Here is a 57,671-nt window from a genome sequence, read left to right as displayed (position 1 = left end):
CGACCTCGGCGCGGACGGCTGCGCCTGGCTGTTCGTCGCCAACCACCTCGCCGCCGACGGCTGGAGCCTCGCGCTGTTCGTCGATCACGTCCTGCGCCGCTACGCCGCCGACATCGAGGGGGAGCCCTGCGAGCCCAAGATCGCCTCCTTCGTCGAATGGGCTCGGGAGGGCAAGGCCACAAACGCAGCGCGCCTCGCCGACAAGGCCGCCTACTGGGACGCCCGCCTCGACGCCAACTCCGAGGCTCTGCTCCCGCCGCCCGCCGTCCCCAGCCCGACCGCCCGCAGCCTCACCACGCCGATCCCCAGCCCGCTCCACGCGCGCATGGCCGCCTACTGCACCGAGCACCGCGCCAGCCCCCAGGTGCTCATCCAGGCCGCCCTCGGCGTCGCCCTGAGCCAGGCCCAGGCGCGCACCGGCTGGACCCTCCTGCTCACCTCAAGCAACCGCCGCGGCGCCAAGCTTCGGCGCATGTCCGGTCAACACGCCGGCGTGCACCCCTTTCGCTGGGACTTCGACGCCGACCAGACCATGGCCGAGCTCCTCACCCAGGTCCGCCAGGCCATGCTCCAGGACTACCGCCAGCTCCCCTTCCAGCCCAACGCCGGCGATCGCAGCGCCGCCGTCGAGTTCGGCGTCCGCTTCAACAGCTACCCCTTCGAATTCCTCCTCTCCGAGCTCGAGGGCCGCCCGCTCACCATCCTCCCCCTGCGCAGCGAGGCCCCCATCGGCCCCCTCGAGGTCATCTACGTCGACCTCGGCCCCGCCCGCGAGCGCACCGTCAGCTTCAACTACGACCCCCGGGCCCTCAGCGGTGCCGAGGTCGAAGCCATCCAGACCGCCATCTTCCAGCTCATCGAGGCCGTCCTGGACTCCCCCGAGCACCCCATCCCCCAGCTCGACGTCACCTATCCCCGGGCCCTCGGCCAGGCTCAGCAGCTCGCCCTGGCCGCGGACTGACGAACGAGCACCCAAGCAGAGCGCACCCAAGCGCACCGCTCACCTCTCCCCGCTCCGAAACCCCAGCATCCTGCTCGCCAACCGAGAGCAGGCCGCTCGGTGGGAGGGGACCTGCGACGAGCACCGAGCCGCCTGCAGCCCCTGGAAGAGCTGAAGCTGCGGCTCGGCTCGAGCGCAGGAGTGGGGAGGGCTCCCGCCGAATAGGCCGCGGAGCACCGCCGGAGCCTCGAGAGCACCGCGGTGCCGTACGCACCGCAGCACGGCACGCACGCCAGAGGCCCTAGACACAACCCAAAGCGCAACCTGCGCCAACCGTTTCCAAACCCCGCACCAAGCGCAATTTCAAAACCCGAACACCGCCCAAGCTCACCCCACCGACTTCCCCCAAAGCCACTCCCTGACACCCACGCCCTACCCCTCAAACACCCCCCAAACCCCCGCGAGCACCCCAATCCCCCGCCCGCGCAACCTGCTCGCCCCCGCCTTCACAGATCGCTGACATTCATGTCCTAGCCCCACTCAGACCCCACCCAGCCGGCTTTTTTTGACTCATTGCCCCCGCCCGAGCCGTGGCTACCGTGAATGCATGGCTTTCTTCTCGCGGTGGCGTCACGCCCTCGCAGGCCCCCCTGCCACCACCCCCCATTCACCCCGCGCGTTCGCCCCCATCGTCCGCGCCTGCCTCCTCGTCCTGACCACGGCGAGCCTCCCCTTCACCCTCACCGCCTGCGACGAAGGCGGTGACGACGACCTCGACGTCCTCGACGTCAACGCCCTCGACCAGCGGGCCGCGTGCGATGATCTGACCATCGTCGCCGCGCGCCAGGACGGGAGCGAGGCGCTCTTGATCGGCATCGACGACGGCCTCGCCGCCGAGGTGTTCGCGTACGGCGAGCAGATCGAGACGACCTACTCGCTGCCCGACGAGCGCGTGACCCTGCGGTGGATCGCGGGGACCAACGTCTTCCAGGGCCAGTGCGGCCTCGACAGCGGCGACAGCTGGTCCGTCGACGATCGCCTCGACGCCATCGAGGGCGAGCTTCACGTCCGCCTCGCCCCCCATGAAGACGGGACCGTCGGCTTGGTCGCCGACATCGAGCAGCTCGTCCTGGCCGAAAAGGACGACGACGACCCCGCCGTGATGCTCATGCCCATGACCCTGGAGTTGGGCCTGGACTGACATGCGGAGCCCGCGAGGCTCGTGACAGCGAGACGCCCGCACCGCCCGAGTTGGCGCGGTGCGGGCTTTTTTCATGGTACCCGGCGCTCCTGAGACTGCCCGTGCCGGCGATGGGCGATCGGGCCGGCCGGGGGATGGCGCGGCGCCAACTCGCCCACGATGCGCGCCAGCGCCCACATTTGCGACCGAAACGGGACAAAGACCGGATCCCGAGCGTCGACAGTGGATCCATGGCGACCACACGTACGCTCTTGAACTCTGCCCTTTGCCTCGGCCTGTGCCTCCCCTTCACCGCCTGCACCGACGACGCTAGCGGCGCGACCACGGACGACTCGGGCTCCGACGACGAGGTCGGCTCGACCGAGGAGAGCAGCTCCGGGGAAGAGACCGAGACCGGCAGCTCCACCGGCGAGACGACGGAAGAGAGCACGGAAGAGTCGACCGAGGAGACCACGGACGAGACCACCGAGGACACGACGGACGAGACCACCGAAGACACGACGGACGAGACCACCGAGGACACCACCGAAGGCGTCGAGTCGGCGTGCGGCGACGGCATCGTCGAGGGCGACGAGGTCTGCGACGACGGGGTCAACGACGGCGCCTACGGGGGCTGCAACGCCGACTGCATGTCGCTGGCGGCCTACTGCGGCGACGCCGAGGTCAACGGCCCCGAGGACTGCGACGACGCCAACGCCGAGCTCGACGACGGCTGCCTCGACGACTGCACCGCCCCGTCGAGCTGCGCCGACTTGCTCGCCTACGACGACGCCCTCGAGGACGGCGTCTACGCCATCGCGCCCGAGGGCTGGGACGGCGAGCCCTTCGACGCCTACTGCGACATGGAGGACAACGGCTGGACCCTGGTCATGCGCTTCGCCCCGAGCGGCGGCCAGTTCGACTTCTACAGCCCCGCGTGGACCGACGCGAGTCTGGTCAACGAGGGCGTCCTCGACCCCGCCGACGACTCCGACGGCAAGTTCCAGGCCTACCTGTCCGTCCCGGCCATGGAGCTGCGCGGCTGCATGCGCCACCCCATGACCAACGACTACGCGTGCAAGGCCTACGACCTGCCGATGACCGCCACGGCCGTCGACCTGTTCACCAACACGCCGATCGGCTCGGACCTCGACGGCGAGGGGCTCTACTTCACCGAGGACGACAACCAAAAGCTCGAGTGGCTGACCATCCAGGGGCGCTCCGTCGCCGAGTCCTCGGTCTCGCCCAACTACATCGAGGTCGGGGTCAACATCGACGACGACCAGTCCTGCTACGACGCCAAGGTCCGCTTTGGCCTGGTCCTCAACAACGAGTCCAACATCAGCACCCTCAACGACGCCGCCGGCTTCGGGACGGCGTCCTACTACACCTCGAGCTGCGACTTCGAGGGCCAGGACGCCCCCTGGCGGACCCCCGCCGGGTTCTCGGCGGGGCCCAACATCTACGAGACGGCTGGCACCATCTGGGTGCGCTGATTCCCGTAGTGGCTCAGGTGCCACAAACCGAGGGCCATGGGCACGATGAACATCGTGCCCGACAGCACCACCGTCGCGCCCAAGGACAGCTCCCCGAGCACCCGCACCAGCAGCGGGATGTAGTAGCCCTTGACCAGCAAGGTGCCCACGTCGAGGAGCGCGACTGGTTGATGCCCAGGGCCTCCGCCGCGGCCCGCGAGCTCCCGCCCCGCGCCGCGGCCAGGAACGCCCGCAGGTCGTCCCAGTTGTCCATCCCCGGACTCCTATCCTAGCAGGACATCGGAGAAGTCCTCACGACACCTCGCTTGGTCTTTTCGCCGAGCTGCTTTCCTGGATCATGGGTCCCGGCGCGGCCGGGGTGGGCGACTGCTAGTAGGCGCTCGCCGAGCCGCCGTCGCGGGTGACGTCGGCCACCGCCGTGTAGGCGCCGGTGCTCGGACCGACCTCGATGCAGTTGGCGTGGCCGATGCGCCAGCTCCGGGTCTTGAGCTCGTGGCCCTTGTTCTCCAGCCCCTTCATGAGCTTGGGGTCGAGGCCCTCCTCGTACCAGATGGCGTCGGGCATCCACTGGTGATGGATGCGGAGCTCGCGGACGGCGTCGAGCAAGCTGCGATCGTAGTCAATCAGCTGCAAGATGATCTGCGCGACGGTGGTGGTGATGGTCGGGCCGCCGGGCGAGCCGACCACGGCGCGCAGCTTGCCGTCCTCGACCACGATCGTCGGGGTCATGGAGCTGAGCATGCGCTTGCCCGGCGCGATCGCGTTTTGCGGGCCCTGGATCAGCCCGAACATGTTCGGGCTGCCGACCTTGGCCGTGAAGTCGTCCATCTCGTTGTTGAGGATGACGCCCGTGCCCGGGACCACGACCTTGGCCCCGAAGCCGCCGTTGAGGGTGTAGGTATTGGCCACCGCCAGGCCCGAACCGTCGACCACGCTGAAGTGGGTGGTCTGCTCGCTCTCTTTGACCTCCACGCCCGCGCCGACCTCGGACGAGGGCGTGGCCTTCTTGGGGTCGATGTCGGCGACGCGCTCGTCGATGTAGCTGACGTCGAGCAGGGTCTCCATCGGGATCTCGATGAAGTCGGGGTCGCCGAGGAGCAGGTTCCGGTCGGCGTAGGTGCGGCGCAGGATCTCGACGTAGTGGTGGACCTGGTCGACGCTGTGCCAGGGCTTCTTGCCCATGTCGAGGGCCTCGGAGGCCGCGAGGATCTGGCGCAGGACCACCCCGCCAGCCGAGGGCGGCGGCATCGCGATGATCTGCCGGCCGCGGTAGTCGAAGATCAGCGGCTGGCGCTCGACGGGGTCATAGTTGGCCAGATCCTCGGCGGTCCAGATGCCCCCGAGCTCCTGGACCTGCGCGGCCATGTGCGCCGCGAAGGGTCCGGCGTAGAAGCCGTCGCGGCCCTCGTCGGCGATGCGCTGCAAGGTCGCGGCGAGCTCGGGCTGGGTCCACACCTCGCCGACGGCGAAGTTGCTCCCGTCTGGCTTGAGGAAGGTCTTGGCCGAGTCCGGGAAGCCCTTGTCGGTCATGCGCTTGGCCGCGTAGCCCAGGTCCTTGGCGTGCTCTTCGTCGAGGGTCCAGCCGTCGCGGGCCAGGGCCACGGCCGGCTCGACCACCTGCTTCCAGTCGAGCGTGCCCCACTTTTGGTGGGCGTACCAAAAGCCCGCCACGTCGCCAGGGATGCCCGCCGCGAGGGCGCCGACCGTGCTCTTGTTGGTCAGCTCGCCGGACTCGTCGAGGTACATGTCCGCGGTCGCGGCCCCCGGGGCCTCCTCGCGGTAGTCGACGGCCGTGGCCTTGCCGTCGGGGAAGCGGATGACCATGAAGCCGCCCCCGCCGATGTTGCCGGCCGAGGGCTGCGTGACCGAGAGGGCGAAGCCCACGGCCACCGCCGCGTCGATGGCGTTGCCGCCCGCTTGCATGATCTCGACGCCGATGCGGCTGGCGTTGGCCTCGGCGCTGGCGACCGCACCCTGCTTGCCCGAGGCCGACTCGACCAGCTCCTGCGCCGGGCTGGGCTCCCCCGCGGGCTCGAGGCGCAGGACCAGCGGCTTGGCTTCGGCCTCCGCCGATGACGCGTCAGGCTGCGCGGCCGTGTCATCGGGCTGCTGCGCCTCGTCGGGTCCGGGGCCCCGGCACGCCCCGAGCGCAAAGGACAGCCACACGGATCCGGCGATCGCTCCGAGGCGAGTGAGCGTGGGGATCCGAAGCGAGGCGGAGCGGTTACGACGCATGCAAGCAGGGTAACGGCTTCCGCCAGGGGACGCGCCAGCCGGTCCGAGCGGGCTTGACCCGAACACGAGGAGATCTCGCTCTCGCGCCGGTCGAACAGGCAAATCGAGCCCTCGTAATCTGCAGAGCAGACCGAACACATGGCCAGGTTCGGGGTCCAGCGGCGCCTGGGAGGCCATGAGACGACTACCCAGACGCTCCAACACATTTTGGAAAATCCTCCTTGACACCTCGCTCGCGTTGGTCCAGATTCCCCGGGCCTCGCAAGGGGCTCCTACCTCGCCCGAACAGCTCCGCCTCACTTCGGGCAAAACGACCTCGCGTCGAGCCATGTTCGGGAATCGTCTAAGGGTAGGACAACGGTTTCTGGTACCGTCAATCAAGGTTCGAATCCTTGTTCCCGAACTTCCCCTGACCGCCTCAGTCGCCGCTCTCACGAGCACCTGAGCCACCGCGCCCCCGGGCGCACCAACCAAGCTACGGCCCTGTGGTCTAGCGGTTAGGACGGCGGCCTCTCACGCCGCAATCCCGAGTTCGATTCTCGGCAGGGTCACGCTGAACCCCCGCTCTCCGGAGCGGGGGTCTTTTTTTGCTTGGAGCCCTCCCCCAGCTCGGCCCAGCCCGCGACGCGCCCATCGCCGGAGGGACGATGTACACTAGCGAATTCCGGATGGCCGAGCTCGGACGCAGCGAGACCTTGAGCGCAGAGGTGGTCGGCCTCGAGGCGGGCGCGTCCTTGCCCTTCGAGTTCCGCCCCGCGGCCTTCGCCAGCCCCGTGGTCGTCAGCTTCCCCCACGTCGGCCTCGAGTGGCCGGCCGGGCTCGGACCGCGGCCGCAGGTCAACTTCCCGCGCAACGCGGACTACGCGGTGGATCGCCTCTACGTCCGGGCCGAGGCCCTGGGTGCGGCGACGGTCCGCGCTCGCCACTCGCGCTTGGTCGTCGATCTCAACCGAGCGGACGACGACGTCAGCTCCGAGATCGTTCCCGATCACCCGCACCCCAACCCCCGACCCTCGACGAGCTCGCTGAGCATCGGCCAGCAGCGCCGGCCGATCCGCAACCGCGGCGTCCTGTGGCGCAGCGCCGTGGGCAACATCCCGCTGCTCACCGCCCTGCCCTACGCCCAGTTCGCCGAGCGCATCAGCCGCTACCACGCGCCCTACTACGCCGCCCTCGAGCGCTTGCTCGAGCGTCGACGTCGACGCTTTGGCTACGCCATCTTGCTCGACGCCCACAGCATGCCGGGGACCGTGGCCGGCGATCTCGTCCTGGGGACCTGCGCGGGCCGCTCGTGCGCGCCGCTCCTGAGGACCGTCGCCGAGCGGGCCTTGACGGGTCGAAGCGATCGCCTGCGCCCGCACTTTGGCGGCAACTGGCCGTTGAGCTTCGCCATCGACGATCCCTACCAGGGGGGCAACATCGTCACCCACTTCGGCCGCCCCGATCTGGGCGTGCACGCCATCCAGCTCGAGATCAGCCGGGCGCTGTACATGGACGAGTACCGCCTCGATCTGCACCCGGCTCCCGATCCCAGCTTCGTCGACGACGCCCGAACCCGCGGGCGGCCCGCGTGGCTCCGCGGCGCCGACAAGCGCGGGCCCCAGCTTCGCGAGCAGCGCCGCCTCGCCGCGCTCGTCGCTGCCCTCGACGAGCTCGTCCGCGCCCTGACGCGCGAGCACAATCAGCTCGCGTTACCCACGCTGCCGGGCGAAGCGCCCGCGGCCGCCGAGTGAGCCCGAACGGGCCGGGAGGCCTGTCCAGCGTCGTTCACCCAGCATGTGTCCAGGACCTCGCAAGAGCGCCTCGAACCTGACGCACGGCCCGATGCACGGAAGTTGCGTCAGCTCAATTTTCGGGCGCGATCGTCAGCCGCTCAGCTCACTGGGTGTCCCTTGTGTGAGCTCCGCCCGTGACGCTACACTCGCGCCACGACGCCCCAGGTTGCGCGATGCGCTGCGCACCTCGAAAACTCCTCCGCGGCCGCCGCGTTTGCGACCGCCTCTGGAGCCCAACCGGACGACGACAAAAGGACTCGTGGCCGTGAACCAACCCAACCAAGAAGCGGATGCCTTTGACGACCTGCTCGGACAGCTCGTTGACGAGCTGGCGATGACGCCGGCGGCCGAGCCCGAGCCCGAGCCCGAGCCCGAGCCCGAGCCCGTCCCCGCCGCGAATGCAGCCCCCCCGGCCGAGGTCGCGGTCGCGGCCGCCCCTCCGGCCAAGAGCAACGGACTGGCCATCGCCGGCATCATCGGCGGCGCGATTGTGGTCGTCGGCGTGATCGGCATCCTCGTCCTCGGCGGCAAGAAGGAAGAGCCCGTCGCCGAGAAGGACAAGACCGAGGAGAAGGCGGACGAGAAAGCCGACGCCGCCAAGAAGGCGGACGAGCCCGTGCCGCCCACCCCGGGCGCCACGCCTCCGGTCGCCGGCCAGCCCGGCGCCGCGGTCGGCCCCGACGGTCAGCCCATCGCCCCGCAGCCCGGCGCCGTCGGCCCCGACGGCCAGCCCATCGCCCCGCAGCCCGGCGCCGTCGGCCCCGATGGCCAGCCCATCGCCCCGCAGCCCGGCGCCGTCGGCCCCGACGGCCAGCCCATCGCCGCCGATCCCAACGCGGCCCCGGCTGAAGAGACCAAGGCTGCCGCGCCGAAAAAGAAAAAGAAGAAGAAGAAAAAGAAGAAGACCACGACGACGGCCACCAAGAAGAAGGCCGACTCCTTCGACGACCTGTAGTCGCCGCTTGGCGACTCGAGACCGCCCTCTTCGATCTTTTCTTTCGTGATCATGCGCCGACTCCAAGCCCCCATCGCCCTCGTGCTCTCGCTGAGCGTGCCGAGCGTGGCCTTCGCTTCGCCCGCTCCGCCCGCGCCCACGGCGCCCGCTCCGGCGGCGCCCTCCGAGCCGGCTCCCTCGCCCGCCGAGATGACGGACGAGCAAAAGATCGAGCTCGCCAAAGAGAAGTACTCGGCCGCCGAGGGCCTCGCGGCCGAGGGCAAGTGGGTGGAAGCCGTGCCGCTCTACGAGGAGGCCTACTACCTCGTCCCGGGCAAGCACGGCTTCGCGCACAAGGTCGGCGTCGCGGCCTTCAAGGCGGGCGACTGCAACAAGGCCAACTCCTACCTCAAGCACTTCCTGACCTACGGCGACCCCGAGAAGTACGTCGAGAAGATGGATCAGGCCAAGCAGATCCTCGGTGAGATCTCGGTCTCGGGCTGCGCCTCCGACCAAGCGGCCGCGGCGACCACGACCACGACCACGGCCGTCGCGACAGACGAGGAAGATCCCCTCGGCGACAGCACCCGCGAGCAGCGGCAGGATGAAGCCGCCGAGTCGCGCAAGGCCGTCAAGGAAGAAAAGCGCGGGCTCAAGACCGGCGGCATCGCCCTGGTCACCGTCGGCGGCCTCGGCGTCGTCGCTGGCATCGTCGGGATCGCGATCGCGTCGGGCACCGCCAACACCCTCGACGAGCTGTCGACCAACGCGACGGCCTCGGGCTTCCCCGTCGGCGACTACGCGTGCCGCTTCGTCGAGAACAACCAATGCCCCTACCAGCTCGAGAGTCGCCTGCGCGCCTCGAACATCACCGCCTACGTCGGCCTCGGCGTCGGCGGGGTCGCGCTCATCGGCGGCGCGGCGATGTTGGCCATCTACTCGATCAACAAGAAGAAGAGCGGCGGCGCCGATCCGACCGAGCCCGAGCCGGATCCCGGCGCCGAAGGTGGCGTGGAGCTGACCGGCATCGCGCCCATGCTCGTCCCCGGCGGCGGTGGCGGAGCGGTGGTCGAGCTGCGCTTTTGAGCGCCCTCCCCTCCCGCTCGAGGAACGAGCCCGCGCCCTTCGGTGCGGGCTCGTCCGCGTTTGCGCCCGCGCTTTTGCGAGCCGGGCCGTTGGCGGCTATGAACGCGACCTAGACGACGGATGGCCAGGGCGAAGACACGAACACGCAGCCGGGGCTCGGGATCCCGGCGAGGCGGCCGCGAAGCGGAGCTCGAGCGGATCCGTCGACGCCTCGCTCGCGAGACCGGCACCCTCGCCCTCGGCCAGCCCGCGGCGGTCTGCCTGGCCTACCCGAGCCCCTACCACGTGGGCATGTCGAGCCTGGGCTTCCAGACCCTGTACCGCATCCTCAACGCCGAGGGTCCCGGCTGCCACCGCGCCTTCTTGCCCGACGAGTGGGAGCGCATGGCCCTGCCCTGGCCCCAGCCCAAGCGCCCGATCCTCAGCTACGAGGGCGAGCGGCCCATCTCCGACTACCCGATCATCGGCATCTCGGTCGCCTACGAGCTCGAGGTCAGCGGGCTGATCCGCCTGCTCGAGGGCGCCGGCATCCCCCTGCTCGCGGCCGACCGCGGGCCCCGGGACCCGATCATCATCGGCGGCGGCCCGCTGACCAACTCCAACCCCAGCGTGATCCTGCCCTTCGTCGACCTGATGATCGCCGGCGAGGCGGAGGGCCTGCTGCCCGAGGCCGTCGCCACCATCCTCGACACGCGAGGCCGACGAGCGGCCATCGACGCCGCTGGCCAGCTCCCGCACACCATCCGCGGCGAGGTCGACCCCGGCCACTTCGAGCCGCTGCCCGACATGGCCAAGGGCCCCGAGCTCTACCTGCCCGCGCACTCGGCCATCGTGACCCCCGATACGGAGCTCAGCGACATGTTCCTCGTCGAGCCCGAGCGCGGCTGCTCGCGGCGCTGCACCTTTTGTGTGATGCGCGGCGGGACCACGGGCGGCATGCGCCTGCTCGACAAAGAGGTGCCCCTCGCCCTGGTCCCCGAGCACGCCAAGAAGGTCGGCCTGGTCGGGGCCGCCGTCACCGACCACCCGCAGCTCGAGGAGCTCGTCGCCCGCATCGTCGAGCGCGGCAAGGGCATCGGCGTGTCGAGCCTGCGCGCCGATCGGCTGACCCCCGGGCTGCTGCGCAACCTCGCCGCGGGCGGCTACCGGACCATCACCGTGGCCTCCGACGGCATCTCCGAGCGCATGCGCAAGGTCCTCGATCGCCGCATCACCGAGGAGTCGATCCTGCGCGCGGCCAAGCTCATCGCCGCCGAGGGTTTCCACCGCATGAAGGTCTACGAGATGATGGGCGCGCCCGGAGAGACCGACGCCGACGCCGACGAGGTCGTGCGCTTCGCCCTCGAGCTGGCCAAGATCAACCGCCTGACCCTGACCTTCTCGACCTTCACCGCCAAGCGCAACACGCCCCTCGACGGCGCGCCCTTCATCGGGGTCAAGGCCGCCGAGGCGCGCCTCGATCGCATCAAGCGGGGCCTCAAGGGCAAGGTCGAGGTCCGCCCGCAGCCGCCCAAGTGGGCCTACGTCGAGTACCTCATCGCCCAGCGCGGGCCCGAGGTCGGCCACGCGGCCATCGAGGCCGTGCACGCCGGCGCCCGCTACCGCGACTGGCTCTCGGCCATCGAGCCCCTGCCGCCCAGCGAGCGCTCGCTGCGTTTTGGCGACGAGTGGCTCCGGGCCCGGCGCACGGGCAAGGCGGCCTCGCGCCCCCGCCTGCCCGTCGTCACCTGATTTTGGATCCCCGCTCACACGCCGTCGCCGAGGCGGGCCTCGAGCAGGCGCTGGTGCGCCGGGATGGCGCGGACCGTGGCCTCGTGCCAGGGGTTCATGACCTCCGCGGCGGCCTTCATGCGATCGGGGTGATCGGCGAGCTCGGCCTCGGAGTTGAGCCACAGGATGCTCAGCCAAAAGTGGGCGAGCACCGGAGCGAGCACCGCCGCGGCCACGGCCAGCTTGGGGATGCGCGCCGGAGGCAGCCGCGGCGGCCGCTCGCCCGAGCTCCCGCCGATGCCCACGCGCTTCGCCGCGGCCAAGGCGACGGCGACCAATGGCACCGACACGACCAGGCTGACGGCCCCGACGATGGCCAGCGGGACCTTGCGCATCGCCCACGCGTCCGCCCACGCGCCCGGGTCGTAGGGCAGCGTGAGCGCGATGAGGTAGCGCTCGGGATCGAGGACGGTCGAGGTCACGGCCGAGTCGATCCACGCCGCGCCAGCCAGCGAAGTCGTCACCAGGCAGGCCAACCCGCCGCCCCCGGCGATCATCCAGCGCAGGCGCACGGCCCGGGCCGCGCTCGCGCCGGAGTCCTCGTCGCGGCGCTCGTGGATGCCGTCGATGAAGCTCTGGATCCACAGCACGCTCGGGATCAGCAGGGGCAAGGCGTCCACGAGCTTGCGCGGGCCAAAGGCCGTGCCCCCGGTCCAGGTTCGGGTCCCGAGCACGGTGTAGGGCGTGATCTCGCGGGTGCCGGCGTCGAGCCAAACCTGCATGGCGAGCAAGACCAGCAGCAAGCCCGCACCGTGCTCGCGGCGGACCACGCCGACGCCGAGGCCAAAGAGGCCGAGGACGAGGACCGGGCACCAGGTGAACACGCCGTGGTGGGTGGAGAACAAAAAGGCCCACAGGTGGTGGCTGACCTCGCCGGCGTAGTCGCCCACGCCGCCGTACATCCACCACTGCACCCGCGGGACCAAGCTGGCCCACAGCGCCCACACGGCGGCCGTGGCCAGCCCGTGCGAGATGAGCAGGCGCCAGCGCTCGGCGCCCGGCAGGCGGCGCGTCGCCAGCCAGCGCTCGTGGGCCACGAGCAGGCAAAAGGGCGCGAGCTGGGGGCGGATCGCCGCGGCCAGGCCCGCGAGCGAGGCGAGGATCAGCGCACGGCCCAGGCCGCCTTCGAGGCCCTTGGGCGCCCCCCGGGCCACGCCCCGGGCCCGCTCGGGGTCGAGGTGCGCGAGCTCGACGGCGTCGTACCAGCGCATGACCAGCGCGCTGACCACGACCGTCCCCCACAGGTGCGGGCGCATGGGCGCCTCGATGGCGTAGTAGGCGATGGGCGTGCCGAACAGGGCGAAGAGCACGAAGGTCAGGGTCAGGCTGCGGCCGAGCTGACGCCGCCGGAGCCACCGCCAGATCGCCACGCCCAGGCCCACGAGCACGAGCTGCGCCCACGCGCTGAGCCCGAGCAAGGGGATCGTCCACCGCGCAACGGGGCCGTCGCGGACCTTGCCCGTCGCGAGCAAGAGCTCGCTCGCCCCCCGACCGAGGAGCCACCCCGGCGCCTGGAGAAAGGTCGCGCCGAACGGCCAGTGGTTGGACACGACCCCGCGCCCGCCGGCGCTGCGCGGGGTGACGAAGGCGAACAGCGGCGACATGCCGAGCTCGGCGTACTCGTCGTCGTAGAGCAGGTCCTGATCCTCGAAGAAGGCGTGCAGGTGGGCGAGCATGCCCGCGCTGTCGGCGTTGTCCGTGGGCATCTGGGCCCAGGGCGCGACGAGCACCACCAGCACCACGAACACCAGCGCCCAGCCCCCGAGCGCGCGCCACCGCCTGCGCCGACTCAGCGGCGGCTCGGGCACGGTCGGCTGCGCGCCCGTGACCGGACCCGTCGCCTCCCCCCGGAGGCCACGGAATGCCGGGACCGATCCAGTCGTATGTTTTTCGCGGGCCGTGAGCCGATGATAGCGTGAGCCCCCGGTCGATCGTCATGAGCGTCCAAGCCCTCCTCCTCGCCCACACCCTGCGCGCCCTGACAGGGCTCGAGCCGGACCCCACCCAGGTGCCGGGGCAGCTCCCAGCCCAGGCCCAAACCGGCACCGAGGCCGAAGTCCGCGCGGAGGTCGTGCTCTCGGACACCGAGGTCGAGTACGTCGAGGCGACCTGGAGCGAGACCGTGATCCGCGGCCGCCCCTGGGTCCCCCACAAGCGCGTGGCGACGGTGTCCGAGGGCACCCGCCTGGTCGTCCGCGGCGTGGTCGAGAGCCGCGACGACCAGGGCTGCAAGGGCAAGCCCTGGTACGCGGTCTACCCCTTCGGCTACGTGTGCTCCCAGCACGTGCGCGAGACCAAGAAGGCGCCGGCTCCGGGCACGGCCATGGCGCTGGGCGAGGGCAAGCGCCTGCCCTTCACCTACGCCTACGTCCGCGCCGACGGCGTGCCGCTCTACGCCGGCTACGCCGACATCGACGCGGGCATCCCCACCCGACCGCTGACCAAGGGCATGAGCGTGGTCGTCGCGCGCAGCCTCGAGTACGACGGCTACGAGTGGATCCAGACCCGCGACGGCGCCTTCATCCCCAAGTCGGGGATCCGCTACGGCGGCCAGGGCAGCGCCTTCGCAGGCGTCGAGTTCAGCGGCGACGGCAGCTACCACGGGCCGAGCTTCGCGTGGACCCACGGGGTCAAGGGCACCCGCGTCCGCACGGCACCCAGCCCCAAGGCCGAGATCGTCCAGACCCTCCCGCTGCGCACCCGCGTGCCCCTGCTCGAGCGCGCCGACTCCCAAGACGGCGGCGGCGAGGTGTTCTGGCGCGTGGGTGAGGGCCAGTGGATCGACGCCTCGGTGCTCAACGAGGTCCACCTCATCGAGCCCCCCGCGGACGTCCTCGCCGGCTGGCGCTCCGAGCACGTCGGCAACGACCAGTGGGTCGACGTCGACCTCGGCGAGCAGGTCCTCGTGGCCTACCGCGGGCACCAGGCCATGTTTGCGACGATGATCTCGTCGGGCCGCAGCCACGCGACGCCCCGGGGCAACTACCCGATGTGGGCCAAGGTCGCGTCGACGACCATGGCCAACCAGGCCTACGAGGACAAGCCCTACATGGTCCAGGGCGTGCCCTGGGTCGTGCTCTTCCAGGGCCACAACGCGCTCCACGGCGCCTACTGGCACGACAAGTTCGGCAACAAAAAGAGCCACGGCTGCGTGAACCTGGCGCCCCTCGACGCGCGCTGGGTGTTCGAGTGGCTCGGGCCCTCGCTGCCCGTGGGCTGGACCGGCTACCTGCCGAGCGACCTCCAGCGCAGCCCCGTGGTCCACGTGCGCGACTCGTCCAAAGCCACCGAGTTCGTGCAGGAGCGACCGATCGGACCCCCCGACCGCGAGGCCGAGAAGGCCCGCGCCGAGGAGGCCGAGGCGCGCCGCGCCGCCGCGGCCGTCGACGCCCCCGTGCTCGACCCCTCCGACCGCTACGACCCGAGCTTCGTCCCCGGCGGGCGGGTGTCCGACACCCTCGACGTCGGCGGACAGGCCCAGGGCGACGGCGAATCGGGCGCGCGCCTCGAGGCCCGCGAAGACGTCGACCTGCTGCCTGGCTAGTCGGCTGGCCTCGGGTCCTGGCCTCGGGTCCTGGCTTCGGGTCCTGGCCTCGGGGCGGATCGGCCACTATCGTCAAGCTCGTGACCCCTCGGCGCAGCGCACGGCCTCTCAGCCTCGCCCTCGTCGCGCTGCTGCTGCTCCCCGCGGGCTGCGGCGCCCGCAAGGTCGACGACGGCCGCCGCCACGAGCCCATGCGCCGACCGCCGCCAGCGGACCTCGAGCGCCCCCCTGCCCCCGCGCGCCCCGACGCGCCCGAACCGTCCGAGGCGGGCGCCGCTGGGGCCGAGCCCCCGGACCAGCCCGAGCCCCTCGCCGAGCCGCCCGTGCGCGAGGCCGCCATCGGCGAGGCCCTCGATCGCATCCGCGCCAGCGGCCTGCGCTTTTACGTCCTCGACGACGACCCCGAGGCCACGCCCGACGAGTACACCGGCCACCAGTTCGCCAGCTTGCTCGAGTCGAAGGCCGACTGGATCGCCTACGACGTCACGACCCTCGCCGAGTGGATCCCGACGGTCGCAACCCAGACCTTCGTCGGCGGCGTGGCCTATGAGGTCCAGCTCCCAGACGGCACCCGCCAGGGCGTCGCCGAGTGGCTCCGCAGCCCCCCGAGTCCGTGAGTCCATGACCCAGCCAAGCCCTCCCCCGAGTCCCCGCTCCGAGCCTGCGCCCTCCTGGCCGCTGACCGCCGCCGCCATCCTCGGGCTGCTCGGCGTCGCCGCCGGGGCCTTCGGCGCCCACGGCCTGCGCGAGATCGTCGACGCCGAGCAGCTCGAGTGGTGGCAGACCGCGGCCCGCTACGAGCAGATCCACGCCGTGGTCCTGCTCGTCGTCGCCTGGGCCCCCGGTCCCTGGACGCGGGCCCGACGGATCTCCGCCCAGGCCTTCGTCGTCGGCGTGCTGATCTTCTCGGGCACGCTCTACGCCATGGCCCTCGGCGGGCCTCGCGTACTCGGCGCGGTGACCCCCCTGGGCGGGCTGGGGCTCATGGCCGGCTGGGCCTGCATCGCCGTCCACGCCCAACAGACTCGAACGCGCGCGAAGTCGGGCTGAAACTCTGCGCTCCCGGGCCGAGTCCGAAGGGGGAAGCGGAAAGACGCGCCGCTTCGAGTCGCTACCTCTGGCCGCGGGTGGACCCTGATCCCTCGTCTCACCCGCGGACCAGGGGTATTTTTTGGCGAATGTCCGCCCCTCCCCTGCGCGCCCGTGGCCTGAGCAAGCGCTACCTGACCCGCGCCGTGCTCGACGGCCTGGATCTCGAGGTCGCCGGCGGCGAAGCGGTCGCCCTGCTCGGGCCCAACGGCGCGGGCAAGTCCACGCTGCTCGGGTGCGTGTGCGGGACGGTCATCCCCGACGCCGGCTCCGTCGAGATCGGCGGCCACGTCCTCGACGCCGCCCCCATCGCCGCGCGCGCGGCCCTGCGCTACCTCCCCCAGGAGACCGAGCACCCCGCCGGACTGACCGGTCGGGAGCTGCTGCGCTTCCACGCCGAGGTGTTCGGGGATCTCAGCCCCGCGAGCCTCGAGCGCGCCGAGGCCCTCGCCAAGCTCGGCCCGGCCCTCGACCACCTGGCCACGACCTACAGCGTGGGCATGCGCCGGCGCCTGGCCGCTGCCTGCCTCGTCCCGGGGCGCGCGGCCCTCTACGTGTTCGACGAGCCCTTCGCCGGCCTCGACACCCAGGCCCGGGAGGGCCTGCTCGCCTGGATGCGCGCGCTCTTGGCCGAGGGCGCCGGGCTGCTGCTGGCCGCCCACGAGCAGGACCGCTGGGCCCTCGACGCCCTCGACGTCCGGCCCTTCCCGCTGACACCCCCAACTCCGCCAGCGCCGGAGGCCCAGCCGTGAGCGCCCTGCACGTCGGCGTGATCGGGGCCGGGGCCATCGGCGTGCACGTGGCCTTGCGCCTGGCCCACGCGGGCGCCGAGGTCACCGTGCTCAGCCGCGCCCGCGGCAAAGCAGAAGCGGAGGCCGGCATCCTCCACGCCGCCAGCCTCGACGGCGAGCGCGTCCCCCAGACCCCCGATCGCCTGCGCTTCGTCACCGATCCCCAGGCCCTCGCCGCGACCGAGCTGATCCTGCTGTGCGTCAAGTCCAAGGACACGCGCAGCGCCTGCGAGCCCCTCGTCGCCCTCCCCGACGCCGCGCGGCGTCCCGTGGTCTCGTTCCAAAACGGCCTGCGCAACCCCGACACCATCGCCGCCCTCGAGCTCCCCGCCGTCGCCGGCATGGTCAGCTTCAACGTCAACCGCGTCGACGAGGACGGCCGCGCCGTCTACCACCAGGCGACGAGCGGACCGCTGATGAGCGCGACGGGCTCCTCCGCCCACGAGCGCGCGCTCTTGGCCCGACTCGCCGCGCTGTCCGAGGCCGCCGGCATGCCCTTCGAGCGCCGCGCCGACATGCGATCGGTGCAGACCGGCAAGCTCCTGCTCAACCTCAACAACGCGATCTGTGCCCTGTCCGGGGTGTCCATCGCGACCTCCGTGCGGACCCGAGACCTGCGCCGCAGCTTCGCCGCGTCCATGCGCGAGGGCCTGCGCATCTACGCCGCCGCGGGCGAGCGCCCGGCGACCATCGGCAAGCTCCCGTCCCGGCTGATCGCCTGGCTCCTGCCGCTGCCCGACGCCGTCGTCCTGCGCGTGGCCAAGTCGCTGATCACCATCGATCCGCGGGCGCGCTCGAGCACCCTCCAGGACCTCGAGGCCGGCAAGCGCACGGAGATCGAGTCCCTCAACGGCGAGCTCGTGCGGCTGGCGGAGGCCGCCGGGGCGCCGTGTCCGATCAACCGGTGGATCGTCGACGAGGTCCACCGCCTCGAGGCCATGGATACGCCCGCCTTTCACGATCCGGCCGCGCTGTGGGCCGCGATTCAGCCCCTGACGCGCTGAGCTCGGCGCCGGCAGCCCCTAAAAGTGCAGCACGGCCTCGACCCGAGCCCCGCCGAGGACCTCGCGCCCGTTCAGGAAGTCGAGCTCGATGAGGAACAGGTAGGCCAGGACGGTGCCGCCGAGGCGCTCGATGAGCCGCCCGGTGGCCGCCGCGGTCCCGCCGGTCGCCAGCAAGTCGTCGACGACGAGCACCCGGGCGCCCTCGGCGAAGGCGTCGGCGTGCATCTGCAGGGCGTTCTCGCCGTACTCGAGGGCGTAGCGCTCTTCGACGGTCGCGGCCGGCAGCTTGCCCGGCTTGCGGGCGGGCACGAAGGCCGCGCCGAGCTGCTGGGCGAGGATCGGCCCAAACAAAAAGCCCCGCGACTCCATGCCCACGATGACGTCGACCTGCTCGGCGAGGTCGGCCACGTGGCTGTGGTGGAGCGCCGAGGCGGCGCGGAACAGCTCGGCGTCGGCGAGCACCGGGGTGATGTCCCGGAACAGGATCCCTTCCTTGGGGAAGTCGGGGACGCTCCGGATGGCCTCGCGGACGCGGGCGCGCAGGGCTTCGGTGTCGGGGGCCGCGGGGGTGTCGATGGACAGCGTGTCGGACATGGGGTCACTCGGGGTTGAGAGCGCGGGCCCAGTCATCGATCTCGGGGGCGGTAATGTCCAGCTCCAGGGGCGTGATCGCGGCGAAGCCCTCGGCCACCGCGCCCAGATCCTCGGTCGCGCCCGCGTCGTGCTCGGCCGGCGGCCCGCCGATCCAAAAGTAGGGCCGCCCGCTCGGATCCTGGCGCTCGTCGACCTTGTCCTCGTAGCGCCGGTGACCCAGGCGCGTGACCCGGAGGCCCCCGTGGGCCTCGCAGGGCACGTTGAGGTTGAGCAGGTGGCGCTCCCCCGTGGCCGAGCGCTCGAGCAGCATGGGCACCAGCGTGCGCACGAAGGGCGCGGCCAGCTGGGGCGCGCCGCCGGGCTCGACGGACACGGCCAGCGCCGAGCTCCCGCGGATCAGGCCCTCGCGCGCGGCTCCGACCGTGCCCGAGTAGAACACGTCGGCGCCGAGGTTGTAGCCGGGGTTGATCCCGGACAGCACCAGGTCGGGGGGGCGCTCGCACAGGTGCAGGGCCGCCAGGTAGACGCAGTCCACGGGGGTCCCGGAGACCGCGTACCAGTTGCGACCAAACTCGGGGGCGGGCTCGCTGCGCAGCGAAGAGCGCAAGGTGATGGCGTGGCTAAAGCCACTGCGCTCGGAGGTCGGCGCGCACACGAGCACATCGCCGAACTCCCCCGCGAGCTCGGCCAGAACCCGCAGGCCCGGCGCGCGGATACCGTCATCGTTCGAGACCAGGATTAGAGGGCGGCTCACGACGGCGGTTATAGGCTGGTTTGGCCGCGATTTCGTGCGCGCTAGGTCTCGGGCGGAGCAACTTTCCCGGCGTTCACCGGATTTTGCGCAGGCAGCATTTGCGCCTGGGAGAGTGCGCGCTCTGCCGCGTCCGTGTGCGCAGCTTAAAAAGTAACGGTCCTTCCGAAGAAGGACCGTCTCCCGTCGTCGGGGCGAAAGGATTCGAACCTTCGACCCCTTGACCCCCAGTCAAGTGCGCTACCAGACTGCGCTACGCCCCGGCGGGAACGGGGGGATATCAACTCGGGGCCGGGGGTGCAAGGCCAGAAGCTCGAGAATTGCCCTGAACTGGACGAGGAAGAAGTCACACCGGCGCCGAGAGCGGATCTCAGTGACCTCCCACGGGGCCTTCGGCTGGCCCCTCACTCGCCGTAGGGACTCCGCGGCGGCCGGTCGAGCAAGGGCTGGCTAGGCTGGCTCTGCGCCGGCGACTCCTGCCCCTCTCGCTGCGCCCGGACCCCCGCGGCACCACCTGCCTCGCGCACGAAGGCCGAGGGATCGGCCGCGAGGTGGCCCGGGCCGGGATCCGAGCGGACCGCCGCCGCGAGCAGATCGAGGTGCTCGCGGACCCGAGCGAGGGATTGCCGCGCCTTGTAGACCCCGCTGACCGTCGCCGGCTGCACCTTGCCTGCACCTCCGCGCAGCTCCTGCTTGGCCCCCGCGATGGTGAACTTGCGCTCGTAGAGCAAGTGCTTGATGCGCAGCAGGTTCTCGACGTCCTTGCGCCGGTAGACCCGCTGCTGAGACCGGGACTTTTGCGGCTTGATGATTGGAAACTCTGTCTCCCAGTAGCGCAGCACGTGGGCAGCCACGCCGACGATGTCCGAGACCTCGCCGATCTTGAAGTAGAGCTTGTCCGTCCCGAGCTCGAGGCTGTCGGCGCTCGCGCCCCGCCGTCGGCTCGACGTCTTCTTGGTCGACCGCTTGCCCTTTTTGGCCGCGGCCTTTTTGTTCGCGGCCTTCTTCTTCGAGGTCTTTTTGGACCCAGCCGCGCGCTTTTTGTCGCTATCGCTCGTCAATCTCGTGTCTCGTCGGTGGCGCCTGGAACGGGCCTCCCCTGAGAGAATCCGGGGTCAATCGCCCGATGCTCGGAATCACTCGCCCGAATTCAGCGCGACCTTGAGGACGTTGCTGGGCTTGAAGGTGAGCACTCGCCGCGCCTCGATCGTGATCTCGTCGCCGGTCTGCGGGTTGCGCCCGGGCCGGGGCTTCTTGTCCCGCACCACGAAGTTGCCGAAGCCGGAGATCTTGATCTTCTCCCCGGTCTCCAGGACCTGCTTCATGGTGTCGAACACCTGGTCGACCAGGTCGGCGGCCTCCTTCTTGGAGAAGCCACCGACGCGATCACAGACCTTGTCGACGATGTCAGCCTTGGTCATCCCGTTCCTCCAGCGCCGATCCTCGCGCGCTTCGAGCTCGCGTGCAAGCCTTTGTGATCGTTGAAAAAATTAGATCTCCATGCGAGTGATGGTCGAGGCCGGGGAGCGGCGCCCCCAGGCCTCGACAAAGCGAAGGTGATCTCGCGCGAGATCAGCGCACGCGAAGCCCAGGATCCCGCTCGCGGAGCGCGGCGCAGGCAGACTCGACCACGGCATCGTGAAGAGCTTGGACCTCTGCGTCGGTCACGCTGCGGCCCTGGGCGCGGTAATGCAGGCGCAGCAAGAGCGCGTGTCGCCCGTCCTCGACCCCAGCGCCGCGGTAGTCCTCCCGCGCTTCGAGCCCGCCGCGCAAGCCGCTGGCGTCGGCGGCCGAGGCGAGGCGAACGGGATCGTCGCCCTCCCCCGCGTCCCGAGCGAGGTAGGCCGTGCGGATCGCGGAGATCGCGTCGCACGCCGAGATCGCATCGCTGAGATCCAAGGACAGATCCCGGGCCGAGGACGGAAAGCGCGGCGCGTCGGCGTAGGCGACCTCGACGTCCGCGAGGGCCTCGAGCCACAGCTCGCCGTAGGCCAGCTCGAACTCGCTCGCCTCACCCAGGCTCCGGCCTGCGCGCAGGTCGGGGTGCAGCTCTCCGGCCACGCCGACCTGGCGGTCCTCGACCCACAGACCAGCCTGAACACCCGGATGGAGCCAGGACACGCCCTCCCCGCTCACCCGCGGCTCGGCCCAGATGCCCTGAGCCTCGAGCGCGAACAGCAGGTCACCGAGCACCTGCCGGGCCAGGCCGCCCTCGCGGGGACCCTCGACCTGCTGGCCGCGGAGCACGGCCAGGCGCGTCGACTCTCGCGGCAAGCGGGCGTCGACCTCGGCGGTCGGGCCTTCGCCAGCCTCGACCGCGGCCTCGGGCCAGGCGTAGACCCGGCCCAGCTCGCAAAAGCCCACGGGACGATCGTGGCGAGCCCGGTTGACCGTGGCCGCGTCGAGCAGGCCCGGGAGCATGTGGGTCCGCATGACCGCGAGCTGGCTGCGCAGCGGGTTGGTCAGCCGAACCATGCGCGCCTTGGGCACCTCGGCCGTGAAGGGCTCGAGGGCCTGCTCGCTGCAAAAAGCCATGGACAGCTGCTCGTGCAGGCCCTCCCCGCGCAGCGCCGCCGCCAGGCCCTCGGCCAGGGTCCGCTGGGGATCCTCGGGGATGGGCGTGGGCAGCTCGCGGACCGGGTTGTGCTTGGCGACGATGCGCTCGAGGCCGTGGTGGCGCATGACCTCCTCGATGAGGTCGACGGAGCGGGTCAGGTCCGGGCGGAAGCTCGGCGGCGTGCACCGCCAGCTCGGTTCGCTCGCGCCTTCGACAGCCTCGAGGTGGACGCCCAGGCCCTCGAGGATGCGGGCGGTCTCCTCGGCGGCGATCTCCAGGCCCAGCAGCGCCTCGACCTGGCTCGCGCGCAGCTCGATGACCGGCGGCTGGGGGCGCTCCCCCGTGGCCTCGGCCCAGGCGACGGCCTTCGCCCCGCACAGCTCGCTGAACAGGTGCACGGCCCGGCGGGCGGCGAGCTCGAGCTTGCCGTCGTCGTCGACGCCCCGCTCGAAGCGGTGGCTCGAGTCCGTGTGGAAGCCGTGGCGCTTGGCGCTGCGCCGGATGCCCTTGGGCTCGAAGTAGGCGATCTCGAGGAGCAGCGTGCTCGTGCCCGAGTCGACCATGGACTGGGCCCCGCCCATGACCCCCGCGAGGGCCTGGGGCGCCGAGGCGTCGGCGATGACCAGGTCGTCCTCGACGAGCTCGATGGCCGTCTCGTCGAGGGTCGTCATGGGCTCGCCCGCCGCGGCCTGGCGGATCACCACGCGGCCCTCGGCGAGCTTGGCCCGGTCGAAGGCGTGCATGGGCTGGCCGGTCTCCATGAGCACCAAGTTGGTGATGTCGACGGCGTCGTTGATGGCGCGCAGGCCCACCCGGTGCAGGCGAACGCGGAGCCAGTCCGGCGAGGTCCCCACGGACGCGCCCTCGAGGGCGTAGCCGAGGTAACGACCGCAGCGGTCGCCTGCGGGCAGCTCGACCAGGCCCGCGTCCACGGGCAGCTCGCCGCCCTTCCAGTGCGCCGGCGTCTGCGTGGAGCTGTCGAGGGCCACGGCCAGGTCGATGGCCACGCCCATGTGCCCGAGGGCGTCGGGGCGGTTGGGCGTGACGGCGATCTCGATGACCGTGTCGACGATCCCCGGGATCTGGTCGCTCAGCTTGGCGCCGGCCGGCCAATCCTCGGGCAACACCAAGATCCCCTCCCCGTCCGCGCCGATGTCCATCTCGACCTCGGAGCAGATCATCCCGAAGGACTCGACGCCCCGGACCTTGCGCGCGCCGATGCTGAAGTCGCCGGGCAGCACCGTGCCCACGGGGGCGAAGGCCACCTTGCCGCCGGGCTCGGGCAGGTTGCTGGCGCCGCACACCACCTGGATGAGCTCGCTGCCGTCGAAGAGCTGGACGAGGTTGAGCTTGTCGGCGTTGGGGTGCTTCTCGACCGAGCGCAGCTCGCCGACGATGACCCCGTCGAGGCTGTAGTGGGTCACGCCCTCGACCTCGAGGCCGAGGCTGGTGAGGGTGTCGGCGATGGCCTCGGCGGAGACCTTGCCGTCCGCGAGCTCGCCCGCGTTCGGACCGACGACGATCGGCGCGCCGGCCAGGAGTTCATTGAGCCAGTTGCACGAGATCAGCATGGGAACTGCTCCAGGACGCGCTGGTCGCCTTCGAAGAAGTGCTTGAGGTTGGGGACGGCGTAGCGAAGCATGGCCATGCGCTCGATGCCGAAGCCGAAGGCCCAGCCGGTGTAGACGCTCGAGTCGATGCCGCAAGCCTCGAACACCGCGGGGTGGACCATCCCGGACCCGCCGATCTCGATCCACCCGGTCTGCTTGCACAGGCCGCAGCCCGCGTTCTCACCGGTGTGCTCGTCGCGGCAGAAGGGACACTGCATGTCGAACTCGGCCCCGGGCTCGACGAAGGGGAAGAAGCTGGGCCGGAAGCGGACCTCGAGGCCCTCGCCGAAGAAGGCCCCGACGAAGGCGTAGAGCGTCGCCTTGAGGTCGGCCATGGTCACCCCGCGGTCGACGTAGAGCCCCTCGATCTGGTTGAACATCGGCGAGTGGGTCGGGTCGTCGTCGTTGCGGAACACCGTGCCCGGGGCGACGATCTTGATCGGCGGCGGGTGGCTCAACATCGTCCGCACCTGCACCGGCGAGGTGTGGGTGCGCAGCACGAACGAGGGCGAGGAGTCCCCCTCGCCTGCCTCCACGCCCTCGGGCGGGGTGATGAAGAAGGTGTCCTGCATGTCCCGCGCGGGGTGGTCGGGCTCGAAGTTGAGGCGATCGAAGTTGTAGTCCTCGACCTCCACGTGCGGGCCGTCGAGGACGTCGAAGCCCAGACGCCGGAACACCTGCTCGAGCTGCCGACGGGTGCTGAGCACGGGGTGGCCCGAGCCCGCGCGGCGCCGCTGAGGCTGGAAGCTCAGGTCGACCCGGCGGGCGAGCTCTCGCGCCCGGGCCAGCTCGACGAGCTCGAGCTTGCGCGCCTCGATCCCGCCCTCGACGGTCTGCTTGACCGCGTTGAAGGCCTGGCCGAGGGCCCGGCGCTGGTCCGGGGGGACCTTGCCCATCAGCTTGCGCAGCTTGGTGATGGAGCCCTTTTTGCCCAGGAAGCGGACCTGCAGCGCGTAGAGGCCCTCGTCGTCTTCGACCTCGGGCAGCGCGGCCTCAAAGGCCTGCTGTTGCTCGCGCAGCAGGTCTTCGGTGTTGGGGGTGCTGTCGTTCGCCATGGTGAATCTCGGTGGTTCGAGGAAGAGATCGGGTACGTCGGCGGGCGGAGACTATCAGCCCAGCTGGCCGACCAAAACCAACGCAAAAGACCCGAGCCGTAGGGCCCGGGTCTTCCTGCACGTCGAGTTGGGGTTCAGAGCGCAGCGCGGGCCAGGTCGACGACCTTGGCAAAGCCGGCGGGATCGACGATCGCCAGGTCGGCGAGGACCTTGCGGTCGAGCTCGATGTTGGCCTTCTTGCAGCCAGCCATCATGCGGCTGTAGGTGAGGCCGTTTTGGCGGGCGCCCGCGTTGATGCGGACGATCCACAGACGACGCATGGTCCGCTTCTTCTGCTTGCGGCCGGTGTAGGCGTGCATCCACGCGTGGTGGACGGCCTCGACCGAGCGGCGGTACATGGTGCGGCGACCCTCGCGGAAACCGCTCGCGGACTTGCGGATGCGGTTGCGGCGACGGCGGGCTTTAAATCCTCGTTTGGCGCGGGGCATGGCTCACTTCGCTCCGTAGGGCAGCATCTCTTTGATGCGCTTTTGATCGGGCTCGGACGCGACCGTCATGCCGCGAAGCCGGCGAATGCGGGTCGGGCCCTTCTTGGTCAGGATGTGGTTCTTGTGCGAGTGCTTCCGCTTGACCTTACCGGAAGCGGTGAAGCGAAAACGCTTCTTGGAACCGCTGTGGGACTTCATCTTGGGCATGGCTTGTCCTCTGAGGTTGCCCTCGGAGCTCGAAGGCGTGCAGGGGGTCGGTTGTCTACACCGAAGCGTGGCGCTGGGCAAGGGGACGGGCGGCTTTGCTTTGGGGGCCAAGTTTGGTCCCTCTCCGGCGTTCGCGCCGTCCCCAAGACGAAGGCCCCGAACCAGTCTGTGGGACCAGCTGGGGCCTTCGAGGGGCCTTTGAGGGGGTAGAAGCGGCAGAGCCCTCAGGCCCCGCTCAGACGGGCGCGGTCTCCGCGGAGGGCTCCGCAGCCTCGTCTTGGTCCGCGGCCGGCTCGGGAGCGCCGGTGTCGTCGCTCGTCGGGCGAGGGCCCGTGGGCTTGCTCTCGCCCGCAGCCCGGGTCCGCCGAGTCGATCGCTCCGGAGCTGGGGCGCGCTCGATGACCGGTGCTGGCTTGGCGTTCACGTCCCGGCGAGCCTTGGGCGCGAGGATCATGCTCATCCGGTTGCCCTCCATCGACGGCACCTGGATGACCGTGGCGAGGTCCATGACCTCCTTGATCACGCGGTTGAGCACGTCACGACCGGTCTCGGGGTGGACGACCTCGCGGCCGCGGAACTGCACGAGCAGGCGGACCTTGTTGTTGTCCTCGAGGAAGCGCCGGGCGTGCTTCACCTTGAAGGTGAAGTCGTGATCGTGGGTCTTGGGCCGGAACTTGACCTCTTTGAGCTCCTGGCTCTTCTTGTTCTTTTTGGCGTCCCGCTCGCGCTTGGCATTTTCATACTTGAATTTGCCATAGTCCATGATCTTGCAGACCGGAGGGGAGGCCTTGGGGTTGACCTCGACCAGCTCCAAGCTCTGCTCGTCTGCGCGCCGCATGGCGTCCTGGGTCGCCAGGATGCCCAAGGAGGATCCGTCGGCATCGATCACGCGGACTTCGCGAACTCGAATGCGCCGACCAACTCGGTGGGTCTCCTTCTTGCGGGGTGCGGGCTTTGAACGTTTGCGTCCGATTGTTTCGTTCTCCTGAAAAAATCTCGAAGACCCGGCCAATACCCGAATTGGGTTTCCGGCCGGGTCGGGTGCACGTTGGCCCCTGCGGGGGCGTTCGTCAAGCCCGTCCAGGCGTGGGCAGGCGAGTGAGTTTGGGCGGGCGTTGGGGGCACCACCCCGCCAAGGCCCGGCAAGGCCCGGCAAAGCCCACCAAAGCCCGCTAGCTGCGCGCTATCGGGCGCGCGGCTGGGCCAAACCCGCCACAGAGCCGCCCAGAGTGGTCCTCCGGGCAGGGTAGGTGGGGCAAGCTGCCCCCCTGCCCTCGACGGGTCTCCCGGGGTTTCCGCGGGCTGCTCAGCCGGGGACCGATCCCTCGACGGCGATCCGGGCCACGAAGTCCTCGAGGGACTCGAGCGCGCCGGTCTTGCCGTCGCGGGTCCGCGGCGCCACGCCCTGGGCCTCGACCTCCTTGTCGCCGAGCACCAGCATGTAGGGCACGCGCAGCAGCGTCGCCTCGCGGATCTTGAGGCCGAGCTTCTCGCTGCGGTCGTCCGTGGTCACGCGCAGGCCGGCGGCCTTGCACGCCGCCTCGACCTTGCGGGCCCACTCGGCGTGGGCGTCGGTGATCGGCAAGATGGCGATCTGCACGGGCGCGAGCCAGGTCGGGAACTTGCCCGCGGTGTGCTCGAGGTAGACGCCGAAGAAGCGCTCGAGGCTGCCGAGCATGGCCCGGTGGATCATCACCGGGCGCGCCCGGGCGTCGTCGGCCGACACGTACTCGAGCTTGAAGCGCTCGGGCAGCTGGAAGTCGAGCTGGCAGGTGCCGAGCTGCCACGGACGGCGCAGGGCGTCGCGGACCCCAAAGTCGATCTTGGGCCCATAGAAGGCCCCGTCGCCCTCGTTGATGGCGTAGTTGATGCCCTGGCGGGTGAGCACGTCGGCGAGCGCCTTCTCGGCCCGATCCCAGGTCTCGAGCTCGCCGAGGTAGCTGTCCGGGCGCGTGGAGATCTCAATCTCCACGTCCTCGAAGCCGAAGGCCTCGTAGGTCTCGAGGATCATCGAGGTCACCGACTCGATCTCCTGCTCGAGCTGATCGAGGCGGCAAAACACGTGGGCGTCGTCCTGGCAAAAGGTCCGCACGCGGGTCAGGCCGTGGGTCACGCCCGCGCGCTCGTAGCGGTGCAGGCGACCAAAGTCCGCCATGCGGATCGGCAGCTCGCGGTAGCTCTTGCGGGTCTGACGATAGAGCACGCAGTGGCCCGGGCAGTTCATCGGCTTGACCCCGAACTCGCGGTTGTCGATCTCCGACGAGAACATGTTGTCCTTGTAGTGATCGTAGTGTCCGCTCGTGCGGAACAGCTCCATGTCGAAGATCTGCGGGGTGATGACCTCGCCGTAGTCGTACTTGCGGTAGAGCTTGCGGACGTACTCCTGCAGCAAGTTGTAGATGGTCGCCCCGCGCTCGGTGAAGAAGGGGCTCGCCGGCGCGATGGGGTCGAAGTGGAACAGGCCCAGCTCGACGCCGAGCTTCCGGTGGTCCCGCTTCTTGGCCTCCTCGAGGGCCGCGAGGTGCTTTTTGAGCTGCTTTTTGTCGGCGAAGGCCGTGCCGTAGAGGCGCTGGAGCATCGGCCCCTTCTCGTTGCCGCGCCAGTAGGCCCCGGCCACGCGCAGCAGCTTGAAGGCCCGGACGGCCCCGGTCTCCTTGACGTGCGGGCCCCGGCACAGGTCGACGAAGTCACCGGAGCGGTACAGGGTCAGCGTCGCGTCCTCGGGGATCGAGGCGATGGTCTCGACCTTGAAGTCCTCGCCCGCCGCCTCGAACAGCGCCCTGGCGGCGTCCCGGCTGACCTCCTCGCGCTCGAAGGGGTGCCGGGCCTTGGCGATGGCCTTCATCTTGTCCTCGATCGCCGGGAAGTCGTCCGGCGAGAGGCGGTGGTCCATCTGGATGTCGTAGTAAAAGCCGTCCTCGGTGTGGGGCCCGAAGGCCAGCTTGGCGTCGGGCCACAGCTGCTTGATCGCGTCGGCCATCACGTGGGCGGCGCTGTGTCGCAGGGTCTCGAGCTTGGACAGCTCCGGGACCGAGGGGTCGATCATGTGCTTGATTTCTTGGTCGTGCTCCGAGGCCATGTCGGGTCTCCAAAGGGGGTCGCGCCCGCGAGGCGCGAGTGTCGTCGCTCCGCCCCGGGTTGTGAAGTCCAGACGACCACTGCGATCGCATCGACCAGACCGGGGCAGCGAATCACTGCTCAGTCGTAGTCGTAGTCGAGAAGGTCGAGCGTCCCGCGCACGTCGCATCGGCGCCCGAGACCCGCGCGGGGTCCTGGGGCACGAAACAGACGCTTGCGCTGGCTTCGCGGGACATCCTCGAAACCAGCGTGGCAGGGGGGCTTTGGGCTGTCAAACGTGGCTCGTGAATTTTCGAAGCCGCGCAGCTCGCCTCCATCCGCGAGCCGGCTCACGAATCACCAGACAGCGCCGCCACCAAACCCCTTGACCCGGGGCCAAAGGCGCGATACCTACCCGTCCCCGACGCGAACGCGTCACCCCACACAGGACTGTAGCTCAGGGGTAGAGCGCTACCTTGACACGGTAGAGGTCGGCGGTTCAAAGCCGCCCAGTCCTAACGAAGAAAGAGGCTCCTTTGGAGCCTCTTTCTTCGTTGGGACTTCTACATTTTTTAGAGGGGCGCGCACGCCCCTCTCCCCTTGCCCGCGCCCCCTCGGGCGCGTTGGTTGGTGGCGTGTCCGGAGGCCTTCACTCCAGCGACCCCTGTCTCGGACGATCCCGGTGGCCCCCGGTCTCAGCGCGTGTAGAGGCTGTCGATGAGCTCCGCGTAGCGGGCCTCGACGGCGCGGCGCTTGAGCTTTTGGGTCGGGGTGACGAAGTCTGCGCCGAAGGGCTCGGTGGGGATCGTGAACGCCTTGATGGTCTCGTAGCTCTGCAGGCCGCGGTTGATCGCGTCGATGTAGCCGCCGACGAGCTCGCGGATGCGCGGGTGCCGGGCCAGATCGGCGTAGCCGTGGCACCCGAGCCCCTCGCGCTCGGACAGGGCCATCATGTCGTCTTCGTCGAGGCCGACGAGAGCGACCAGGTGAGGTCGGCGATCGCCGCTGACCAGGGCGTGGGCGATGCCGACGCGGGCGCTGAGTCGTGCCTCGATCTTCTGGGGCGCGACGTTCTTGCCGCCGGCCGTGATGATCAGGTCCTTGAGCCGGCCGGTGATCCGCAAAAAGCCGTCCTCGAGCTCGCCGATGTCGCCGGTGTGCAGCCAGCCCTCGGCGTCGATGCGCGCGGCGGTCTCTTCGGGCAGGTCGTGGTAGCCGGCCATGATGTTGCGCCCGCGCAAGAGCACCTCGTCGTGGGGGCCGATCAGCACCTCGCAGCCGGGCAGCGCCGGGCCGACGGTGCCAAAGCGGAAGCGATCGGGGCGGTTGACGTGGGTCGCCCCGGTGCTCTCGGTCAGCCCGTAGCCCTCGAGGATCAGCATGCCGAGGGCGTGGAAGAACTCGGCGGTGTCCCGGGCCAGGGGCGCGGCCCCGCACACGAAAAAGCGCAGCTTCCCGCCGAAGCGGGCGCGCACGCCCTCGAACAGGGCCTTGTCGGCGAGGCGGTGCTGGCCGGCGAGCAGCGGCGGGATGGCGTCGCCGCGCTGGCGCAGGGCGCTGACCCGGCGGCCGACCTCGAGGGCCTTGGCGATCGCGGCCCGCTCGGGCCGGCTGCGCTTGGCGAACTCGGCCTCGAGGGCCAGCTGCATCTTCTCGTAGAGGCGCGGCACCCCGCCGACGTAGGTCGGCGCGACCTCGGTCATGTCGAGGGCCACGGAGCTCATGCCCCGCTCGGCGAAGGCCGTGACGGCGCCGCTTTCGATCGCCGCCCACAGCAGGTGGCGGGCGAAGATGTGCGCGAGGGGCAGGACGAGCAGCTGCTGATCCGTGCGATCGACGGCGATGCTGTTCTTGATCGCCCACGCCTCGTAGACGAGGTTGCCGTGGGTCAGGATCGCGCCCTTGGGCCTGCCCGTGGTCCCGGAGGTGTAGACGAGGGTGAAGGGGTCCTCGGGCAGGGTCTGCTCCGTCGCCACGGCCATCTGCGTGGCGGCCTCGTTGACGCCCTGGAGCGCCTGGCGGCCCCGCCGACGCAGATCCTCGGAGCTGATCCAGCGGATGCCTTCGGCGCTCGCCTTGGCCCGCTCCGCGCCCAGGGGCAGGATGCCCGGGAGGTTCTCGACGTTGGCGTCGCGCCGGCGGGTGTCGAGGAGCACGACGTGGCGCAACGGGCTGGCCGCCTCCGCGCCGCGCTCGTGCTCGAGGAGCCGGCGCAGGCGCGTGGGATCCTCGAACAACACCACCCGACAGCCCGCGTCGCGGATCAGAAAGTCGATGTCCGAGCCCGTCGAGGTCGCGTAGATGGGCACGCACACGGCCCCGCACAAAGCGAGCCCGACGTCCCACAGCGCCCACTCGACGCGCGTGCTGGCCATCAAGCCGACGCGCTCACCAGGCGCGACGCCGAGCACCTCGACCAGACCCGCCGCGAGCTCGCGGGCCGCCTGCTCCCACTCTCGCCAGCTCATGGGACGCCAGACCCCGTCTCGCTTGAAACGCAGCGCCGTCAGCCGCGGGGACTTGCGCACCCGGGCGAGGAACATCTGCATCACGTTGGGGTAGTTCAGACCCTCGGCCGGTCGGGCCTTGAAGCGCGTCGATGGCTCGGAGCTCACCGCGCCCGAGCATAGCCGTCTGCGCCCGCAGCGAAACTGCGCCAACTCCGCCCTCCCCCACTGCTCGCCTCAGCAGCGACGATCGGGATCCCCTCGCGCCCCGCCTCGTCAAGACCTCCCCCCGAGCCCGTGTCCTCCGCCGCACACGCACACGCAGCCGCGTTCACGGCCAACGTGCAAGTAGTTGCGCGTTTTGTCCCATGAGTGGTGGACGTCGGCTCCTTTTCAGCCGACCATCGCTGGGCCTGCGAGCCGAGAAACGGCCGAGGCTCCGCGTTTCCGACCCATGCCGAGCCTCGCTGGGCAAAAACTGGACAAGTACGACATGCTCGAAGAAGTCGGGCATGGCGGCATGGCCGTGGTCTATCGCGGGCGCGACACCGTGTTGGATCGCGAGGTCGCGGTGAAGGTCCTTCACGCCCACCTCGCGGACCGCGAGGAGTCGAGGCGCCGGCTCCAGCGCGAGGCCAAGACCGTCGCCAAGCTGCACCACGACAACATCGTCGAGATCTTCGACAGCTCGGACCCGACGTCCACCAAAGAGAGCTACATCGTCTGCGAGTTCATCCACGGCGAGACGCTCCGGGACTGGATCGACGCGGCGCACGAGAGCCGGCCGGTGATCGCCGCGATGATCACCCACCGGCTGTGCCTGCCCCTGGACCACGCCCACTCCCTGGGCATCGTCCACCGCGACATCAAGCCCGAGAACGTGATGATCCGGACCGACGGCTGCCTGAAGCTGATGGACTTCGGCATCGCGCAGATCCTCGACACGCAGCGGCTGACGACGACGGGGCAGCTGCTCGGGAGCCCGGCCTACATGGCCCCGGAGCTGATCAGCGGCAAGCCCGTCGACAAGCGCATCGACATCTTCGCCCTCGGGGTGATGCTCTACCAGCTGTCCACCGGCGAGCTGCCCTTCGCCGGGCGCAACCCCGCCCAGGTCCTCAACCGCATCCTCGAGGGCGACTACAAGGCCCCCGGCCTCGTCGATCCCCGGGTCGACGGCGAGCTCGAGGGGATCATCGCCAAGGCCCTCGCGCGCTCGCCCGCGGACCGCTATCAGACCGCCGCCGCGCTGGCCAAGGACCTCGAGTACTACCTCGCCAACATCGACGTGGAGGCCTCGGTCGCCGAGCTGGCCAAGTACTTCGACGGACCGGCGGCCTACGTCCCGGGCCTCGACGATCGGGTCTGTCGGGCGCTCACGCGCAAGGCCGCCCAGGCGATGCGCGACGGCAACGGGGCCCGGGCGCTCAAGCTGCTCGGGCGCGTGCTCGAGATCAACCCCGACGACACCCGCGCGGCGGCCATGCTCGATCGCGTGCGCGTCCGCGGCCAACGCATGCGCCAGGCCACGGGCGCCGCGGGGCTGCTGGCCTTCGTGGGCATCGTCGCCGCGGGCGTGATGCTGCTGCGCCCCGAGCCGCCGACCCCCGGCGAGCTCGACAGCGAAGATCCGGCGACCAACGGCGCCTTCGACCACGTCATCCCCACGAAGACGCCCAGCAAGGCGCCGCCCGTGGCCGAGGGCGAGACCGGCACGGACACCGGCGAGACCGGGGAGACCGAGACCGACACCGGCGGCTCGGCGCCGAACATCCCCAACCGCGTGCAGCCCTGGCGCCCGTCGACCAGCACCCCCTTTTCGTGCACGGTCCGCATCGACGGGCTGCCGGCGGCCGTCCTCGCGGGCGGGGACTACAGCCTCGACGTCGGCGGCGTGACCAAGAGCCTGCCCTCCTCGGGCGAGATCGTGCTCAACCTCGACAAGCGCACGAAGGTGGAGCTGAAGGGCACGAGCTACGAAGGCGGGCTCTACCTCGACGCCGAGCCGTGCCAAAAGGAGGGCAAGCTGCTCCTGCGCGCCCGCACCAAGCCTGCGACCCTCGACTTCCAAGCCGGCGCCATCCCCCTCGACGAGCTCGGGGTCACGTGCACCTCCGGCTGCAACGAGCGCGACGAGGTCGCCAGCCAGTTCCCGGCCCTCCCCTTCCCCAAGGACCAGACCGAGATGAACGTCACCCTGGTGTTCAAGGCCAAGCACTACCGCGAGCTGTCCCGGGAGTTTCAGCTCTACCCGGGGCGCAACAAGGTGCTCGTATCGCTGGAGCCCATCGAGTAGGTAGCGGTTTGCGCGCGCCCCCGTGACGCTGGCGTTTCAGGGGCGCACATCCAGGCAGGCGCGAGCGCGCCCCCGCGCAGCTGCCTGCTCGCTCCCCCAAAGCCCGTCCAGCGCTCGGCCCCGCCCCTTGGGCTGTCGGAGTCGGAAATTTTCGGTACGCTCCGCGTCCTACCCTCGCGGATGCATCGTCCCGAACTCATCGCGAGGCGCCGAGCCTCCCGGACTGCCATCGCGGTTGCTGCGCTCCCTTGCGCGACGGCCTTGGCCTGCTTCCTCGGCGCGGCCACGCCCGCCCACGCGGCGCCCGCGGGTGACGACGCGCCCGGTGCTGCGGCGTCCGCGGTCGGCCCCGAGGGATCCTCCGAAGACCCCGAAGCCGCGGCGACCGCGGACGACCAGCAGCCCCCGCTGTCCAAGGAGGAGGCCCAGGCCACGGTCGAGGCGGCCATCGAGGCCTGGCGCGCGGGACAGTGGACGCAGGTCCGCGACCTCCTCGAGCCCTACGTCCGCGACGCCGAGCGCATCGTCGATCCCTTCCTGCGCGAGCAGGCCCTGCGCTACCTCGCCGAGGCCACGCTCTACGACCCCGGCCTCGACGGCAACGAGCGCGAGGCCCTCGCGCGCGGCTACATCGAGCGCATCCTCGACCAGCAGAGCACCTGGACCCCGCCCAGCGGCATCCACGGCCGGCTGTTCTACGACCTCGCCGGCGTGACCAGGGCCGAGCGCGACTCCCAGGCGGCCTCGGCCTGTCAGGGCCAGCTGCTCACCTGCGAGGCCGATCTGGGCGAGCTCGACGCCGACCACCGCTCGCTGATCGGCGATCACGCGACGCTGCAAGAGGCCTACGACAGCCAGCTCGTCGAGCGCACCCAGGTCATCCAGCGCAACCGCGGCCTGGCCCTCATCCCCTTCGGCGTCGGTCACTTCACCGGCGGTCGGATGTGGCTCGGCGGCCTGTTCGTGGGCCTCGAGGCCGTCACCGGCGGGGCCGGGCTGGCGCTCATCCTCACCCGCAACACCGCGTACGGCTGCCAACGCACGGCGGGATTCCAGCCTGGCTCGTTGATTTGCACCGTCGACGACGAGCTCTCGGACGCGCAGGTCGCCCAGGTCGAGCGCGAGATCGAGACCATCCGCGACGTCGAGCAGGCCATGGGCATCGCCTTCCTCAGCCTGGTCGTCCTCGACGTCGCCCTGTCCCAGGTGCTGTTCGAGCGCTTCGAGGTCGTCCGCATCGACGAGGTCCCGCGCAACGAGCTGACCTCGCCCACCGCGGGCGACGACAGCCCCTCCGCCGGTCCTGGAGGCCCTGCTGGAGCCGGGGGCGGATCGAGCGAAGCCAGTGCTAAAATGCGTCTGCGACCGAGCCCCGTGTTCTTCTCCGGGCCCTCCGGCCTCCCCGCCGGCGGCGGCCTCGGGCTCAGGATCCAATTCTAGACCGCTCCCCCGACCGGAACCGGCCAGACTTCATGCCCCACCTCCGATACACCACCGGTGGCGAATCGATCCGCTACCCCCTGGTCCGCCGGCTGACCACCATCGGCTCGTCGAGCGACAGCGACATCCGCATCGTCGGCCCCGACGTCGCCCCCGTGCACGCGACCTTGACCCACGAGCCCGGCCGCTACCGGCTCGAGTCGACCTCGCGCTCGAACCCCTTTTTCGTCAACGGCAAGAAGAACCGCAGCCTCGACCTGCGCCACGGCGAGATCTTCGTCATCGGCGGCCTCGAGCTGACCTTCTCGACCCTCGACGAGCCCGAGCGCCGCGAGGCCCCGGAGCAAAAGACCGACGAGATCAGCCTGGTCGCGATGCGCCGGCTGCAGGACTTCTCGCGCCTGCTGTCCGAGCCCGCCGACCTCGACGGCCTGCTCGACGAGCTGATCGACCAGGTCGTCAGCCTGACCCGGGCGAGCAAGGGCTTTTTGGTGCTCGCGGGCGCCGGCGCCCCGCCGCCGGGCGAGGGAGAGGCCGAGGGCGAGGTCGACCCCCACCGCTACGAGATTCGCGTGGCCCGCAACCTCGCCCGCGAGGACGTCCCCGACCCCGAGGCGCTGCTCTCCGACGACATCATCCGCGAGGCGATCACCACCCAAAAGCCGCAGATCATCTCGGACGCCCTGCACGACACGCGCTTCCAAAACAGCCTCTCGGTCATCAACCTGAAGCTGTCGAGCGTGATGTGCGTGCCGCTCTTGGTCCGCGGCGAGCTCCTGGGCCTCATCTACGTCGGCAACAACGACGTCGTCGACCTGTTCACCGCCGCCCAGCTCGAGACCCTGCAGGTGTTCGCCTCCCAGGCCGCGCTCTTCCTCAAGAACGCGACCTTGCTCAACGAGCTGCGCGACGAGAAGACCGAGCTGGCCGACCGCCTCGAGCACGTCAAGTTCGGCTCGATCATCGGCTCGTGCCCCCAGATGATCGAGGTCTACAAGCGGGTCGACAAGGTCGCCAGCACCGACATCACCGTGCTGGTCACCGGCGAGACGGGCACCGGCAAGGAGCTCATCGCCCACGAGATCCACAACCGCTCGCCCCGGGCCAAGGGCCCCTTCGTGACGGTCAACTGCGGGGCCATCCCCGAGAACCTGATCGAGTCCGAGCTCTTCGGCCACGTCAAGGGCGCGTTCACGGGCGCCGTGGCCAACCAAGTCGGCAAGTTCCAGGCCGCCGACAAGGGCACCATCTTCCTCGACGAGATCGGCGAGATGCCCCTGGCCCTCCAGGTCAAGCTGCTGCGCGTGCTCCAGGAGCGGCAGATCCAGCGGGTCGGCGACGCCAAGACCGTGCCCATCGACGTGCGCGTGGTCGCGGCGACCAACCGCGACCTGCGCAAAGAGGTCGAGGCCAACAACTTCCGCGAGGACCTCTACTTCCGCCTCAACGTCATCGGCATCGAGCTCCCGCCCCTGCGCGAGCGCGGCAACGACGTGGTGCTCATCGCCCGCTACCTGGTCAACCGCTTCGCCGCCGACTTCGGCGGGCGCTTCGACAGCCAGACCTGCTTCGACGAGGGCGCGCTGCGGGCCATGCTCAAGTTCTCCTGGCCCGGCAACATCCGCCAGCTCGAGAACCACCTCAAAAAGGCCCTGGTGCTCGCCGAGGGCCCGAAGATCGGTGCCGCCGACCTCGACCTCGACGCCCCCGCCGGGGCCGAGTCGCCGGAGACCATCGTGCCGCTCTCGGAGGCCCGGGACCGCTGGCAGCGCGAGTACATCAACAAGGTGCTCGCGCTCAACGACGGCAACCGGACCAAGACCGCCCGCGACCTCGGGGTCGATCCGCGGACCATCTTCCGCCACCTCGAGAAGATGGAAAAAGAGAAGCGAGAGGGAAAATGAGCCGCGCCCGCCCTGCCCCGACCGCGCCCTCGTCCCCGCCGAGGGAACCTCGCCTGGGCCTGGCCCGTCTGGGCGCGCAGGTCGGCCTGGGCGCCCTCGTCGGGCTGGGCGCGGGCTGCATCGTCCCCGACACCTTCATCGACGTGCGCGTCGGCGGCCAAAACGAGCACGGCGTGCGCATCGTCGAGTCCATCCCCCTCGACGAGGCCGCGGCCGAGGCCTGCAACGCCGATCTCGAGTGCCCCATGCCCCGCGAGACGGGGCTGCCGGTCTACCTCGACCCCCGCGAGCCCGAGTACCAGTTTTGCATCTGCGGCGAGAACCAGATCGACGACAACCGCCTCAACCCCGTGACCCTCTACGCCGAGGACGCGGACCAGGACGAGGGCATGGCCCGGGACTCGCTCTACGCCGCCTTGCTCCTCGACTGGAGCCCGACCACGGGGGACTCGGCCTTCGACTACGTCGCCTACCGCAGCTACCTCGACCCGCGCTCGCCCGTCCCGCTGTTCTTCTCGCCCTACGAGACCCAGGTCATCCGCCGGCCCACGCCCTTTCAGCGCGCCATCCAGCTCAGCGACGTCGACGGCAGCAGCTTTGACCTGTGCAACGGCTCGGGCACGGAGCTGACCCCGGGCGTGCACACCCTGACCTTGCTGGTCACCGACCGCGACTGGTTCCAGACCGAGCCGACCATCGTCACCGGCGACACGGGCGACGAGAGCGGCGGCTTCGAGACCCTGGCCATCAAGCTCGAGGGCGTCCCCGACATCGCCGCTGGCGCGACCTACGACCTCGAGACCTACGTGTTCAGCTGCCTCGAGGTCGGCGAGGAGGGCTGCAACTGCGTCGACGTCGAGGAGAACCCGTGACCCGGCGGGCCGGGCTGCGTGGGGTCTCGCTGGCGCTGAGCCTCGTCGCTGGCGCGAGCTGCAACTCCATCGACACCGGCCCCACGGTCGAGTGCGTCAGCGATGCAGACTGCCTGATCGGGACGCTGTGCTCCGTCGAGCAGGGCAACATCTGCGTGCCCGAGGGCCTGCCCCCGCGCGCCGCCTTGGCCTTCGACATCGAAGAGGACAACGTCCGCGTCGAGCTCCAAGGCTGCGATCCCGAGGTCACCCGCGAGCTCGGCGGCTCGGAGCTGCGCGTGCAAAGGCGCGGGCAGATCATCGACGACTACGCGTTCCGCCCCGAGCGGGTCCGGGCCGTGGAGGACTGCTCGACGGCGGACTGCGCGGGCACCTGCGACGACGAGGCCCTGACCTGCACCGAGCCCCTCGACCTGAGCCTCGACCTGGGCTCCGACTCGCGCCTGGCCCTGACCCGGCTGACCCAGCCCAGCCAGAGCTACCTGACGACCCCCGACCCGCCCTTGCCCGAGGGCGAGCTGCCCTCCCCGCTCGAGTTTCGCTGGGCCAGCTACGACAGCACCCAAGTCACCGAGCACCCCGTCATCCGCATCGACGGCGGGCCCCTGGCCGAGTCGGACAACGCCCTGTTCCGCCGGGCCCTGCCCGAGGGCACGACCGTCCTCGACGAGGAGGGCGAGCCCGCGGACATCGTCGTCGCCGACGAGCTGCGCTGCCAGCGAGGCCTGATCAGCTCCGACGGCGTGCGCACGGTGTCCGGCCAGCCCGTCGCCGGGGCCGAGGTCGAGTTCACCTACGACGAGGCCGTCGCCGCCGACTCCACCGTGCTCGGGGGGCCCGGCTCGGCCTGCGACGCCAACGAGGACTGCTCGCCCGGCTGGGCCTGCGGCGAGCAGGGCCGCTGCGGCCTGGACCTCAGCGGGCTCTCGGCGGGCTCGACGGACACCCTGGAGGACGGCTCCTTCGGGCCCGCGTGGATGTACACCTACTGCGAGGGCGTCGAGTCTGCGGGCGACGACATCCTGGTCCGCGCGCTCCAGGTCCGGGTCAACCCCGTCGCCGAGAGCGGGCTGCCCACGACCCTCTACAGCCTCGAGCAAGAGTTCCCCGACCCGGCCACGCCCGGCGCCTCGCGCCTCCACCCGATGACCGGCAAGCTGTGCCTGCCGGACTGGGCCGGGCCCGAGCCCGTCGAGTTCGCCCTCGAGGGCGAGCCCGTCGAGCTGCTCGAGACCAGCCTGGGCAAGTACACCTGCTGCTCGACGGAGTGCCTGCCCTCCAACGACCCGGACGTCGAGCCCGCGCCGCCGCCCATGGTCTCGAGCTGCAGCGGCTTCGATCGCGTGCGCTTCGAGACGCGGTGGATCAACGACGTCGATCCGGAGGTCTGGGAGGCCGGCGAGTGCATGCCCTCCGCGGCCTTCTCCGACGGCTCCAACGGCCGCTACGTCCGCGACGTCAACACCTGCGAAGAGGGCCAGCCCTGCGTCGTCGCGCTGACCATCGGCGACGAGCTCGAGCCCGAGGCGCGGACCTACGTCTACTCGATCACGCAGCCGGTCGGCTCGGTGTTCCGCTCGATCACGGGGAGCTTCGAGTTCACCGCGGGCATGGACGCGCTGCCGACCTTCGAGCTGCTCCCGCGCGTGCTGTTGCGCGGACGCATCGCCTGCGCCGCGGGCACGCAGAACTGCTCGGCCGAGGGGGCGCTGTTTGCGGCTGAGCGCCTGCGCGTCGCCGAAGAGGACGATCCCCCGGGGCCCTACTTTTTCCAGGCCAGCGTCGACGCCCAGGGCAACTTCGTGCTGCCCATCGATCCAGGCATCTACGTGGTGACCGCATACCCCGCAGTCGGTCAGCCTGGCGGTCCCGCCCCCTTCGACGTCCTCGACCTGCGTGAGGACTCGCCCTTGCTCACCAACGTCGAGGGGGTGCCCAACGTCAGCCTCGCGGCGCCCTTCGAGCTCGACGACGGCCGCCTCGTCCGCGCCTTCCTGCGTGACTTCGACCTCTCGACCACGATCCGCCCCATCGACACGGGCTCGTGGCAGAGCCAGGGGGACGCCTTCCCCTACGATCTCAACGATCCCCAGACCTGCTACGGGCCGGCCCGTCGCGGCTGTCAGATCCGCAGCCTGCTGCGCCCGACGCAAGCGCCGCTGTCGCTGTCGATCACCCGCCGACTGCAGTTCACGACCCGCACCGCGGGCTCCGACAACTGCCCCTGAAGCGGCCGCGCTGAACGTCCGCGGAGCGTGTGAGCCCGGTCCCATGTGACCCCCATGGGGATCATGGGATCCGAGGGGGGCCGGTGCGAGTGCGGTTCACCGTGCCCGCGCGACGAACCCGCGGAACGCTGAGCACCTTGACCGGGCTTGGTGTTCCTGAAAGACTTCGCGCACTGACCGAGCCTCAATCAGCGAGTCGAAAGCGTACCTTCCGATGGATCCGCATAGCCGGAACGGTCTTCCTCATCGTCTACGCCCTCTGGGGCGTCGTCGCTGGGCTATGGCAGCTGCAACCAGGGCTGCCTTCCGATCGTGTCGACTGCGAGTACCGGGTGGAGCTCATGCGCGAGCAACTCGTGGCCCAGATGAACCAACCCCCGCGCCGCTCCTGGCTCGGGTCCGACCGACTCCGACGCAACGCCGACGACGAGGTCAACCATGAGGCTCTCGAAGATTTTGCCCACCTCCTCCGCGAAACCCACGCGGCCTGTGACGATGCGAGCCCCTCGGTGGCGCAGCAGCTCGAGCGAATTGACGACGTCTTCGCTCGACAGCGCGAACGCCTCGAGGACGACGCCGCAGCGCGTGCGCAGCTTCGCGCCCACGAAGGTTCCACTCGATGACCGAGCCCAACGGATCCGAGCCCACCTCGGACCAACCCACCTCCACCGATGACACCACCCCCTCCACGCCGACGACCGACGCCTCCACGGAGGGCGCTCAGGATAGCCCTGAGCCGCCCGCCGCGGATGATGGTGCCGTCGATGCAGTAGAGGCAGCCGAGGCTTCCACGCCCACGAAGGCCGTCGCAGACGCGCCCGAGTCGGCGGTTGCGACCGAGACCTCCGAGGCCGAGTCGACCTTCGCCACCGAGGTGGCGGAGCTCCCCGACGCACCGCCCCCCGCCCCCGAGCCGCCCGCGGCCGTGTCCGGCGAGATCGACACCGCCGAGGCGGACAGCCCCGAGGAGATGTCCGAGCGCTCCGAGGTCTCGGGCCACACCGAGGTCGACTCCGAGCTCGTCAGCGAGGCCGTGGCCGCGCCCGAAGGCGAGGACGCCGAGGAAGAGCCCGATCCCGCACCCGAGACCTGGGACGAGATGGCGCTCCCCGAGCACGTGCGCAACGCCGTCGACGCGGCCGGCTGGACGGCCCCGACCAAGGTCCAGGCGCGCACCTACGAGACGATGATCCAGGGCACCGACGTGCTCGTGCAGTCGCAGACCGGCAGCGGCAAGACCGGCGCCTTTTGCCTGCCCTGGCTCGCCAACCGCTTCCAGCCCGGCGACGCGGCCGAGACCGGCGTCCAGCTCATCGTCCTGCTCCCGACCCGCGAGCTCGCCAAGCAGGTCTGCAACGAGCTGGTGCGCCTGGCCATCGAGACCCCCGTGGACGTGCTCCCGGTCTACGGCGGCACGGCCATGAACCCCCAGCTCGACGCCCTCGCCCGGGGCGTGCACGCCGTCGTCGGCACCCCCGGCCGCGTCCTCGACCACATCCGCCGCAAGTCCCTGGACCTGTCCAAGGTCCGCACCGTCGTCCTCGACGAGTGCGACGAGATGCTGTCCATGGGCTTCCTCGAGGACATCCGCGCCATCTTGCGCGCCTGCCCCAAGGAGCGGCAGACCTGCCTGTTCTCGGCCACGGTGCCCCGCGACATCGCCCGCATCGCCCGTCGCGACATGCGCGAGCCGGAGCACATCGTGCTGTCCGGCGACGACATCGCGGCCGCCGAGATCTATCACGGCTTCTACTCCACCGGCGGCAGCATCAAGACCCGCGATCTGGTCGACATGATCATCGTCGAGGACCCCGCGGCCGCGATGGTGTTCTGCAACACCCGCGAGGAGACCCGCCTCGTCGCCAGCGTGCTGCAAAAGAACGGCTACTCCGCCCACGCGCTGTCGAGCGACCTGACCCAGGCCGCGCGCGAGCACGTCATGGGCCTGTTCCGTGACCGCAAGCTCCGCTTCCTCGTGGCCACGGACGTCGCCGCCCGGGGCATCGACGTCAGCCACGTCAGCCACGTCATCAACTACTCCTTCCCGGAGAACGCCGAGAACTACGTGCACCGCACGGGCCGGACCGGCCGCGCGGGCCGACCCGGCGTGGCCCTGAGCATCGTCTCGCCCCTCGAGATCGGTGCCTTCTACACGCTGACCCGGGCCTACAAGAGCATCCAGTTCACCGAGCGCAAGCTCCCGCCCAAGGACGAGCTCGCGGCCCGGCGCACCGAGGTCACCCTCGACCGCCTCAGCCACGACTTCCAAAAGCCGGTCTCGCCCGAGTGGCTGCTGCTCGCGCGCCGGCTGCTCGCCGACCCGCGCGGCGATCGTGTCGTCGCCTACCTGCTCAACGAGGCCGTCGAGGCCAAGGCCAAGCAGGACAAGGAGCGCGCCCGCGAGGACCGTGAGGACGGCGACGAGGGCGAGGGCAGCGAGGTCCTCGAGGACATGTACCGCGAGCGTCGGGATCGCCGGGGCGACCGCGACCGCGACCGTGACCTCCGCGGTCGCCGGGGCCGTCGTGAGGAGGGCGGGGACGACCGCGACGGGCGTCGCCGACGGGGTCGCCGCGACCGGGACGACCGGGACGACCGGAGCCGCGACCGCGACGACCGGAGCCGCGACCGGGACGACCGGGGCCGCGACCGGGGCGACCGGGGCCGCGACCGGGACGACCGGGGCCGCGACGAGCGTGCAGACGACCGCGACGGGCGTCGCCGACGGGGACGCCGCGACCGGGACGAGCGCGGGGACGACCGCGACGGACGTCGCCGCCGGAGCCGGCGCGACGAGCGTGAGACCGGCGAATCCTCGGAGATGAGCGTCGAGGCCCCCGCGCCCGAGGTTGCCGCCGAGGTCGCAGCAGACGCCAGCGCGGAGCTCGAGGCCCCGGCCCCCGCCGAGGCACCGGCCCCCGCCGAGGAGAGCGGCGAGCCGAAGCCCGAGGCCGCCGACGCGCCGGCCGAAGACGCCACGACCGACACCAGTGACGCGGACGCCTCCGAGGACGAGAGCGCGAGCGACGACGAGAACGCGAGTGACGACGAGGAGCGGCCCAAGAAGCGCCGTCGTCGCCGCCGCCGCCGTCGCAAGCCCAGCGCCGACGAAGACGGGGCGAGCAGCGAAGACGCGACCTCCCCGGGTGAGGCTGAGGGCGACGACGAGGCCGACGAGGGCGAAGCCGAGGAGGGATCCGAGGCTGACGCCGAGGCCGACGCGGACGGCGAAGCCGGAGAGGCCAAGCCCAAGAAGCGTCGTCGCCGTCGCCGTCGCCGTCGCGGCAAGTCCGATGCGGCCAACGCCGACGCACCCGCCAGCGAAGACGGCGAAGCCGAGAGCGCCGGCGAAGGTGAAGGCTCTGCCGACGACGAGGACTCCGACGAGACCGAAGCCGGCGAGGGCTCTGGCGGCCGTCGTCGTCGTCGTCGTCGCCGCCGGCGCGGCGGCGGGGGCAGCTCGAAGGCGGCCAAAGAGCCCGCCGTCGTCGAGGTCCCGCGCGTATCCCAGGACCAGATCATCATCGACATCGACGAGCAGGAGCTCGACGCGGTCCGCAACGAGTTCGGTGAGATCAACGAGTACGACGAGCTGACCCTCAAGGGTCGCCGCCGCGCCGTGCTCGACGAGCTCTCGGAGGAGGTCGAGGTCGAGGACCTGACAGACCGCGACGCGGAGGAGTCGGATGACGACGGCGACGACGACGGCGACGACGGCGACGACGAGGAGGAGGGCGAGGACTCCGAGGAGGTCGAGGTCGACGCGGACGCCGAGCAGCCTGCCGAGGGCGAAGTCAAAGCCCCCCCCCCTGCCCCCACGGACGCGACCCCGAGCGAGGGCGCCGAGGCTGGCGAGCCCGCTGCCGAAGCCCCCGCCGCGCCGACCGAGGCCCCCGCCGAGGCCGGCGGGGATGCCCCTGAAGCCGCAGAGGGCGACGCTGCCCCCGCTGGCGAAGCCGAGGCTGAGGCTGAAGCACCCAAGAAGAAGCGTCGCCGCCGTCGCCGACGCAAGAAGACGCCCCCGCCCCCGCCGGAGCTGACCTGCCCGCCGCACAAGGACTTCTGGGAGGTCTGGGCGTCCAAGTACTCCGCCGCGGACTTCGAGCGTGACGAGGACGCCCGCGACGAGGCCAACGACGACACGCCGAGCGAGGCAGACACCGGCCGCGAGCCCGCAGCCGCCGAGGATACGGCCGCGATCCCGAGCCTGCCCGATAGCTCCGGCGACGACACGCTGATCCAGGTCAGCCTGAACCTCGGGCGTCGCCACGGGCACAAGTCCGCGGACGTCCGCGCCCTGCTCAAGCGAACCACCGGGCTCCACGGCAAGGCCGTCCGCGACCTCACCGTGCGCGACGAGACCAGCCTGTTCCGCATGGAGACCGGCCTGTTCGAGACCGTCGCCGAGCGCCTGGCGGGCACGACCGTGGGCGAGGTCGCCCTCGCGCTGAGCTCCGTCGACGACGGGGACGCCCCGGCTCTCCGGGTCTCCGACGCCGATCTGCCTGCGCTCGCCGAGCTGGCTGGGGCTGTCGCCGCTGGCGAGGAGGCCCCTGCTGAAGCCGCGGCCCCTGCCCCGCCTGAAGCTCCCGCCGAAGCCGAGGCTCCCAACGAGCCCGAGGCTCCCGCCAAAGCCGAGGTCCCCGCCGAAGCCGAGGCTCCCGCCGAAGCCGAGGCTCCCGCCGAAGCCGAGGCTCCCAACGAGCCCGAGGCTCCCGCCGCTCCCTCCGAGGAGCCTGGTGAGCCCGAGGCCGGCTCCGACGCCGAGCCAGCCGCCGACGCGCCCGAGTGAGCGCACCGTGACGGACCTCGCCCCCTATCCGAGCCCCGAGGAACGCGAGCGCGAGCTCGATGGCCTCGTCGCTCGGCTCGAGGGGGCGGGGCACACCGCCAGCATCCACAACTACGGCGAGAGCGTCGCCGGACGCCCCCTACGCGCGGTCCGGGTCGCCTCCAAGCGCAACGAGGCCGCCGCGCGGACCGAGCCGGCCAAGGTCCTCGTGTGCGCCAATACCCACGGCCCCGAGTTCATCGGCAACCGCGTCGCCCACGGCCTGCTCGAGGCCCTGATCGCCGGTCAGCCCCAGGTCGCGGCGCTGCATGAGCGAGCCGAGCTGTGGGTCGCCCCCTGCCTCAACCCCGACGGCTACGCCCGCACCCACGCCCGCGGGGGCCAGGGCCAGCTCCGCGACCTGCGGCCCAACGAGCGCGGCGTGGACCTCAACCGCAACTGGCCGCTGCCTCCGGGCAGCCGTCGCCTGCCCATCCCGGGCGCAGGCTCGAGCCGCAGCGGGGACGCGACCTACCGCGGCCCCGAGCCCCTGAGCGAGCCCGAGACCGCGGCCCTCGACGCCCTCATGCACGAGCAGGGCTTTTGGGCCTGCGTGAACCTGCACAGCTTCATGGGCACCCTGTTCCCGGCCCGCGTCGAGGACCCAGCCAGCTTCCGGGTCTACCGCGAGCTGTGCGAGTCCTTCACCGACCGCCAGACGGTGCACCGCTACCGCCGCGTGGCCAGCCGGCGCTTTGACACCTACACGGGGGAGCAGGAGGACCACCAGCACCACAACCACCGCTGCTGGTCCGTGTGCGTCGAGTCCTTCCCGCTGCGCGCGAGCTTCCGCCAGCACCTGCGCGCGCCGAGCTTGTTTTGGCGCTTCAACCCTCGAGACCCCGAGCCCTGGGTCCGCAACGAGGTCCCCGCCGTGGCGACCTTCCTGGGTCGGGCCGCCGAGCGCTCGCGACCCGAGGTCCGCACGCTCCGGACAACATAAACGCGCCCAGAGCCAGGCTCGGGGCGCGTTCAGTCGCGGCTCAGCGCGCCTCAGTTCCCGAAGGGATCCTTGAGGTCCGGCGACAAGCGCGGGGGCGTCTTCTTCTTCGCGGGCTTGGTCTCTGGCTTCGGCGCCGGATCCGTCTTGGCCGGATCCGGTTTCTTGGCCGGCGTCTTCTTCGAGCTCTTCTTGGTCTTCTTCGTGGCCTTCTTGACCGGCTGAAGCACGATCTCGAACTTCTTGTCCCGCGTTGGGTACTTCTCGAGCACCTGAGACTCGTAGCCCTTGGCGACGATCAACACGTTGAGCGCCTGCTTGGACTTGGCCACGGGTACGCCGACGTAGTCCTTGGCGCCCTCGGCTTCGTCGCCGGGGTAGGTCATGCCGTAGATGGCGTTGTCGAGCGGATCGAGGATCTTGGCCTGGATGACCTCGCCGTCCGGATCCTTGGTCGTGATGAACAGGTTGACGGTCTCGACGCCCGTGAGCTCCTTGACCTTCTCGGGCTCGGGCTCCGGCTCGGGCTCCGGCTCGACCTCGGGATCCTCGGGCTGCTCGGCGACGGCCGCCGGCTCCTCCGTGGCCTGCTGGGCCTGGGCGTCCTCGGTCTTTTGTTTGTCCTTGCCGCCGAAGGCCAGGAAGCCTCCGATGCCCGCAGCGGCCAAGACCAAGCCGCCGATGACCCCGATGTAGAGGCCCTTGTTCGAGGACTGCGGCTCCTCGTAGGCGCCAGCCACGGGCGGGACCGTGCCGGCGACGCCGGCCATGGTCTGGCGACCGCCGGTGAACGCCATCTCGCCCGTGGACGGGCGCGCGATGTTCTCGGCGACGACGGCCACCGCCCCCGCGCCCGAGCCCACCGCCTCGATGGCCGCGGCCATCTCGGTCATGTCGGCGAAGCGCAGCTCGCGATCTTTTTGCATCGCCTTGAGGATGATCGCCTCGACCTCCTCGGGGATGTTGGCCTCCGGGACCAGGGACGAGGGCGCCTCGGGCACCTCGAACATGTGCTTGGTCAGGATGCCCATGAAGGTGTCGGCCGTGAACGGCACGCGCCCCGTGAGCAGCTCGTACATGATCACGCCGCAGGCGTAGACGTCGACGCGGTGGTCCGGCTTGGCGCCCTGGGCCTGCTCCGGCGACATGTACTCGGGGGTGCCGAAGATCATGCCGGTCCGCGTGAGCCCCTTGCCCTCGCTGCCCTCGTCGGAGGTGACCTTGGCGATGCCGAAGTCGAGGACCTTGATGAAGTCCTCGTTCTTGCCCCGCTTGATGCGGTAGCAGTTCTCCGGCTTCATGTCGCGGTGGATGATGCCCGCGTCGTGGGCCGCCGCGAGGGCGCGGCAGATCTGCAGCATGATCGGCTTGACCCGCGCCCACGGGATCTGGCCCTGGTCCTTGACGGTGTCCGAGAGGTCCTCGCCGTCGAGGAACTCCATGATGAAGAACACCGAGCCGTTGGGCGTGTCGCCAAAGTCGGTGATCTCGACGACGTTCTCCTGGGGGATCATCGAGGCCGCGCGGGCCTCCTGCAGGAAGCGCTCGCGCAGGTCTTCCTTGTGGGCGAATTCCTGGGACAGGACCTTGACGGCGAAGCGCTTTTTGATGGTCTTGTGCTCGCCGAGGTAGACCGTGCCCATGCCGCCTTCGCCGAGGCGCTTGATGATCTCGTAGCGGCCCAGGAGGGTCTGGCCGACGAGGTCCTCTGACAGCGCAGCGCTGGGGGCTGTCGCGACGACCTCGGGGACGGGGTCCCCTGCGCCAGCGATCATGGTGCCTCCACCACCCGCAGCCGCGGCCACGGCTGGCGGGCCGCCGGCGACGACGGTCGCGCTTCCGCCCTTGGGCGGCGGCGGCGGGGAGGAGGAGCTGGCGACCATCGTCCCACCGCTCTTGTTCACGTTCGATTCAGCCATGAGTCCTTCGTCGCTTCGAAGTCGGGTCAGCGTACCGCATTTTCTGCTCGGGGGCGCCCCTGGGACCGTCTCCCGATCCGGGCCTTCGTTCACCCCAGGACGCTGCAAAGACGCGACGGCTTTCGCCCTCGGCCTGGGAGCAATGAGACGCGCGAGCTCGAAGTTTCACTCAGCGGCCGAACGCCCGAGGCCGTGAGTCGCGCTGGCTCGCTCTAGCTCGGGGTGGGCCCGGGCTGCCCCGCTACCCGATCGGAGGAGATCCGCGGGGGCATCCCCTCGAGCATCCCCGTCGGCTCGCCCTCTCGGGCCTCGCGCCGTTCGAACCAGCGCACGAAGGCGACGGTCAACAACGAGGCGAACAGCGCAGCACACAGCGCGAGCACGATCATCGGCGCGATGGCACGCAGGCCACTGGGCGCTGGGGCGGCCTCGGCCGCGCGCTCATCCTCACTCTGAACGCGGTTGGCCACGGGCTCGGCGTTGACGATGCGAGCGGGGCGCTGACCCGTGATGGTCTCGACGCCCTGGACGATCACGCTCGGACGCCGGGGTCGACCGGGCTGCGCGTCGGGGGTCGGGCTCCAGCGCTTGTCGTGATCGATGTCCGAGCCGAACACGTCGCGGGCGGTGAAGTCCCCCGTGGCCGAGCCGACGTCTTGCTCCACGCCCGCGCTCGGATGCGCGCTGGACACAGCTCCGGAACCGATCACGATGGTCGAACGCCGCGGTCGGCGCCCGCTCGTGGCGGGCGCGTTGGCTTCCGCGCCCGGCGGAGGACTTGGATTGCTCGGTCCAGCAGTAGACCGAGGCGCGGGCGCGGACGAAGGCCGGCGGCGAGGCGTCGGCGGCCGGGGCCCGAGATCCCGCTCGGCCGCCGCCTCGAGCAGCTCGATGGCGTCGAGGGCGTTCGCGGGTCGGTTGCGCCGATCTTTGGCCAGTAGCTGGCTGACCACGCCCTCGAGGGTCGGGTACTCGGCCATGCGCGCGTCGATGACCCGAAGGCTCGGCGCCGCCTCGAAGGCCTGCTTGGTCAGCGTGCCCACCTGCGAGTCCGAGGTCAGCGGGACCTGGCCGCTGAGCGCCTCGAACAACACCACGCCGAGGGCGTAGAGGTCCGAGCGTCCGTCGAGATCCTCGCCCCGGGCCTGCTCCGGCGACATGTACTCCGGCGTGCCGAGCACGGAGCCGACCTTGGTCAGGCGCTGCTTCCTCGAGGGGTCGAGGGCGACGCCAAAGTCGAGGATCTTGATGCGCTCCGGGGCCTGCTCCGTCGCCTGGGTCAGGAACACGTTGTCGGGCTTGAGGTCGCGGTGGACGATGCCCGCCTTGTGGATCGCCGAAAGCCCCTGGGCGATCTCGCAGCCAATGTCGATGGCGCGCCCGACCTCCATGGGCCCGCGGGTGCGGATCTCCCGGGCCAGGGTGCGCCCCGAGAGGTACTCCATCACGAAGTAGGGGCTGCCCTGGGGGGTCTCGCCGATGTCGATGATGTCGATGACGTTGGGGTGCTCGAGGGTCGAGGCGACCCGCGCCTCCGCGGTGAAGCGCATGGCCAGGTCGAGCTTGGCGGCGAAGCGACGGCGCAGCACCTTGACCGCGATGGGCCGCCCGATGTGCACGTGCGTCGCCTTGTAGACCACCCCCATGCCGCCCGCGCCGATCAGCGAGTCGATCCGGTAGCGCTCGCCGAGCACGATGCCGGTCAGCGGTTCCTCGGCCTTGTCGCTGTCGAGGGGCGGATCGGAGTTGACCGGGGCGGCCAGCCACCGCGCCCGCGAGGCCGAAGTCGAGGACGGCTCGCGGCGTGGGCCGGAGCCCTCTCGCGCTCGGGGGCTCGCCGCGGCCTCGCCCCCGCCCCCGCTCGGTAACCAGCGCGCCGAGGAGGCCCCAGCCGCGGCCTGGGGTTGGGAAGAGGGCCGCGCCGCTGGTTGCGGGACAGGCTCGGAGCTCGGCGCCTGGGTGGTGGCCTGGGCGGTGACCGCCCCCTCCTGCGCGCCATCGCTCCCGGGCAAGGTGCTCGTCTCGGCCTCGACGGGCTCGTCCCCACCCTCGCTCCCGTCCCCGCCCCCGGGAGGACGGAATACGAAGGATGCCGGCGGCGACTCGTCCTGGAGGACGGCGCCGTCCATCGGACAGTAGCCCGCGCCGTCGTCGTAGCGAGCCCCGCACTGCGGGCAGACGCGCATTCGCTGCCAGCGTAAACGGGCCTTGGGCGGGCGGTCAACGCGGTCCGCTCCCGCCGACGAGCCCCCTGACTGACCGCCCACTCCACCTCGTGGGAACACGAGCGCCCCCGCGCAGCGGCCCACTCTGGGACCGCCGGATTGCGCACACCCGCCAGGGCAAGAACTGAAAGCCATGTGAGCTCGCCCGGCTTTTCACCCAAGAGCGCCGTGCTATTTCGCCCGAATGAACCAGGCTTCCGCCTCGACCCCCGTCACCGTCGGCCGGCACATCGACCTCCACGAGGTCCACCGGGTCGCGCGTTTGGGCGCCGAGGTGGCCCTGTCCGAGAGCGCCGGTGCCGAGCTCGGCCAGACCCGAGCCCTGCTCGAGCGCTCCCTCGCCGAGGGCGCGACCATCTACGGCGTCAACACGGGCTTCGGCGCCCTGTCCGAGACCAAGATCCCCGCGGACAAGCTCGGCGAGCTCCAGCGCAACCTGCTGCGGAGCCACGCCGTCGGCGTGGGCCCGCTGTTCGAGGCCGACGTGGTCCGGGCGCTGCTCATGCTCCGCGCGCACACCCTCGCGCTCGGGGCCTCGGGCGTGCGTCCGGCCGTCCCCGAGGCCCTGCTCGCCCTGCTGAGCGCGGGCTTGCTGCCCGTCGTCCCCCGCCAGGGCAGCGTCGGCGCGAGCGGAGACCTGGCCCCCCTCGCCCACCTCGCGCTCCCGGTCATCGGCGAGGGTGAGGTCCTGTGGCAGGGCGCGCGCATGCCCGCCAGCGAGGGCCTGCGCGCCGCTGGCCTCGAGCCCCTCGAGCTCGAGGCCAAGGAGGGCCTGAGCCTCATCAACGGCACCCAGGTGACCACCGCGGTCACGGCCCTGGCCATGCACGACGCCCGGGAGCTGCTGCTCGCCGCCGACATCATCGGCGCCATGAGCCTCGACGCGATGCTCGGGACCACGCGGATCTGCGACCCGCGGATCCACGCCGGCAAGCCCCACCCGGGCCAGCGACGCAGCGCGGAGCTCATCGCCGGGCTCATCGAAGGCTCGGCCCTCAACCAGTCCCACGTCGACTGCGGCCGGGTCCAGGACGCCTACTCGCTGCGCTGCATGCCCCAGGTCCACGGGGCCGCGCGCTCGGCCATCCACTACGTCGCCGAGACCGTCGAGATCGAGCTCAACAGCTTCACCGACAACCCCCTCGTGCTCTTGCGCGACGAGCCCGACGCCAACGGCGAGCTGGGCTTCGACGTGCTCAGCGGGGGCAACTTCCACGCCGGCACCGTCGCGCTCCCGGCCGACCACGCGACCGCGGCGCTGACGACCCTGGCGACCATCAGCGAGCGTCGCCTCGATCGCCTGTGCAACCCCGACAGCTCCCGCGGCCTGCCCCCCTTCCTGGCCGCCGACGCCGGGCTCGAGAGCGGCTTCATGATGGCCCAGGTCACCGCCGCCGCCCTGGCCAGCGAGAGCAAGGCGATGTCCTTCCCCGCCTGCGTCGACACGATCCCGACCTCCGCGGGCAAGGAGGACCACGTCAGCATGGGCCCCATCGCCGCGCGCAAGCTCGAGGCCGTCGTCGCCAACCTCGCCAGGGTGTTCGCCATCGAGGCCGCCACGGCCGCCCGCGCCCTCGACCTGCGCGAGCACCCGACCAGCGAGCGCCTCCAGGCCGCCCACGCCGTCATCCGCGAGTACGTCGCCCCCTTCACCGGCGACCGCAGCATGGCCAACGAGTTCGAGGCCCTCGCCGGGGCCATCGTCCGCGGCGAGCTGCGCCAGGCCGCCGACGTGGCCCTGCGCTAGTCGGACTCCCGCGCGCCGACGGGGCCGTAGCAAAACACGCCCGCGCTCTCGCACAGCCTCGCCGGCCGCGGCTCGCCCCCCGGCCTGCACGCGTGCCGCTTCATCATGCTCGCGAAGCGCTCTCGCGTCTCTTCGTAGCCCCGCTCGACGAACTCGGAGCCCAAGGTCGCGTCGTCGGAGGCGATGTGAGCCGCGCGCACGCGCCAGCCGTCCTCGCTGGGCTCGAAGATCACCCCTCGGGCCACGTGGTACTCGCTCAGGCTCGAGGAGCAGCACAGGTTCCCGTCGCAGCGGAGGTTCAGCAGGCCCTGGATCTCCCCCGGGGCCCCGAACTCGCCGCCGCTCAGCGTGTCGTAAAAGGCGTCGCTCAGCCCTCGGGCCGTGACCTTCGCAGGCTCTCCGCAGTAGACCTCGCTGGTCGGGAGGGCCCCCGGCTCGTCCCCGATGCCGTCGTCGAGGTGACCATGGGCGCGCATCAGCCCGCGCTCGCTCGGCGCGATCAGGCTCGGGTCGTAGATCCAGCGCAAAAAGAGCTCGCGCAGCGCCTCGCCTTCTTCCTCGCTCAGCTCGACGCGCAGGTCGTCCGAGACGGTCTCGCTGAGCTTGGGGGTGACGTCCGGGCAGCTGCCAGCGGAAACGAAGACCCCCGGCGGGGGCGCTTCGGCGCGTACCCGCTGCGTCGTCGGCTCCCGCGAGGCTTCGGGGGCTCGCGCCGCCGCAGAGTCCGGCGTCGCAACCCGGGGGGAGCACGCTGCGAGTGAGGCTGCAGCGGCCAGGACGATCGATGAGCGGCTCAGAGCGTGCTGCATGGGCGTGTCGACGACGCCCGTGGGCGCGCGCCTATTTCACGGCCTCACAGCGGCAGCTGGCGCCCCATCGACTCCGGGGCCTGCGTGGGCTCCGGCAGCGACTCGACGTAGATGCTCTGGCTCGGGAACGCGAAGCTCAGGCCCAGGGCCTCGATGCGGCGCATGAACTCGAGCAGGATGTCCTCGCGGATCTGCATGTACTCGTCCCAGCGCGTGGTCAGGGTGAAGGCGTAGACGAAGATGTCCAGGCTGCTCGCCCCGAAGTTGGTGAAGTTGACCAGCTTGAAGTCCTGGGAGATGCGCTCGTCGGTGTCGAGGACCTCGCGGATGGCCCGGACCGCGGCCTGGATCTGCGCCGGGCTGGCGTCGTAGGTCAGCCCGATCGTCAGCTTGATCCGACGCTTGCGCATGCGCGACCAGTTGTTGATCGCGGTGGTCGTCAGCTGCGAGTTGGGCACGGTGATCAGCGAGTTGGCGAAGGTCCGGATCCGCGTCACCCGCAGGCCCACGGCCTCGACGGTGCCCTCCTGGGCGCCGATCTCGACCCAGTCGCCGACCTGGAAGGGTCGGTCGACGAAGATCACGATCGAGCCGAACAGGTTGGCGATGGTGTCCTTGGACGCGAGCGCGATCGCGGCGCCGCCGATGCCCAGGCCGGCGAGCAGCGAGCCCACGGCGTAGCCCATGTTCTGCAAGAACAAGACGATGCCGAGGATCACGATGCTCAGCGTCGCCAGGGTCCGGACCACGGGGACCAGCTGATCGTCGAAGGTGCCCTCGGTCTCCTCGGCGCGCTGCGACCAGATCGCCGTCCAGCCCCGGGCCAGGCGCACGCCGAACCACATCGCAAAGGGCAGCTGCGTGGCCATGAAGGTCGTGCTCTGCAGGCCCTTGACCACGGCCTGCCCCGTCAGCATCAGGTAGGCGACCCACACCGCGGTGACGAAGATGGACAGGCGCAGCGGCCCGTCGAAGGCGTCGAGCACCGCGCCGCGCCAGCTCTCCTCCTTGGCCTCGGTCAGCTTCGCGGCCCGCCGGGCGATCAGCCGGCCGACGACCCACGCGATGAACGAGCCAGCCAGGAGCACGCCGAGGATGGCGGCGAGATCGCCGACGGTCAGGGCGGCGTAGATCGTGGTTGCGAGAAAGTCGGCCATCGGGGGCTCCGGCGGCTTGAGCTACCCGATCTGCCCCCACAGCTCAAGGCAGCGCGCGCTGGCGCCCGGTACACGACGTTCGGCTCGGGGGACGGGCCCCGCAGGACCACCAGCCCCGCGACCCCACCCGGGGGACCGTTGCCAGGGCGCGAGCCCGCGGCTACACCACCGCCATGCCCAAGATTCTCGCGGTCTGTGGCTCGAGCCGCAAAGACCTCCGACTCGAGTCCCTCGTGGCCCTCGCTGGCGCGGCCGCCGAGTCCGCTGGTGCCGAAGTCCGCACCCTCCACCTCGACCGCCTCGAGCTCCCCGTGATGGTGTTCGGCGACGAGGCCCAGGGCAGCCTCGCCTCGGTCCGGGAGGTCCGCGAGAGCGCGGCGTGGGCCGACGGCTTCATCCTCGGCACGCCCGAGTACCACGGCAGCATGAGCGGCGCGCTCAAGAACTGGTTCGACTACCTCTACCCGGAGCTCGCCGGCAAGTTCGCAGGCGTGCTCGCCACGACCGGCGGCGGCACCGGGGACATGTCGATCACCGCGGTCAAGACCTGCTTCCAGTGGTGCCACGGCTTCGTCCTGCCCTTCCACGCCTGCGCCAGCCGGGCCGCCTACGTCGACGGCGAGCTCGCGGACGACAAGATCCGCGAACGGGTCGAGCGCATCGGCCACGACGTCGCCCGCTACGCGGCCGCGATCGGCCAGGCCTTCGAGACCGCCCGGGGCTGCGAAGGCGTCGCCGCGGGCGTCGCTGGGCTTCACTGAGAGGGCCTCAACCCAGCTCAACCCAGCGGTCGGGGCGGGCGAGCCAGGTGCTCGCTGCGCTCGACGAGCATCTGCACGCTGGCGAGGTGACGCTCGACGAGGGCCTCGAGGTAGGTCGCGTTCGAGGCGAACACGCTCGCGGCCTCGCCGGTCAGCACGCGCAGATCGTGGTCGAGGCAGGCCTCGAACTCGAACAGGTCCCAGCGCTCGTCGGGGGACACGTAGAGCCAGCCGCCGAGCTCGATGGCCGCCTCGCGCAGGCACTTGCTGCTCCACACCAGCACGGACAGGCGCACGGAGAACACCCGCGGCTCCTCGCCGCGCTCACCGTCGAGGGCCCAGCGCAGCATCAGCAACAGCATCTGCGCCCGGCGCAGGGCGTTGATCGCCGTTCGCCAGCGGACCAGCTCCGTGGCCACGGTGTCGCTGTCGAGGACCGCCGCGCGCAGCCCCGCGAAGCCGCCCGCGCGCAGCTGATCCCAACGCACCCGGACGAGCTCCCGCCCCCCGGCCAGGCCACAGGCGCCGCACTCCCACGCCTCGCCGCCGGGCGACAAAAACTCGAGCAGGTCCGATCCACACGCACGGCACCGCTTGCGTTTGGGGATGATGCGCACCGAAACCAGAGCCTATCAGGGGACTCCCCTCGACGCCGCTGCCCTCCCCCGGCCTGGCTGGACCGCCGAGAACGGGTTTAGAACCCGATCTTGCGCATGACGAAGCGGGGCAGGCTCCGGATGACCAGCAAGATCCAGCGCCAGATCCACGGCGCGTAGACGACCGGCGTCCCTCGGTCGATGGCCCGGAGCACCCGCGCGGCGACCGCGTCCGGCTCGCCGGCGAAGGGGGGCGGTTTCAGCCCCGCGGTCATCCCGGTCTTCACGAAGCCCGGCTTGACGCACACGGTCTCGAGGCCCTCGCCGCGGAACTTGTGGTCGAGGCCCTCGAGGTAGGCCGAGAGCCCCGCCTTGCTCGCGCCGTAGATCACCACGGGCTTGCGCCCGCGATCGCCCGCGACCGAGCTGAACACGCACAGCGTCCCGCCGCCGCGGGCGAGCAGGCGAACCCGGGCCTGCTCGCAAAAGCCGACGGTGTTGGCGAAGTTGAGGGTCACGACCTGGAGCGCGCGATCAAAGTCGGCCTCGAGCTGCTCTTGGGTCCCGAACGCGCCTGCGGTGACGACGACGCAGTCGATCTCGCCGAGGGCCTCGATGGCCGCGTCGAGGGCCGGGCCAAAGCTGCTCGGATCGGCCAGATCGCAGGGCGCGGTCGAGACGCTCGCGCTGGCGTCGGGCGAGCGCTGCTGCAGATCGCTGGCCGAGGCCGCGAGCTCGTCGGGCGAGCGACCCAGGAGCACCAGACGATCGCCGCGCGCCGCCATCTGCCGGGCCAGGGCCCGCCCCATGCCCTTGGTCGCGCCCAAGAAAGCCACCCGCCGCGTCTGCTCGCCCCTGCTCATGTCCGGGGGTGTTAGCGCGGCTTTGGGGCCGGGGTCAAAACTCGAAGCCGACGGCGAATCCGGGCCAGTAGTCGATGCGCGTCCCGGGGCTGGCCGTCGGGTTGGTGGTGCTCGCGGGCGTGGTCAGCACCGTGTTGGACCAGCCGTAGCCCGGGCGAAAGTCCCCCTGCCCCTCCGCGGAGGCCGGGCCGATCATCAGGTTGAGGGTCGGGGCCGCCCAGATCGCGAAGTGCCGCGCGGGCCGGAAGGCGACGCTCAGGCGCAGCGTGTCCAGGAAGTAGACCGACTCCGGTGAGCCCTCGAGGCCGGCGAACACCGCCCCGACGGCGTTGTCGAGCTCCACGGACACCCACCGGCGCCACAGCAAGGGGCCGCCGAAGCCCATGGCCACGCTCCACGACTGCGATCGCTGGGCCGCGGGATCGGTCGCCGCGTCGTCCCCGAGGGGGTGCACGCCGGCGCCGAAGAAGGTGTAGCTCTTGCGCGCGCGCAGGCGCAGGGCGAGGTTCACCACCTGGGTGTCGCTGGTGTAGACGTCGAGCCACACCCCGCCCTTTTTGGTGTAGGGGATGAGGCCCAGGGACACGTCGGCTTCGTCGGCGTAGTTGATGAGGCCGATCTGCACGCCCTCGTGCTCGCCGCGGGTCACGTTGACCAGCCCGCCCTGCAGGCCCGTCCCCTGCCCCGCCACGGACACCAGCCCGACCTGCACGCCCCGGACCTCCCCGGCGTAGCTGACCAGCCCGGCCTGGACCCCGTCGACGCGCTCGGTGGCCACGCTGACCGTGCCCTCTTGCAGCCCCCGGATCACCTGGGCCTGGGTGTAGCCCAGCGCGACCTGGGCCCCCGTGAGCTCGCCGGCCACCGCCGCGCCCACGCCCGCTTGCAGCCCGTAGCTCGGCTCGCGGGTCCGGGCCATGCCCAGCGCCGCTTGCATGCCCTGGACCACGGCCACGTCGGTCACGCCCACGGACAGCGAGAGGTTGTTGCGGATCGGGCCCTCGAAGGCCGCGTTGAGCTCGCTCTTGGGTCCCGCGCCGAGGTTGAAGGGCACGTGGGTCTTGGGCCCGCTCTGGCCCTCGCGGCCGAAGAAGCCCGAGCCTCGGGAGCGCGTGCCCTCGACGGGGATGTCCTCGACGCCCTCGAGGGCGAGCTCTCCGGGCCGACCGGCGCGCACGGACACCTCCGCGCGGCTCAGGGTCTGGCCGTCGTCGATGGTCACCGAGTAGTCCCCCGGCTCGAGGGCGAGGGTCAGCGCGGCGCTGCCCCGGGCCTTGAACAGCTCCGCGGCCAGCTTGCCCCGGCGATCGCGGACGTAGATGCGGCCGTGGACCGGCGCGGCGATCTCGAGGCGAGCCGTGGTCGTGCGCAGGTCGGTCATGACCAGGTCGCCGGTGCCCGCGAGCTCGATGTCGTAGGCGGCGTGCTGCGGCCCGCCCGCGGTGGTCTCCGTGCGCGCGAGGGTCTCGTCGAAGGCGAAGCGGTAGGCCTCGTCGAGGGTCACCCGGCGATCGCCGTCGGCGTCCGCGGCCCCGCGCAGGCCCGTGACTAGGAAGTGAGTGAAGAAGGAGCCGCCGATGCGGTCGCTCTCCTGGGCCGCCTCGTCGGCGGAGCTCGAGGTCAGGTAGGCGTGGCCCTGGACCTCGGCCACGGTCCCGACCAAAAAGGGCGCCCGCTTGCGACCGCCCTTGAAGCGGGTGAAGGCGCCGCTCGAGCACGAGTCGAGCACGCCGATGCGCACGTCCGCCGGCACCCGATCGATGGCCGCGCGCAGGGACTTGTAGTCGACGTGCACGCCCCCGAGCAGCAGCCCGGTCTCGTCGCTGTGGCCCGAGTAGTAGAACACGAACTGGACCCGCTCCCCGGCGCGGCGGCTGGCCGCGATGCGCTCGGCGATGGCCTGAAAACCCCGCTCGAGGTCCGCCGCGGTCGGGTCTTCGAGGATGATCCGGTCGCTCGACGCCAGCCCGCCGAGGTCGGACAGCGCCTTGGCCATGGCCTGGACGTCGCTGACGGCGTAGAGCAGGCGCTCGCGCTCGACCCCGCCGTCGTTGGCCCCGACGAACAGGGCGTAGCGGCGCACGGAGGCGTCCGAGTCCGCCTGGAGGGAGTCCGCCAGCGTGTCCTCGACGGCGTCCTGGACCAGCCCTGGTTGGCCCGCGCGGGCGAGCTGCGGGGCCCCGAGGGAGACGACCGCGACGACCGCCGAAACGACGCCCAGCCCCGCCCCCGTGAGAGAGGCGAAGCTCGGACGTCGAACACGCGCGCGTGTGCGGGTCATAATTGCGGACCTCCGGCGGGCGCGAGGGCGCCCTGCCCTTTCTCGAGCAACAGGTCTTCTTGTTGCCAGCCTTCGCCCGCGAGCCCCAGCTCGGCCGTGCGCGCGTCGGGGCTACCGGCGAGGACCTCGGCGGCCTTCAGGACCTCGGCGACGCTGGGCGCCTCGCCGTCGCGGGTGACGATGAAAAAGCGC

44 protein-coding genes, 4 tRNA genes and 1 pseudogene (1 of these 49 running past the window's edge) are annotated in these 57,671 nt (G+C 70.8%); 24 read left to right on the top strand and 25 right to left on the bottom strand.

The window, feature by feature from the left end; translation table 11 throughout:
• The 3 genes from PPSIR1_RS14225 to PPSIR1_RS14215 all read left to right on the top strand — a co-directional run.
• Positions 1-961, top strand: the 3' portion of a protein-coding gene (locus PPSIR1_RS14225) for a condensation domain-containing protein (protein WP_006971780.1). The gene continues 383 nt to the left of window position 1, outside the view; only the last 961 of its 1,344 coding nucleotides appear in the window; its start codon lies off the left edge, out of view; its stop codon occupies positions 959-961.
• A 586-nt stretch (positions 962-1,547) separates the two neighbouring features.
• Positions 1,548-2,141 carry a hypothetical protein gene (locus PPSIR1_RS14220; protein ID WP_006971779.1) on the top strand — a complete coding sequence of 198 codons (594 nt, stop codon included), beginning with the start codon at positions 1,548-1,550 and terminating at the stop codon, positions 2,139-2,141.
• 230 nt (positions 2,142-2,371) lie between these two features.
• Positions 2,372-3,616 (top strand): fibrinogen-like YCDxxxxGGGW domain-containing protein, encoded by a 1,245-nt coding sequence (locus tag PPSIR1_RS14215; protein WP_198154511.1) that lies wholly within the window; start codon positions 2,372-2,374, stop codon positions 3,614-3,616.
• Here PPSIR1_RS14215 and PPSIR1_RS14210 read toward each other — a convergent pair.
• The 3 genes and pseudogenes from PPSIR1_RS14210 to ggt form a co-directional block, all read right to left on the bottom strand.
• Positions 3,583-3,765 (bottom strand): hypothetical protein, encoded by a 183-nt coding sequence (locus PPSIR1_RS14210; RefSeq protein ID WP_006971777.1) that lies wholly within the window; start codon positions 3,763-3,765, stop codon positions 3,583-3,585. The two genes, PPSIR1_RS14215 and PPSIR1_RS14210, sit on opposite strands and share 34 nt — an antisense overlap.
• A gap of 14 nt (positions 3,766-3,779) precedes the next feature.
• Positions 3,780-3,869: pseudogene (locus PPSIR1_RS51215) on the bottom strand (helix-turn-helix domain-containing protein); the annotation flags it as partial.
• A gap of 116 nt (positions 3,870-3,985) precedes the next feature.
• Positions 3,986-5,851, bottom strand: a complete 1,866-nt coding sequence (ggt, locus tag PPSIR1_RS14205) for a gamma-glutamyltransferase (RefSeq protein ID WP_086001318.1) — start codon at positions 5,849-5,851, stop codon at positions 3,986-3,988.
• A 332-nt stretch (positions 5,852-6,183) separates the two neighbouring features.
• On the opposite strand from ggt, the gene PPSIR1_RS14200 reads away from it, so the two are divergent.
• From PPSIR1_RS14200 to PPSIR1_RS14175, 6 genes are all read left to right on the top strand, one after another.
• Positions 6,184-6,254: transfer RNA gene (locus tag PPSIR1_RS14200), tRNA-Gln, on the top strand.
• 76 nt (positions 6,255-6,330) lie between these two features.
• A tRNA-Glu gene (locus tag PPSIR1_RS14195) sits at positions 6,331-6,402 on the top strand.
• Positions 6,403-6,519: 117 nt separating this feature from the next.
• On the top strand, positions 6,520-7,584 hold the full coding sequence (locus PPSIR1_RS14190) for an N-formylglutamate amidohydrolase (protein ID WP_006971775.1): 1,065 nt from the start codon (positions 6,520-6,522) through the stop codon (positions 7,582-7,584).
• Between the two features lie 307 nt (positions 7,585-7,891).
• Complete coding sequence (locus PPSIR1_RS14185) at positions 7,892-8,581, top strand: hypothetical protein (protein WP_045115989.1); 690 nt, start codon at positions 7,892-7,894, stop codon at positions 8,579-8,581.
• A 51-nt stretch (positions 8,582-8,632) separates the two neighbouring features.
• The gene (locus PPSIR1_RS14180; protein ID WP_157595538.1) at positions 8,633-9,646 is read left to right on the top strand and encodes a hypothetical protein; all 1,014 of its coding nucleotides are present in this window, start codon (positions 8,633-8,635) and stop codon (positions 9,644-9,646) included.
• A gap of 120 nt (positions 9,647-9,766) precedes the next feature.
• The gene (locus PPSIR1_RS14175; RefSeq protein WP_006971772.1) at positions 9,767-11,377 is read left to right on the top strand and encodes a B12-binding domain-containing radical SAM protein; all 1,611 of its coding nucleotides are present in this window, start codon (positions 9,767-9,769) and stop codon (positions 11,375-11,377) included.
• 14 nt (positions 11,378-11,391) lie between these two features.
• Here the strand turns inward: PPSIR1_RS14175 and PPSIR1_RS14170 are convergent, their stop codons facing one another.
• A complete protein-coding gene (locus tag PPSIR1_RS14170) occupies positions 11,392-13,224 on the bottom strand; it encodes a hypothetical protein (protein ID WP_157595537.1) in 1,833 nt (610 codons plus the stop codon).
• Between the two features lie 128 nt (positions 13,225-13,352).
• On the opposite strand from PPSIR1_RS14170, the gene PPSIR1_RS42690 reads away from it, so the two are divergent.
• The 5 genes from PPSIR1_RS42690 (at position 13,353) to PPSIR1_RS14145 (ending at position 17,844) form a co-directional block, all read left to right on the top strand.
• Positions 13,353-14,960, top strand: coding sequence for a L,D-transpeptidase (locus PPSIR1_RS42690; RefSeq protein ID WP_006971770.1), 1,608 nt, complete (start codon positions 13,353-13,355; stop codon positions 14,958-14,960).
• 80 nt (positions 14,961-15,040) lie between these two features.
• A complete protein-coding gene (locus PPSIR1_RS14160) occupies positions 15,041-15,577 on the top strand; it encodes a YfeK family protein (protein WP_006971769.1) in 537 nt (178 codons plus the stop codon).
• A 4-nt stretch (positions 15,578-15,581) separates the two neighbouring features.
• Complete coding sequence (locus PPSIR1_RS14155) at positions 15,582-16,010, top strand: DUF423 domain-containing protein (RefSeq protein ID WP_006971768.1); 429 nt, start codon at positions 15,582-15,584, stop codon at positions 16,008-16,010.
• 128 nt (positions 16,011-16,138) lie between these two features.
• Complete coding sequence (locus PPSIR1_RS42685; protein WP_006971767.1) at positions 16,139-16,801, top strand: ATP-binding cassette domain-containing protein; 663 nt, start codon at positions 16,139-16,141, stop codon at positions 16,799-16,801.
• Positions 16,798-17,844: a 2-dehydropantoate 2-reductase gene (locus PPSIR1_RS14145; protein ID WP_006971766.1), complete on the top strand. Its 1,047-nt coding sequence runs from the start codon at positions 16,798-16,800 to the stop codon at positions 17,842-17,844. Before PPSIR1_RS42685 ends, PPSIR1_RS14145 begins: the two co-directional genes overlap by 4 nt.
• Positions 17,845-17,862: 18 nt before the next feature.
• Here the strand turns inward: PPSIR1_RS14145 and PPSIR1_RS14140 are convergent, their stop codons facing one another.
• The 11 genes from PPSIR1_RS14140 to thrS form a co-directional block, all read right to left on the bottom strand.
• Positions 17,863-18,387, bottom strand: a complete 525-nt coding sequence (locus PPSIR1_RS14140; RefSeq protein ID WP_045116006.1) for an adenine phosphoribosyltransferase — start codon at positions 18,385-18,387, stop codon at positions 17,863-17,865.
• Between the two features lie 55 nt (positions 18,388-18,442).
• A complete protein-coding gene (gene surE / locus PPSIR1_RS14135; protein ID WP_045115988.1) occupies positions 18,443-19,192 on the bottom strand; it encodes a 5'/3'-nucleotidase SurE in 750 nt (249 codons plus the stop codon).
• A 186-nt stretch (positions 19,193-19,378) separates the two neighbouring features.
• Positions 19,379-19,452, bottom strand: a tRNA-Pro gene (locus PPSIR1_RS14130).
• Positions 19,453-19,593: 141 nt separating this feature from the next.
• A complete protein-coding gene (locus PPSIR1_RS46045; RefSeq protein WP_006971762.1) occupies positions 19,594-20,250 on the bottom strand; it encodes a MerR family transcriptional regulator in 657 nt (218 codons plus the stop codon).
• A gap of 75 nt (positions 20,251-20,325) precedes the next feature.
• Positions 20,326-20,610, bottom strand: coding sequence for an integration host factor subunit alpha (locus PPSIR1_RS14120; protein WP_006971761.1), 285 nt, complete (start codon positions 20,608-20,610; stop codon positions 20,326-20,328).
• Positions 20,611-20,761: 151 nt separating this feature from the next.
• Positions 20,762-23,317, bottom strand: a complete 2,556-nt coding sequence (gene pheT / locus PPSIR1_RS14115) for a phenylalanine--tRNA ligase subunit beta (protein WP_006971760.1) — start codon at positions 23,315-23,317, stop codon at positions 20,762-20,764.
• Positions 23,311-24,411 (bottom strand): phenylalanine--tRNA ligase subunit alpha, encoded by a 1,101-nt coding sequence (gene pheS, locus PPSIR1_RS14110; RefSeq protein WP_006971759.1) that lies wholly within the window; start codon positions 24,409-24,411, stop codon positions 23,311-23,313. The genes pheT and pheS overlap by 7 nt, the downstream gene beginning before the upstream one ends.
• A gap of 134 nt (positions 24,412-24,545) precedes the next feature.
• Complete coding sequence (gene rplT / locus PPSIR1_RS14105; protein ID WP_006971758.1) at positions 24,546-24,899, bottom strand: 50S ribosomal protein L20; 354 nt, start codon at positions 24,897-24,899, stop codon at positions 24,546-24,548.
• Positions 24,900-24,902: 3 nt separating this feature from the next.
• Positions 24,903-25,106 carry a 50S ribosomal protein L35 gene (gene rpmI / locus PPSIR1_RS14100; protein ID WP_006971757.1) on the bottom strand — a complete coding sequence of 68 codons (204 nt, stop codon included), beginning with the start codon at positions 25,104-25,106 and terminating at the stop codon, positions 24,903-24,905.
• A gap of 235 nt (positions 25,107-25,341) precedes the next feature.
• Positions 25,342-26,079, bottom strand: a complete 738-nt coding sequence (gene infC, locus PPSIR1_RS14095) for a translation initiation factor IF-3 (RefSeq protein WP_086001323.1) — start codon at positions 26,077-26,079, stop codon at positions 25,342-25,344.
• Positions 26,080-26,412: 333 nt separating this feature from the next.
• A complete protein-coding gene (thrS, locus tag PPSIR1_RS14090) occupies positions 26,413-28,185 on the bottom strand; it encodes a threonine--tRNA ligase (RefSeq protein ID WP_006971755.1) in 1,773 nt (590 codons plus the stop codon).
• Between the two features lie 424 nt (positions 28,186-28,609).
• On the opposite strand from thrS, the gene PPSIR1_RS14085 reads away from it, so the two are divergent.
• Positions 28,610-28,681, top strand: a tRNA-Val gene (locus PPSIR1_RS14085).
• Between the two features lie 177 nt (positions 28,682-28,858).
• Here PPSIR1_RS14085 and PPSIR1_RS14080 read toward each other — a convergent pair.
• On the bottom strand, positions 28,859-30,778 hold the full coding sequence (locus tag PPSIR1_RS14080) for an AMP-dependent synthetase/ligase (protein WP_006971754.1): 1,920 nt from the start codon (positions 30,776-30,778) through the stop codon (positions 28,859-28,861).
• Between the two features lie 286 nt (positions 30,779-31,064).
• Here PPSIR1_RS14080 and PPSIR1_RS42680 point away from each other — a divergent pair, with 286 nt between their 5' ends.
• The 5 genes from PPSIR1_RS42680 to PPSIR1_RS14055 all read left to right on the top strand — a co-directional run bounded on the left by PPSIR1_RS42680 (position 31,065) and on the right by PPSIR1_RS14055 (position 39,350).
• Positions 31,065-32,906 carry a serine/threonine protein kinase gene (locus PPSIR1_RS42680; protein ID WP_006971753.1) on the top strand — a complete coding sequence of 614 codons (1,842 nt, stop codon included), beginning with the start codon at positions 31,065-31,067 and terminating at the stop codon, positions 32,904-32,906.
• 261 nt (positions 32,907-33,167) lie between these two features.
• Positions 33,168-34,346, top strand: a complete 1,179-nt coding sequence (locus PPSIR1_RS14070; RefSeq protein WP_006971752.1) for a hypothetical protein — start codon at positions 33,168-33,170, stop codon at positions 34,344-34,346.
• Between the two features lie 32 nt (positions 34,347-34,378).
• Positions 34,379-36,250: a sigma 54-interacting transcriptional regulator gene (locus PPSIR1_RS14065; protein WP_006971750.1), complete on the top strand. Its 1,872-nt coding sequence runs from the start codon at positions 34,379-34,381 to the stop codon at positions 36,248-36,250.
• Positions 36,247-37,122 carry a hypothetical protein gene (locus PPSIR1_RS14060; protein WP_006971749.1) on the top strand — a complete coding sequence of 292 codons (876 nt, stop codon included), beginning with the start codon at positions 36,247-36,249 and terminating at the stop codon, positions 37,120-37,122. Before PPSIR1_RS14065 ends, PPSIR1_RS14060 begins: the two co-directional genes overlap by 4 nt.
• Positions 37,119-39,350, top strand: a complete 2,232-nt coding sequence (locus tag PPSIR1_RS14055; protein ID WP_006971748.1) for a hypothetical protein — start codon at positions 37,119-37,121, stop codon at positions 39,348-39,350. The genes PPSIR1_RS14060 and PPSIR1_RS14055 overlap by 4 nt, the downstream gene beginning before the upstream one ends.
• A gap of 278 nt (positions 39,351-39,628) precedes the next feature.
• On the opposite strand, the gene PPSIR1_RS14050 is transcribed toward PPSIR1_RS14055, so the two are convergent.
• Positions 39,629-39,955 (bottom strand): hypothetical protein, encoded by a 327-nt coding sequence (locus PPSIR1_RS14050; protein ID WP_006971747.1) that lies wholly within the window; start codon positions 39,953-39,955, stop codon positions 39,629-39,631.
• A 14-nt stretch (positions 39,956-39,969) separates the two neighbouring features.
• Here PPSIR1_RS14050 and PPSIR1_RS42675 point away from each other — a divergent pair, with 14 nt between their 5' ends.
• Both PPSIR1_RS42675 and PPSIR1_RS14040 read left to right on the top strand, forming a co-directional pair.
• Positions 39,970-44,142 carry a DEAD/DEAH box helicase gene (locus tag PPSIR1_RS42675; RefSeq protein ID WP_006971746.1) on the top strand — a complete coding sequence of 1,391 codons (4,173 nt, stop codon included), beginning with the start codon at positions 39,970-39,972 and terminating at the stop codon, positions 44,140-44,142.
• Between the two features lie 7 nt (positions 44,143-44,149).
• A complete protein-coding gene (locus PPSIR1_RS14040) occupies positions 44,150-45,124 on the top strand; it encodes a M14 family metallopeptidase (protein WP_157595536.1) in 975 nt (324 codons plus the stop codon).
• Between the two features lie 50 nt (positions 45,125-45,174).
• Here PPSIR1_RS14040 and PPSIR1_RS42670 read toward each other — a convergent pair whose 3' ends face one another.
• Together PPSIR1_RS42670 and PPSIR1_RS42665 are read right to left on the bottom strand one after the other, a co-directional pair.
• Positions 45,175-47,040, bottom strand: coding sequence for a serine/threonine protein kinase (locus tag PPSIR1_RS42670; protein ID WP_053335363.1), 1,866 nt, complete (start codon positions 47,038-47,040; stop codon positions 45,175-45,177).
• Positions 47,041-47,252: 212 nt separating this feature from the next.
• Positions 47,253-49,226 carry a serine/threonine-protein kinase gene (locus PPSIR1_RS42665; protein WP_006971743.1) on the bottom strand — a complete coding sequence of 658 codons (1,974 nt, stop codon included), beginning with the start codon at positions 49,224-49,226 and terminating at the stop codon, positions 47,253-47,255.
• 223 nt (positions 49,227-49,449) lie between these two features.
• Between PPSIR1_RS42665 and hutH the strand changes: the two genes are divergently transcribed.
• Positions 49,450-51,012: a histidine ammonia-lyase gene (gene hutH / locus PPSIR1_RS14025; protein ID WP_006971742.1), complete on the top strand. Its 1,563-nt coding sequence runs from the start codon at positions 49,450-49,452 to the stop codon at positions 51,010-51,012.
• Here hutH and PPSIR1_RS14020 read toward each other — a convergent pair.
• Positions 51,009-51,821: a hypothetical protein gene (locus tag PPSIR1_RS14020; RefSeq protein WP_006971741.1), complete on the bottom strand. Its 813-nt coding sequence runs from the start codon at positions 51,819-51,821 to the stop codon at positions 51,009-51,011. The genes hutH and PPSIR1_RS14020 overlap by 4 nt on opposite strands.
• Before the next feature lie 44 nt (positions 51,822-51,865).
• Positions 51,866-52,978: a mechanosensitive ion channel family protein gene (locus PPSIR1_RS14015; protein ID WP_006971740.1), complete on the bottom strand. Its 1,113-nt coding sequence runs from the start codon at positions 52,976-52,978 to the stop codon at positions 51,866-51,868.
• 173 nt (positions 52,979-53,151) lie between these two features.
• Here PPSIR1_RS14015 and PPSIR1_RS14010 point away from each other — a divergent pair, with 173 nt between their 5' ends.
• Complete coding sequence (locus tag PPSIR1_RS14010) at positions 53,152-53,739, top strand: NADPH-dependent FMN reductase (protein WP_006971739.1); 588 nt, start codon at positions 53,152-53,154, stop codon at positions 53,737-53,739.
• 17 nt (positions 53,740-53,756) lie between these two features.
• Here PPSIR1_RS14010 and PPSIR1_RS14005 read toward each other — a convergent pair whose 3' ends face one another.
• From PPSIR1_RS14005 to PPSIR1_RS13990, 4 genes are all read right to left on the bottom strand, one after another.
• A complete protein-coding gene (locus PPSIR1_RS14005; RefSeq protein ID WP_157595535.1) occupies positions 53,757-54,356 on the bottom strand; it encodes a hypothetical protein in 600 nt (199 codons plus the stop codon).
• Positions 54,357-54,433: 77 nt separating this feature from the next.
• The gene (locus tag PPSIR1_RS14000; protein ID WP_006971737.1) at positions 54,434-55,198 is read right to left on the bottom strand and encodes an SDR family NAD(P)-dependent oxidoreductase; all 765 of its coding nucleotides are present in this window, start codon (positions 55,196-55,198) and stop codon (positions 54,434-54,436) included.
• A gap of 34 nt (positions 55,199-55,232) precedes the next feature.
• A complete protein-coding gene (locus PPSIR1_RS13995; protein ID WP_006971736.1) occupies positions 55,233-57,479 on the bottom strand; it encodes a caspase family protein in 2,247 nt (748 codons plus the stop codon).
• Positions 57,476-57,671, bottom strand: a 196-nt coding sequence (locus PPSIR1_RS13990; protein ID WP_006971735.1) for a hypothetical protein, incomplete at its 5' end; no start/stop codon positions are given. The genes PPSIR1_RS13995 and PPSIR1_RS13990, both read right to left, overlap by 4 nt.

The sequence above is a fragment of the Plesiocystis pacifica SIR-1 genome (assembly GCF_000170895.1).
Taxonomy (GTDB): Bacteria; Myxococcota_A; Polyangia; order Nannocystales; family Nannocystaceae; genus Plesiocystis; species Plesiocystis pacifica.
Note: the sequence above shows the minus strand (reverse complement) of the source record. Positions and strands in the feature narration are given on the sequence as shown.

What these genes read in the sequence shown, in the direction of transcription:
- PPSIR1_RS14220 (WP_006971779.1), top strand. Translation starts at nt 1,548, where the DNA reads ATGGCTTTCTTCTCGCGGTGGCGTCACGCCCTCGCAGGCCCCCCTGCC.
- PPSIR1_RS14215 (WP_198154511.1), top strand. Translation starts at nt 2,372, where the DNA reads ATGGCGACCACACGTACGCTCTTGAACTCTGCCCTTTGCCTCGGCCTG.
- ggt (WP_086001318.1), bottom strand. Translation starts at nt 5,851, where the DNA reads ATGCGTCGTAACCGCTCCGCCTCGCTTCGGATCCCCACGCTCACTCGC.
- PPSIR1_RS14190 (WP_006971775.1), top strand. Translation starts at nt 6,520, where the DNA reads ATGGCCGAGCTCGGACGCAGCGAGACCTTGAGCGCAGAGGTGGTCGGC.
- PPSIR1_RS14180 (WP_157595538.1), top strand. Translation starts at nt 8,633, where the DNA reads ATGCGCCGACTCCAAGCCCCCATCGCCCTCGTGCTCTCGCTGAGCGTG.
- PPSIR1_RS14175 (WP_006971772.1), top strand. Translation starts at nt 9,767, where the DNA reads ATGGCCAGGGCGAAGACACGAACACGCAGCCGGGGCTCGGGATCCCGG.
- PPSIR1_RS42690 (WP_006971770.1), top strand. Translation starts at nt 13,353, where the DNA reads ATGAGCGTCCAAGCCCTCCTCCTCGCCCACACCCTGCGCGCCCTGACA.
- PPSIR1_RS14155 (WP_006971768.1), top strand. Translation starts at nt 15,582, where the DNA reads ATGACCCAGCCAAGCCCTCCCCCGAGTCCCCGCTCCGAGCCTGCGCCC.
- PPSIR1_RS42685 (WP_006971767.1), top strand. Translation starts at nt 16,139, where the DNA reads ATGTCCGCCCCTCCCCTGCGCGCCCGTGGCCTGAGCAAGCGCTACCTG.
- PPSIR1_RS14120 (WP_006971761.1), bottom strand. Translation starts at nt 20,610, where the DNA reads ATGACCAAGGCTGACATCGTCGACAAGGTCTGTGATCGCGTCGGTGGC.
- pheT (WP_006971760.1), bottom strand. Translation starts at nt 23,317, where the DNA reads ATGCTGATCTCGTGCAACTGGCTCAATGAACTCCTGGCCGGCGCGCCG.
- pheS (WP_006971759.1), bottom strand. Translation starts at nt 24,411, where the DNA reads ATGGCGAACGACAGCACCCCCAACACCGAAGACCTGCTGCGCGAGCAA.
- rplT (WP_006971758.1), bottom strand. Translation starts at nt 24,899, where the DNA reads ATGCCCCGCGCCAAACGAGGATTTAAAGCCCGCCGTCGCCGCAACCGC.
- rpmI (WP_006971757.1), bottom strand. Translation starts at nt 25,106, where the DNA reads ATGCCCAAGATGAAGTCCCACAGCGGTTCCAAGAAGCGTTTTCGCTTC.
- thrS (WP_006971755.1), bottom strand. Translation starts at nt 28,185, where the DNA reads ATGGCCTCGGAGCACGACCAAGAAATCAAGCACATGATCGACCCCTCG.
- PPSIR1_RS42680 (WP_006971753.1), top strand. Translation starts at nt 31,065, where the DNA reads ATGCCGAGCCTCGCTGGGCAAAAACTGGACAAGTACGACATGCTCGAA.
- PPSIR1_RS14065 (WP_006971750.1), top strand. Translation starts at nt 34,379, where the DNA reads ATGCCCCACCTCCGATACACCACCGGTGGCGAATCGATCCGCTACCCC.
- PPSIR1_RS14060 (WP_006971749.1), top strand. Translation starts at nt 36,247, where the DNA reads ATGAGCCGCGCCCGCCCTGCCCCGACCGCGCCCTCGTCCCCGCCGAGG.
- PPSIR1_RS42675 (WP_006971746.1), top strand. Translation starts at nt 39,970, where the DNA reads ATGACCGAGCCCAACGGATCCGAGCCCACCTCGGACCAACCCACCTCC.
- PPSIR1_RS42670 (WP_053335363.1), bottom strand. Translation starts at nt 47,040, where the DNA reads ATGGCTGAATCGAACGTGAACAAGAGCGGTGGGACGATGGTCGCCAGC.
- PPSIR1_RS42665 (WP_006971743.1), bottom strand. Translation starts at nt 49,226, where the DNA reads ATGCGCGTCTGCCCGCAGTGCGGGGCTCGCTACGACGACGGCGCGGGC.
- hutH (WP_006971742.1), top strand. Translation starts at nt 49,450, where the DNA reads ATGAACCAGGCTTCCGCCTCGACCCCCGTCACCGTCGGCCGGCACATC.
- PPSIR1_RS14020 (WP_006971741.1), bottom strand. Translation starts at nt 51,821, where the DNA reads ATGCAGCACGCTCTGAGCCGCTCATCGATCGTCCTGGCCGCTGCAGCC.
- PPSIR1_RS14015 (WP_006971740.1), bottom strand. Translation starts at nt 52,978, where the DNA reads ATGGCCGACTTTCTCGCAACCACGATCTACGCCGCCCTGACCGTCGGC.
- PPSIR1_RS14010 (WP_006971739.1), top strand. Translation starts at nt 53,152, where the DNA reads ATGCCCAAGATTCTCGCGGTCTGTGGCTCGAGCCGCAAAGACCTCCGA.
- PPSIR1_RS14000 (WP_006971737.1), bottom strand. Translation starts at nt 55,198, where the DNA reads ATGAGCAGGGGCGAGCAGACGCGGCGGGTGGCTTTCTTGGGCGCGACC.
- PPSIR1_RS13995 (WP_006971736.1), bottom strand. Translation starts at nt 57,479, where the DNA reads ATGACCCGCACACGCGCGCGTGTTCGACGTCCGAGCTTCGCCTCTCTC.